This window comes from Pseudoalteromonas sp. T1lg75 (assembly GCF_002964705.1).
GTDB lineage: Bacteria > Pseudomonadota > Gammaproteobacteria > Enterobacterales > Alteromonadaceae > Pseudoalteromonas.
In genome coordinates this window covers 408,114-465,784 of sequence record NZ_PQCD01000033.1, presented here as the reverse complement: position 1 = coordinate 465,784, position 57,671 = coordinate 408,114, and the positions used below count along the sequence as shown (strand labels likewise).

The following is a 57,671-nucleotide window of genomic DNA, read 5'->3' as shown; positions in this document are numbered from 1 at the left end:
TCACCTTGGCATTTCAAAGGCCCAATTAAACGGCGCCACCCTGGCGATTATACCCGGCGCCCCGGAGCGCGCGGCGGTGATCGCACAGCAGCTGGATAACCATCAATGTCTGGCGCAACACCGTGAGTTTCATGTCTATCTTGGCGAATTAAAGGGTCAAAGCGTGGTGGTGTGTTCCACCGGCATAGGAGGTCCTTCGACTTCCATCGCCGTCGAAGAGCTGGCGCAGCTGGGGGTCGACACCTTCTTACGCGTCGGCACCACAGGAGCCATTCAGCCCCATATAAAGGTGGGCGAGCTGCTTATTACCCATGCATCTGTACGCCTCGACGGCGCCTCGCATCATTTTGCTCCCGCCAGCTACCCGGCCGTGGCTGACTTTAAAGCCACTGCTGCGCTGGTCGCCGCCTGTGAGCAAAGCAATGAAGCACACCATATTGGCATTACCGCCTCCAGCGACACCTTCTATCCGGGTCAGGAGCGCTACGATACTCACAGCGGCTATGTGCCGAAGCATCTACAAGGCAGCATGGCTCAGTGGCAAGCGCTCAAGGTGATGAACTATGAAATGGAATCGGCCACCCTGTTGACCATGTGCAGCGCGTTAGGGTTACGCGCCGGATGCATCGCCGGGGTGCTGGTTAATCGTTGCGATCAGGAGATCCCAGCGGTGGATATCGCCACCATAGAACAACGCGCCATCACTCAGGTATTGGCTGCGGCCGCTTTATTGCTCACACAGTGATATTGGAATTTGGCCTGCGGCGCTAAGCGCCGCACCATGGCTTCTGTGCTGTCCCGGTGCGATTTGAGGCTTTCAACCTCACACAGGGTCACCGTATCAATCGCTTTAAAATCAATCCCCTGGTGCGCTAGAGCAACCTGACTTAGTGCCGCCAGCAAGGGATGAAAGCTGGGGTTAAAGGCCGCATTTTCAATATAACGACCATAAAAACGTTCTTCTCCCACACTCAGCATCAGCGCTGCTAAACCACCACTGTAAGGGGCATAGCTGTGCAGCAGATGCCGATGCAGTGGCTCGCCGGCACCATAGGAACCCTTGCTTAGTTGGCAGGACTCTTCGACATCCAAAATACGCTCACTCACGGCCAAATCACTGGGGCCAAATGCCAAGGGCAATAACTCGCCCAGCGTCGAGTCGACCTCACCTATGCTAATTTCCACCCCGGTGTCGGCACAAAACTCATTTATAAACTGACGACAATAACCGCAGGGCGTCGCGCTGACATACAGGTGCCGTATCTCGGTGGCGCCATGGAGCCAGGCATTGTGCAGCGCGGTTTGCTCCGCATGCACGGCGCTCTCGAGTCCGCAATGAGGCAGCTCCACATTCACCCCGGCGGTATAGAAATCTTCACCCTGGTGGTTACGAGCATGCACCAAAGCCGCCACCTGAAACTGGGAAATCGGTGCAACCGCCCAAGACTGAATGTGCGCCAGCAACCATTGTGCGGTGTCTTTAGGGTTCTTGCCCAGTAACTGGGCGAGATTTTGAAATTGCTGCACACTGATAATGCCGCGTTGCTGCTTGATACTTTCAAGCATGAGGGTTGGACACACAGGCTGTCCTTTCGTTTAGGAGTTTATGCCGATAGTAACCTAGCGGCGCTAACGCGGCAACCTGGCCCGCATTAGCGCTACTTTACACCAACTTAGCCGGTATTACGCATGCCTGCGGCGATGCCGGCCATGGTGATCATCAGGGCATTGTCCAAGGCCACCGAGCCACCGCCTCGCACCCGTTTTAGCAACTCCACTTGAAGCACATTTAAGGGGTCGGTATAGGGGTTGCGCAGGGCAATGGACTCGCGGATCCAGGGCTGATGGCCGAGCAAGGTGTGCTCGGGGCTCAATTCCTTGATAAGTGCCGTGGCCTTGGCCAGCTCACCGCGCAGTTTCTCACCTAAGGGCTGCAGTTCGGGCGCGACCAGCCGCTGATCATAGTAAGCACTGAGCCAGCTGTCGGCCTTACAAAAGACCATTTCCAGCATTTCTAAGCGGGTGCGAAAGAAAGGCCATTGCTGACTCATATGCGCCAGATGCTGCTCTCCAAACTGCTCTATGGCCGCCGCCAGCCCCTGATACGCTCCCAACCAGGCGGGCAGCATCAAACGGTTTTGTGACCAGGCGAATATCCAGGGAATGGCCCTTAAGCTTTCCACGCCGCCGTCTGGATTACGTTTCGAAGGGCGTGAACCCAAGGGCAGTTTACCCAACTCCTGCTCCGGCGTCGCACTTCTAAAATAAGGCACAAAATCTTTATTGCCGCGCACTATGTCGCGGTAATGCTCACAGGAAACATCACTGATCACCGCCATGGCCTCGCGCCACTGCGGCTCGGGTTGCGGCGGTGGCATCAGGTTCCCTTCGAGCACGGCGCCCACATACAGGTGCAGGCTTTGTTTGGCGACACTGGCCAGGCCATATTTAAAGCGGATCATCTCCCCCTGCTCGGTCACTCGCAGGCCGTTTTTCAAGCTGCCCGGCGGCTGCGAGCGCAATGCCTGAGCCGCAGGAGCGCCACCGCGGCCCACGGTGCCGCCACGACCATGGAAGAGCACCAGCTCAAGGCCGTAGTCATCACTTAGGGTTACCAGCGACTCCATGGCGCTGTACTGCGCCCACCCTGCGGCCATCATACCCGCGTCTTTAGCCGAGTCGGAGTAACCTATCATCACGTATTGCTGCTCCCCCATCACGGCGCGATAGACCTCATTGTCATAAAGGGTCCGCATCACCTCGGGGGCGCGATTCAGATCATCCAGGGTTTCAAACAAGGGCGCCACCGGCATATTAAATGCGCACCCGGCTTCTTTTAACAGCAACTTCACCGCCAGTACATCTGAGGCCTGGCGAGCCATGGAAATAATATAGATGCCAAAATTATCGGCGTGATTGTCCGCTATCACCCTAAAGGTATCGAGCACCTCTTGAGTTTGCTCCGATGGCTGCCAGTGTCTAGGCAGCAAAGGACGAGGATTAGCCAGCTCCTTGGCTAAAAAGGCGAGCTTGGTTTGTTCATCCCAGGCGCAGTAATCCCCCAGCTCCAGGTATTGGCTGATCTCACCCAGCACCTGGGCATGCTTGTCGCTGTCTTGGCGAATATCAAGCTGGCTTAGCTGCAAGCCGAAGCAGCGGCAACGTACCAGGGTGTCTTGCAACAGGCCATCGGCGATGACCGCCATGTTATTCGCGCTCAACGAGCGGTGACACAGCTGCAGCACATTGCTGATTTGCTTTATATCGGTAATACGGTTTTCACCCCGGGATGGCTGGCCGGTGATTTTTGCTTCCAGGTATTTATGGGTCAATTGCAAGTCGTTGCGCAGGGTTTTGAGAACCTGGCGATAGGGTTCGTGGGTTTGGCCACTGAGTGCCAGCAGCTCTTCACTGGCCTGATGCATGGAAAGCTCACTGATCAGCTGGTTGATATCGCGAATATACAAGTCCAGCGCCATCCAGCGGCCATGCTCGAGCACGCTTTGGGTCACTTCTGCGGTAACATAAGGATTACCGTCTCTGTCGCCTCCCATCCAGGAGGTAAAGCGCACCGGGCGTGCGCTTGACGCCAGCCCCATGGTTAACTCCTGTTGCAGCAGGGTATCAAGCTCGCGCACATACTCGGGCACCGCCTGCCACAGGCTGTTTTCTATCACCGCAAAGCCCCATTTGGCTTCGTCCAGCGGCGTTGGACGACTGTGTCGAATTTCATCCGTATGCCAAGCCTGGGCAATGAGTTGGCGCATCCGGGCCAATAACTGGGTGCGCTCCGTCGGCAGGAGGTTGTCGAGTTCAAGTCGGTCGAGGCAATCACTCAATTGCACATGCTTGTTGATTAATGTGCGTCGCGTCACCTCGGTCGGATGCGCGGTCAATACCAGGTTAATATCGAGTTTGGCCAAGGTTTGCGCGATTTGCTCGCTGCTGATATTGCTCTGTTTAAGGCGTTTGAGCGTTTGCTTTAAGGGATCGAGCTGACAAAAGCCGGTATCGGCATGACGTGAAACCGTATGGTATTGCTCGGCCACGTTGGCCAGGTTTAAAAACTGATTAAATGCACGGACAACCAGCAAGAGTTCATCGTCACTGAGGCGGTGCAGCTCGTCAAGCAGCTGCCCCCGGGCTTGCTCATCACCGGAGCGAGAGCTTTTAGCCAGTTGACGAATAGCCTCGACCTTCTCCAGGGCCGGTGCACCCAAGGCCTGCTCTATGGTCTGCCCCAATATTTGTCCTAATAAACTGACATTGCTACGCAGTGCACTGTATTGGTCGCTCATTCCTCTCTCCTGTGTGCAGAATTTAGACTGTTGTAGCATGGAATTGGGTCAGAATTAAAGACTTGCGTCTTGAGCCTGTTTTTGCTTTTGTCCTAATGAGCAGCCTAGGTATTAGATATAACTAAAAAACTTCAGAATCGGAGTGTTTATTTCTCGATAGACTTTGGATAATAATCAATAAACAAGCTAGAATCAGATAGATAGCAGCCATCCCCGGAGACACACTATGTTGCGATATACCCTATACACTGTCAGTCTGTGCACCGCACTCGTGCTCACCCCTCCTGCCCAAGCTGGTTTAGAAGAAGGAATTGCTGCCGCCAATGTAGGTGACTTTGAAACCGCCATCAGCGAATTTCAATACCTTGCCGACAAAGGTTTTGCGCCAGGGATTTATGAGCTAGCTCAGCTCTATGAAAATGGCCATGGCGTCGCCAAGAATCAACACAAAGCAGCGCAACTGTATCAACAAGCCGTTGATAAAGACTTCGCCGACGCGATGTTTTCCTTAGCCGTTATGTATCAGGAAGGTCGAGGCGTCAAAGTGGACCTGCTACGAGCGGTCGAGCTGTTCACCGGTGCCGCCAATAAGGGCGTGGCCGCCGCTCAATATAACCTGGGGGTGATGTACACCAATGGCGAAGGCGTGTTGAAGGATTACCCTACCGCGGTTGATTGGTATCAAAAAGCCGCAGCTCAGAATTACACCCTGGCCCAATTTAACCTGGCGTTAATGTATTACGAAGGCCTGGGAGTTCCTAAAAATATCGAAAAGTCATATATCTGGAACACCATCGCTGAATACAACGGCAACCTGGATGCCAGCACCAGCCGCAAGCTCGATGAACGTAAATTACAACCGGATGCCATCGAGCGGGCGAAAAAGATAGCCGATGAGATGTATGAAAAAATTCTTGCCGGACGCTACGCCGGTGAAGGCCGACGCCTTTAGGTTCGCTCTGGGTTTGGTTGTTGCTGCAACCAAGCCCAACAACAGCGGCGGCTCACTGCTGTAGACCATTCATCTGCGGTTGAACCCAAAAGGATTAATGTAAAGGGCAAGGTTTGAACTACTACCGTCTAAAGATGTGCGAAAGCTAAGGGATTAGACAAGATTTATGGTCACCATGGTTAACTTATTTTCGGGCCTGTCCGGTAACAGCCACAACCAAGCAAAGCAGTATGGACAAAGGCATGGGCTTAACTAGCTTCGCCCAGAGCCATTGCGGCGTTATTCGCAGCAAAAATGAAGACGCCTTCTTGGCACTCCCCGAGCAACGGGTCTGGGTTGTTGCCGATGGCATGGGGGCGCACAGCAAAGGGGATTATGCCAGTTCGCAGGTAATCGAAATCGTTAGGCAGCATTTACATAACAAGGCTCAAAGCACGCCCCTCCACCGCACCCTAATAAACGCCTTTGAAGACGCCAATAAACAACTCTTTCACCACTCACAACAGCTTATGCAGGGAAAAACCATGGGTTCTACGGCGGTTGCCCTGGTGCTGGACGGTACTGATTTTTATTTTATCTGGGTTGGCGATAGTCGCGGCTACCTATTTAGAAACAACCGATTAGAACAGCAAACTCGGGACCATAGCCGGGTTAATGTGTTGCTCGATAGCGGCGTCATCACCTCGGCGCAAGCGGCCAGCCACCCATTACAACACGAGGTAGCACGGGCCATTGGGGTCAAGCACGACGTGCAGGTCGAGGTGGTACATGGTACCTGGCAGACCGATGACATCTTTTTATTGTGTAGCGACGGCTTAACCCAAAAATTATCTGACTTTGAAATAGAAGTGTCACTTGCAACCGCTAATCTACAGGCTGCCGGTCAGGCCTTGATGCACTCGGCACTGACCCGCGGTGCCGGCGACAATGTCACCTGCATCTTGGTTAAATAAAATGGTCCGCCTCACGCGGTCGATTTTTTAGCGCAGCCCTTGCGCTAGATCAAAGTTCATCGCGACTGGGGTGCCAATAGCCCCACCAAGCTGATTTAGATCAATAAGTTGCGCTCAATATCCTTGTTAAAATTTAACCAGTTCAAATTCTAACGTAAACAAGGATAGATCATGGCGCACTCTGACTTACATCCTCCTATGGAAGCGGCTATGCAGCCCAACGTCACCCATATTAACAAATCATCCGGTGAACCTTCGATTCACGAACAGTTGCACCTGTATAAGCAATTACTGCAAGAAAAAGAGCGCCAGATAAAGCACTTGCATGAAGCGCAAGCGCCGCTATTGGCACAGATCAATCAGGCGGATGAGCTGAATAAAAAAGCCTTGGCGCACATGGACAAAATGGCCGAGCAAATGCAACAGGTGCAGGTTCAAGCCAAACGAGACGTCCAGGTGGAGTTAGCTGAGCTGGAGCAGCAGTTAGAAGAAGCCAATACCAGTAAGCATGTAATGAAGCATCATTGTCGCGATCTTCAGGACCGCAACAAGGAGCTGCATGAGTTGCTTAAATCATCAACACAACAAGTGGAAGAGCTACAGCGACGTCTGCAAGGCCAAGCGCAAGACATCAACAGCATGCGCGAAGAAAAGGTTAAACTCAGCATGCAGGTGATCACCCAGGGCGAGCAATTGAAACGCTGCGAAAAACAGCTCAACGATGCGCTGCACGGTTATTACAGCGGTGTTATGAATAAAAACAAAAAAGTGAGCAAAAATCTCCCTCGCTAATTTTCACTCTTATGCGCCAAACTCAGCGGGCTAATTAGCCCGCTTTTTTGTGCTGATAGCCGTGCCGAGATGCATACACAGGCGACCTCAGCTCAAACCATTAAGAAGCAGGGACGGACTTCAGCTCACGACGGGCCATCACGTGCTTATAAATACCGATAAGGAGGCTGCTATCCAAAATATTTCGATAACGAAACTGGCAAGGTTAAAGTTATAACACAGGCTTACCAACAGTAAGATGGCACCGGTTAAGTTCATCAGGTTATACCCCAGGCCTGAGGCTGGTAACTTCTCGAGCTGCAGTAAGAAAAAAGCGCCCACCACCAAAAAAGTGCCGCTCATGCCAATAACATCAAATAATAGGTCCATTGCCTAGCTCCACAAAACAAACGGGGTCAGCCTATCAAGCAAGACTTCGCTACCTAAGGACAAATGCCCGCCCGCCAGGCACAATTTAGCGCTTATTTCATATACACCTTTTGACCGATCATTTTTAGCGCCGGCGTGCCCCGGATCAGGGTTTCCCTGGCAAACACCTGCTCACAGTTAGGGCAGGTCGCCACTTGGTCCGTGTAATCCTCGCTGATGCGTTCGATAAAACATTTCACCAGCGCGCCCTTACCACCCTTGCGGTATTTATAAAGTTGCGTACGGCATTTACTGCAAAAAATATCCACGGTACGAACCGGCCCTTTTTTATTTGGTTTGGCCATACTTCCCCCACTGTTAGCGAGGCGCTACTGTAACATTTTAAGCACGGGGTAGGCCAATGAGGCGCCCTATCCAGCGGGCTTTAACGGCTTTGCAACGCGTTTGCATCACTACCACAGGGCAAAGTGGTCTTCCGTTAAACCTAGAACCTTTTCGAGGCGATGCACCCGCCCCGAGGCATCTTCAATCGCGCCATCGAAATAGCCGATATACTGGCGAAAGTTGCTTTTTAATAACCACAGGTTCAAGCGCTCCTGGCGCTTATTCAGGGGGTGAAACGTTAAATCGACCTTGCCATCCAGGGAGCTTATTCGCCATTCTCGGCTCTTGTGCCCTGACCTTTCCCGGGTAAAATCAAACTGTACCGGGCCAAGTAAGTGCCGCTGTCCATTAATCCAGAACACATTCTCATTGCAACCGGTTTCATTGACCCCGGCGGCCAGGTTTAGGCCAAATAAGGCTCCTTGGATACGGCCGTTGATGCTGGCCCAGCGCCAGCTGGTTTCCCGGCGCATAAAACCGGCAGAAAAATCATAGCCTGCCAGCGCCTCATCCAGAGCTAGGGGTTCTTGGTTGATAATTAGTGAACCCTCGACTCCCAAGGCATTGTGTTTCTGAGTATAGGTCCAGCCGCTGTAACCTGTGGGGTTACACATGGCCATGGGCAGGCTATTTAATGGCGGTACCAGGGTTAGAGCGGCGTCGATCTGCTCGGTGGCTATACGCAATTGCCAGACCCCGGCCTTAATTTCCATGCTGATCTGCCCCTTTTTGCCGCCCAACCGGGAGTATCCATCCCACGGAGAAGGCGCCATGATGCAGCCCAACGCCAGGGGCTTAAGCCAGCTGGTTTCCACCAGCTTATTAGCTTCAATATCATAGAGATAGCAAAAGCCAGAGGCGGCATAGCGAATATCGGCAAGGGCCACGCCAAGAAGGAACCTGGGAGTGCACACAGAAACAAACTGGAATTGCTTAAAATGAAAGCGCCGCGCCAGCGAACCATGGGGTTTGTCCATCGCATTGATGTAGCGAAAGTGCTCAACCCCCAAGGATTGAACCGGGCCATCGAAGTGACCAAAAAGCACCCTGCCCGACTCGCAAATCAGGCTTTTTGGGCCTGCCTGAGGTAATTGGGACTCGCGGTGAATATCCATGTCCATCCTTGTTATTCTTTTAAGCTGTGACTAGGGTCTGTTTATCTTTGCGGTTTACTTTATGTTCAATCTAAACGCATTCTGATCACGACGCTCGTTATGATGCATAGTCATTCTATGTTCATAGCGAGTAACACAGAGCAGGATGCGTTGAGATGAACCCGTAGGGCAGCGCTTGTAGCGCATTTCTACTGTGTTGTTACATGTTTATGTAGAATAACTACACCACACATGTGCCGCCTTGTATAAATACACTACAAACTGCTGCAGAAACAAACAACAAAGGTCAACAGACCCTAATTTGCCGGCCAGTTGCCAAGGTGACAAGCGTAACAGTTCAGTGGAATTGTTGAGTATAAACTCTAACCCGTTACAGCCTCAGAGAAAACCCTTAATAAACTCGGGGTTATGGGGCAAAGTAACGCACTAATGCCATAAGCCTAAGATCAAACCAATCAGGGTAAATTGCAAGGTATGATAGCCGCCGTTAACCAAAAATAACTTTAACGGTCTTTGTTCGAAGAGATAGCTGATACCAAAAGAGGTCGCCACCCAACACAAGCCAGCAGCAAATCCGGCACCAACGGCAAAGCCTAGCTCGGGCTTGGGTCCTAAGAACAAGGCAAACACAAAGGCCGCTACCAAGGAAAGGAGAAAGGCCAAGGTAAAGACCTTACCCATGGAAGCCTGTGCCAAGTCCACGTCGGTTAAGCCACAGCCATCGAGCCAGGCGGTTTTAAACATCAAGGGCGAATACCATAAACCGCCCAGAAAAAATGTTGCGACGGCGGACAAGAGCACCGCGTAAAAGTTAAACTCTGCAAAATTCATAATTAAGCCCACCGGCCACTGTTTGCTTAAGCGTAGCCTGCGATCCGCTTAGCGGCAAAATTGTGGCTCAGAGCAAGGGGGCGACAAAGTGTCAAAGCAACGCTCTTAATCAAGATTTAGCGAGTCAACTCTCTGATATAAAATGAGTATTTTAATAAGAGCTACTAACCAAGAGCGCGAATCCCCTCGGGCGAACTGAAATGTATAGGTGAACCTAACATTTTGAAAAATGGAGCAATTATTCCAGGGGAAATGATTCGCACGGCGTGCTTTGGTGATACACCACCCGCCATTGTTGTTCGCCATCCAAACGCCACAAAGACATACGCGAGGAAAAATGCCACTGCCCGCCCCGAATGCGCCGCAGGGCGCTGCGATAATAGAGCTGCACCACGGTGTCACTGAGCATACGGCCAACAAAATCCTGATTATGAAAAAGTGGCTTGCGACTTTTCGACTGCTCCTTGGGCAGGCGCTCAAGCACATTCGCCTTGTTGAAACGCTTCCCATCCGAGGACACCTCAATAAAATCATCGTCAATTAAGGCGTTCAGGCGCGCCGCATCGGCACGCACATCTTCACGCATCAAGGAGCGTTCAAGCTCGATCAGGTGCTCAAATAACTGCGCTTTAATCTTGTTCATGGTGGCGAATGACTTTTCCTTGCTGCATAACGAAACGAACCGCCGTCAACTGGTCGATATCGTTCAGCGGCGATTTATCTAAGGCAATAACATCAGCGTAGTAGCCGGGCGCCAATTTGCCAACTTCATGCTCCATATTCAACACCTTAGGCGCATGGGTCAGGCTGGTTGCCAGGGCCTGGCGAGGGCTCATTCCATAATCGACCAAGAGCGCAAATTCCTTGGCATTATCGCCATGACGCGACACCCCTGAGTCGGTGCCAAAGGCAATATTCACCTTTTTCGCCAGGGCCTGTTGAAACGAGTCTTTAACCACGGGCCCCACGGTTTTCACCTTTTCGACAATGGCTGCGGGCAGCGCCGGGTTATTGTTAACCTCCTCGGTCACCGTCACCCCGGCCAACAAGGTCGGTACCAGATAGGCGCCGGTACGTTTAAATAAGCCGATGGTTTCCTCATTGAGGTAGGAGCCGTGCTCAACTGAGTCCACCCCGGCTCGCAAGGCCGCGGCGATGCCACCGGCGCCATGAGCGTGGGCGGTCACCGGACGGCCGAGATTGTGGGCGGTTTTCACTATGGCCGCGAGCTCAGCATCGGTTAGTTGCTGATTCAGCCCCGCCTTGGTATTGCTGAGCACCCCGCCGGTGGCGGTGATTTTGATCACCTCGGCGCCCCCTTTGACCAACTCACGTACGGCCCGGGTACAGTCATCGGCACCATCACAGACGCCCATACGTGGGGCAAAGGCATCGAGAATTTCCTGGCGGTAGCCATGCATGTCGCCATGCCCGCCGGTTGGGGTAACCGCTTCACCGGCGGCAATGATACGCGGCCCCACCAAGGTGCCCTGCTTAACCGCACGCTGGAGTGGGAAAATCACCTTATTGTTACCGCCCAAATCCCGTACCGTGGTAAATCCGGCTTCGACGGTCTTGCGTAAATAGGCCACGGCCCGCAGTGCCTGATCCGCCTCTACTTCATTAAGCATACGATGGGGGTTGGCCTTGGGGTCACGCTCGAAGGTCAGGTGAACATGCAAGTCCACCATCCCTGGCAACACAAATTTATCTTTTAAATCAACAACCTTGGCATTCTTTAGACCAAGTTCGGCGGCATCGACATAACCCTGATGCAGCCCTTGCACCCGACCCTCCTTAATTTCTATGGTTTGGGCCTTTAATACCTTGGCATCTGCGGACTTGAGCAACTCGCCGGCATGGATAAGCGTCGTTTGTGCCGCTGCGGGGGCAGCGGCTAGGGTGCCCGCTACCAGCGTTATCAGGGATGCTATCAGGGTCTGTTTCATCGTTTACCTAGGCTCCGTTATTTTTATTTTGTGTTTAGCAAGCCACAGTGGCTAAGCATGATATACATAACATTAACAGAACATACTTTCGCCCCAGGTGCTAGTAGAACTCGACCAAACTGGTTCAGTTTGATATAAAGCAGCTACATAGCAAAGACATCGGGCCAGCTGAGAAAAGCTGTCGCCAATGCAGCAACTACTAGGATTTTATATGCATTATGCAGAGATCACCGGTTGGGGAAAGTGTGTCCCACCGGCTCGAATTAGCAATCAGGACATTGCCACCGTCGTCGACACCTCCGATGAATGGATCAGCTCACGCACGGGTATTAAAGCACGCCATGTCAGCCACGTAAGCACCGCCGAAATGGCCACAGTTGCGGCGCAACGGGCCCTTGACTGCGCTGGTCTGGATGCCACAGAGCTGGACCTAGTTTTAGTCGCCACCTGTACCCCAAGTACGGTTGTGGCCAACACCGCCTCCGAGGTTCAGCAACGCCTGGGCGCCACCGGAGCCGCGGCCTGCGACAGTAACGCCGCGTGTTCGGGCTTTTTGTATGCCCTGCAAATGGCCACAGCACAAATTCAGGCCGGGATGATCAAACGCGCCGTGGTTGTCGCCGCCGAGCGTATGAGCTGGTATATCAACTGGGCCCGCCGCGATAGCGCCGTGCTCTTTGGTGATGGTGCCGGTGCAGTGGTGCTTGAAGCAAGCGAGCAAGCGCTTGGTTTATTAGCCAGTAAATCCGGCTGTGACAGCTCGGATCGCAGCATTCTGCACATCGAAAACTTTGGCTCGAACATCAATAAGTACGAGGCCATTGGCGGTTCGGAACTGCATTTTGTCGGCCCGGAAATTTTCAAACGCGCGGTTAAAGGCATGAGTGGCGCCTGCGATGACGTGCTGAATCAGGCGCAGCTGAGCCTGGATGACATAGATGTATTGGTGCCGCATCAGGCTAACCTGCGCATTATCCAGGCCATTCAGCAGCGCCTTAAGGTCGAAGACGACAAGGTGATGGTCAATATCGATGAATATGGCAACACCTCGGCGGCGACCATTGCCATCGCCTTGTGTGAAGCGGTAGAGCGCGGCATGATCAAGCCCGGAGCCAACATTATGTCGGCGGCCTTTGGCGCCGGTCTAACCTGGGCGGCCAGTTACATTAAATGGGGTCAAAGGGTCGCGCCCGTGCGCGAAAGTAACGCCGAGTTACCTCCTTGCCCACAAACAGGCCTCGAGCTTATCGCCGACGCTGTTGCCGCCTGCCAGCAATAAGGGCACTTGCTGCCAAACATTTCAAGGCCGCCCTCGCGGCCTCATTTCTTTTTGCTGTTTTATTGCGCTACATCATCGGCGTTCTCACCACCCTTTGCTATGTTAAATAAACACCTCAACACGCAATAAGGGTCAGCAAATGCAACGTCATGGTTTACACATAGGTATAGAGCGCACCAAAGCGCGTTTTTACATCTCCATGGTAATAGTCGGCAAGTTAGATCATCACGACTATGAAGTGATCACCCCGATGTTTGATGATGCCCTGAAGGGATTGGATGAGCGCATCGTCGATGTGTTTATCGACGCCAGTGAATTAGAAGGCTTTACCGCACATGCGCTGTGGGATGACTTTAAACTTGGTATTGCCCACAGACATCAATTTCGCCGTATCGCCTTTTATGGCCGTCACGACTGGCAGGATTACGCGGCGCGCATCGCCAATTGGTTTACCAGCGGCGAGGTAAAGTACTTTTCCGATGGTGATGCGGCCAGAGCCTGGCTCAATGAGCCCGAGGACGAGTCCGAAGGGGAATAATACCAATTCACTTAAATAGCTAATCACATACTTAACAGAGTTGGTATAAAAAACGAGCCGCAAAAGCGGCTCGAGGTAAGGTAATGTCGGGTGATTAAATCCTAGCGCCCGTATTTGTCTGCCAGCATGGCGTACACGGCACGAATACCAAAGGCTTCACCGCCCACCGGACGACCTGGCAGCGCGCGCACGTTCCAGGCCATCACATCAAAGTGCACCCAAGGGGTTTTCACGTCGATAAATTCCTGCAGATATAATGCTGCGGTTATGGCGCCACCGAATGGGCCCGGTGCGCAGTTGGTCAAGTCCGCCACATCGCTTTTCAGCAGGTTTTTGTATTGGGCGAACAAGGGCATGCGCCAAACCGGGTCTTGGCTTTGCTCACCGGCTTGAGTGAGAGCCTCGGCTACAGCGTCATCGTTACTAAAGAAGCCTGGCAGTTCGGTCCCCAAGGCAATACGCATGGCGCCGGTCAGAGTAGCAAAGTCGATGATCATATCCGGCTCATCCTGTTGCGCCTCATCCAAAGCGTCACATAACACCAAACGACCTTCGGCATCGGTATTATCAATTTCCACGGTCAGGCCCTTGCGGGTTTTTACCACGTCACCCGGGCGAAACGCATTGCGTGAGACCGCGTTTTCCACCGCAGGAACCAATACACGCAGTTGAATATTAAGACCCATGGCCATGATCAGGTTTGCAAGACCAATAACATGAGCGGCGCCGCCCATGTCTTTTTTCATTAAGCGCATACCGGCGGCAGGTTTTAAGTCCAGACCACCAGAGTCAAAACACACGCCCTTACCGACCAGGGTCACCTTAGGCGCGTCTTTCTTGCCCCAGCGTAAGTCGAGCAAACGCGGTTTATTTTCGCTGGCACGGCCAACCAGGTGAATGGTGGGATAATTTTGCTCTAGCAGCTCATCGCCTATCCACTGACTGAATTCACCATCAAAACGTTGCGCCAGATCGCTCATGACTTCGCTCAGATGCTGCGGCATCATGTCTGCGGCCGGAGTGTTGACCAAATCGCGTACCAGTTGCGTAGACTCCACTAAGGCCACTAATTCATCATATAAGGCCGAGTCAGCAATCAACAAACGCGCCTGCGGCTGCTGAATTTGCTTGTAACCGCTAAATTGATAACCACCCAGCACAAAACCCAGGGCGATTTCACGCTCATTGGCGGTATTTTGTAATTGGTAGTCACCCTTAGGGAGTTTGCCAATGATATCACCGGCGGCCCACATATCCCCACCATCATTGGTCACCAGAATAGCGCTTTGCGGCTCGCCAGTTTCAGAGTTCGGCAGCACACACAGGCCGGGTTGCTGTTGCAGTGAGCGGGCCACCCAGGTACGGGTAAAGTCATCTTGCTCCTGGCACCAAGCATCGCAGCCTTGTTGGTCAAAAACGAAAAGTGGGATTAAGGCGGTGTCGAGACGAGGTTTATTGATGAGTAAATTCATTGCGGACTCACTTTTTATTACTGATAATAAGCAGGATATCAAGTTAAAAAAGTAAATGATATAGCCAAGCCATGGGACCTAGCGAGCAAGCACGTCGGCTGTTTTTTGCCTTGGGGCTAAGCGCCGAGCACAAACAGCACATCAATCACTGGTTAAACCGCCATGTTTCCCTCAGCAAGGCGCCAACCCAGTGCCGTAACTGGCATTTAACCTTGATGTTTCTCGGTCAGGTTGAACACACCCAGGCGCAGCAATTGATCAAGGATGCGGGCGACTTGGTGGTACCTCATTTTTCCTTAAGCTTGGATGAGTATGACTACTGGCCACACAACGGCCTCTTCCACCTGCGACCCAGCTCCCCCGACCCTGGCTTGTTGAATCTGGCTGGCGACCTTAAAGCCCTGGCCAAGCAGCAACAGATTGAGGACCAACACCGGCGTTATCGCCCCCATGTCACCCTGGCACGCAACCTTAAAAGGCCACCTGTCGTCGATAGCCCGATAACACCACTGCAACTAGAGATTGACCATTTCACCCTGTATCACTCGACCCGTGACGACCAGGGACTGGTGTATTTACCACTTGCCGAGTTTGCCTGCCGCTAACCCAGCCTTGGCCGCGGTTAATCGTCTTTAGGCTTGTTGTCCGCTTTGGTCTTTGGCGGTTTGGGGTGGCTAAAGGAGCTCGGCAGGATATCGACGCCAACCATGTGCGCAATTTTGACCACCAGAGGAATGGTGATAGGTGCAAACGGCAGCACGGCAAACACCCCTAGGCCGAGGCCTTTAAGAATATCGACAAATTGTTTATTGGCTACCTGTAAGTCTTGTTTAGACGCCTGTCCCTTGGTGTAGCGCTTATAGATATCGAGCATTTCCCTTGTTTCTTGCCGCTCTTGGGCAAGAGCCCATTTTAGCGTGACCATAGCACGGCGCAATTTCAGCTTTTGTCGGCGCCGCGAAATCATAAGCACCCGCAGTGGAGCGCGATGAAACGAACGATAGATTCGCATACTGTCTTTAATTAGGGATCTGATTGCGCATTGTCACATACTTCTGCGCGTTTCACTAGCTCCCGTAACCGAGGACGGACAACTGCTCCTACCTTGGATAAAAACATCTCACACCCAACACTTTTGTGACCCACTGTTGAATTTAATGTTAACGATCTGTATACATAACATGTACACAATAACTATAAGCAATCTGAATCTGTATATGACTGGGGGACGAAACATGAAGTTAAAGTACAGAAAGTTACAGGCGGCGGTGCGCTGCGCCTTATTATCTACAACCGCCTTGGCGGCCATGCATAGCACGGCGGCGCTGGCCGATGACGATGCAAAAGCAGAAGACATCAAGAATATTGAAAAAATCGCAGTAGTGGGTTCGCGCTCGGCACCCCGCTCCATCGGTAGCTCTCCAGTTCCGGTCGATATCATCGGCGGCGAAGAGCTGGGTAAAACCGGCAACTCGGATATGTTGGAGGTCCTAAAAGGCAGCGTGCCGTCTTTCAACGTGCACGGTAACCCGATCAGCGACGCCGCCACCTTGGTGCGCCCGGCGAACCTTCGTGGCCTGCCTTCGGACAGCACCTTGGTGCTGTTAAATGGTAAACGTCGCCACCGTGCCTCGGTCATTGCCTTCTTGGGCGGCGGTATCAATGACGGCGCCCAAGGCCCAGATATCTCGGTTATTCCCAGCATCGCCCTAAAGCAGGTGGAAGTGCTACGCGATGGTGCCGCGGCGCAATACGGTTCAGATGCCATCGCTGGGGTGATGAACTTTGTGCTTAAAGACGCCAGCGAAGGGGGCACCCTGGAGCTGCGCCATGGTCAGTATTATGAGGGCGATGGCGATACCACCCAGCTTGCCGGTAATATCGGCCTGCCATTTACCGATGATGGTTTCGCTAACTTTAGCTTCCAGTATAAAAACGCCGACGCCACCAGCCGCAGCGTTCAACATTACGATGCGGAAAAACTCGCGGCCGCAGGCGTGCCAGATGTCGCGGATCCGGCACAGATTTGGGGCTCGCCGGAGATCGATGACGACATCACTGTGTTTGGTAATATCGGCCTGCAACTAAGCAAGGATGATGAATTCTATATGTTCGGTAACTATTCCGAGCGTGATGTTCGCGGCGGTTTCTACTACCGTAACCCACACACCCGCCCCGGCGTTTACTCCCCGGATGAAGGTCAGACGCTACTCGTTGGTGACTTAACCGGTGATATGAGCGGCAACTGCCCTACCGATATTCTTATTGATGAGAACGTGCTCGATAACCCGGAATACATTAACCGCGTTGCCAATAACCCGGATTGTTTCGCCTTTAACGAGTTGCTGCCCGGCGGTTTCACCCCTAATTTTGGCGGTAATGTCGTTGATACCTCGCTAACCGCAGGGGTGAAAGGTGAATTTACCGATGGCTGGTTACACGGCTGGTTCTACGACGCCAGCGCCTCGGTCGGCTACAATGCCTCACGTTACTTCCTCTATGACTCCATTAACGCCTCATTGGGCCCGGATACGCCGCGCGATTTCTCTCCTGGTAAATACGAGCAATTAGAGAAAACCTTTAACTTTGATCTCAGCAAAGCCTTTGACTGGGGCCTGTATGACGATGCCAACCTGGCCGGCGGCCTGGAATGGCGTGAGGAAACCTTTACGGTGATCTCCGGCGACGAGCAGTCCTTTGAGGTTGGCCCGCTCTTCGATCAAGGCTTTAGTATCGGCTCAAACGGCTTCCCCGGCTTTAAACCGTCACAAGCCGGCGAGTTTACCCGCCGAAACTATGCCGCTTACGTGGACGTAGAAACCCTATTCAGCGAGGATCTACTCATGGGCTGGGCGGTGCGTTTTGAAGACTACGACACCTTTGGCTCAACCACCAACTACAAGGTCACCGCCCACTACACCATCAACGATGTGTTGGCATTGCGCGGCTCACTCAGCACTGGCTTTAGGGCGCCCACGGTCGGCCAGGCCAATGTCAGTAACGTACAAACCAACCTAAGCAGCGGTGTATTGGTCGACTCGGCCCTGCTGCCGCCGACCAACCCCATCGCCGTATTGCTTGGTGGTGAAGAGCTGCAACCGGAAGAGTCCGACAGCTACACCCTGGGTGCGGTGTATCAGGACGGTGATTTCTTCCTGACGGTGGATTACTACAACATAGATGTTGAAGACCGCATCAGTCAGTCGGATAAAATCGAGTTGGACGATGACGACAGACAAAGGCTGAAGGAAGCTGGCGTACCTAACGTTGAACAGTTGGCGCAGGTCAGCTTCTTTACCAATGACTTCGACACCACCACCAAGGGTGTTGATGTCGTCGCCAACTACAGTACCGACCTACTCGATGGCTCTTCTACCTTTAGCCTGGCCTACAACTGGAATGAAACCGAGGTTACCCGCTTTAGTGAAATCACAGGTGGCTTCAAGGTAAGTCGGCTTGAAGACGACCTACCGAACCATCGCGCGACTGCCACCTGGGCACAGCAATGGGAGTCCATCTCGGGTTTTGTGCGCGCCAATTATTATGGAGAGTACCAGGGTGTGCACGTAGACTATGACGCCACGGCGAAAATGGCCGATGCCACTGTGACCTTCGATATGGAGTTAACCTATCATGTTAACGATAACATCGACCTGTCCCTGGGTGCGCAAAACATCTTTGATGAAGAAGGCGAGCCGCTCGACTTCGAAGATGCGACCGGCATTCCCAATAACCAGTGGGGCGGTAAGTTTTATGAAACCTCACCCTATGGGTTTAATGGCGGCTACTACTATCTGAAGGCTTCTTATAGCTTCTAAGGCTCGAGCCTTAACCTAACCATCCACTGCGGGCGTCAGCCCGCTTTTTTATGCTTGCGCTCGTAACCACCGAGCGTTATGTTGAATTTACTCGTACCAGCAAACAAACAATATGAATGTACTCGCGCATGCCAACCGACTGCTTGGCGAAAACAAATTAAAACAAGCTGAGTTTCATTTTAAGTCGCTGTTAGAGGCTAATCCCAATCAGGGTGAAGCCTGGTTCGGCTTGGGCCGCATCGCCATGCGTTTGGAGAAGTATCCACAGGCCGTGTACCTGCTTCAAAAAGCCTGTCAGCGTTTGCCCAAGGTATTGGAGCCGCTCTTTGCCCTTGCCGATGCCTTTGATGCCCTTAAAAAACAGCAAGATGCCTTCGCTATCCTGGACTATTGCTGCAAAATCGCGCCGCATAATGGCGAAGCCTTTTACCGCCTGGCTCAACATCAGTTGGTGTATGGGTTTATGGAGCAGGCCAGGCATACGCTCACCCTTGGATTGGCCTGCCCGGACCAGGATGTCACCCTGTATCTCTATTATGAACTGGCGCACCTTGACCCTAGCGCGATTGGCAGCGAGCAAATTGCCCGCCTGCACACCTTGCTCAGAGGCACGCAAAATAAGCATGCCAACGTGGTTGCCCACTACACCTTAGGTAAAAGCTATCATCAGGTGGGCGATAAGAATCAAGCCTTCGCCCATTATCGTCTCGCCAACAAGTTACAGGCCAAGCTCTGCCCAGCCTTTAGCAAAAAGGGCTTTGATTCCTACCTTGATGAGATTAAGACCCTGTTTAGCGCAGATTTTATTCGCTCCCAGCGCGATGGAATTAAGGCCAGTTTCACCCCCGTGTTTATCGTCGGCATGCCCAGAAGCGGCTCAACCCTGCTAGAACAAATGCTATGCCAGCACCCTAAGGTGGCAAGCTTGGGTGAAAACCCGGTTTTTAGCGGCAAACTTATGGCCTACCTTAGCGCCGTTACAGAGCGCCCTTTTCCCGCCTGTATGACCGATTTGAATGCAGAGATGCGCTCAAAACTCAGGCAGATGTATGCTGACGAAGTCGCCAAGCAGCAGCTGGGCCATCAGTTTATTCTCAATAAACTGCCGGCCAACTTTCAGGCAATCGGTGCCATCAAGGCGCTGTTTCCTAATGCTTTATTTATCGACATGCGCCGCAGTTTTTATCCCATGGCCTGGTCTGTGTTTGGCCACTATTTTGGCGCCAATGAGGCCTTTTTCTGCGATATGGATATGCTGCAAGACTATTATCAAGGCTACGAGGGACTGATGCAGCATTGGCGCCAGAGCGTTGGTGACAGCCTTTACACCCAGCATTATGAGCAGTTGATAGAGCAACCGGAGCAGGTACTGCGCCAACTATGCGCCTGGCTGGATATTGTCTACACCGAGCAATGCCTTAATTACCACAGCAGTAACAGCGCGGTTACCACCTTAAGTCGAATTCAGGTACGAAAAAAGCTCTACCAGGGCGCAAACCTTGCCTATAAAGAGTATGAACAGGCGTTTTTAGGCTGCTTTAGCCATGTCGTGCAAACCAGGCCACAACATCCTGAAACTGATCCCGCACTGCCTGCGGGTGAGTAAGCATATCAATATGGCCATAATCATGGTGATGACCATGGCTGCGGCCATAAATTTTTAACTCTTGCAGCCCGACTCCGGACTCCTGAATAAACTTCTTAATATCGATGGGCTGGGCAAGAGACTTATCCTTGACCCCGGCGATATGCAAAATGGGCGGTAACGCTTTATGACGCAGCGATGCGCCGTAATCGAAGCCATCATCACTGTCGACCCAGGGCTGCACCTTGGCCCATTGCATGCTCTGATAGTGCGACTTAATGGTTTCGTTATCGCTGCCCCACTTAAGCTGGCGTGCAGGCAGGTAGCCGTGCTTCTGCGCATATTTAGGGGCGAGCCAATACCAAATTAAATTGCCCTTAATAAATTTACCCAGATGGCGGTTATAGAGCGAACGTTTAGAACCAAAGTAGGCGCATGCGCTCACCTGCTCGGCGTATTCAGGAAAACGGGCAAAGGCACTGTTAAAGAGCACGCCGCCCCATGAGTGCGCCACCCAAAAACGGGGAAACGCACCGCTATGGGCGGTAATTTTGTCGATAAAGGCGGGGATCTCGGTGCAAATAGCCTCGGTTTGACCATAGGCTGACCCGCGGCCAATGGCCGGTTTACTCTCTCCTCGTCCTGCCAAGTCGGCTACATAACAGCGGTAACCCTGCCGCGCCAAAAATGGCGCCAGGCCCTTGTTGCTGTGGGTGTAGAAAATTTTGCCGTTTTCTACTGCGCCATGCATAAAAAACACGGCTGGGCCACAGGCATCGGCTTTGGCAATATAACGCAGGTGTAATTGCTGCGACGCATTGAGGTCAATAAAAAGCGACTGCTGCTGAATATCGGTCATAATTCGGCCCATTTTGTTATTTTTATCTCATCGTACCAGTGTTGATAATCGGCAACAAGTTATTAAAATCACTCCTAATTTTTCGTTCAGTTTCGGTTTAGGCTACTGTGGTATGATTTACACGAAATTAACAACTCAAGAGTAAAAATTATGAACTCATTACGTCCACTAAGTGTTGCATTAATGCTAGCCGTTTCTCTAGGTGTAAGTGTTGAAGCCAGTGCTCAAGACAAAAAAGAAAAAGAAGTAAAAGAGCAAAAAGCACAAGTTAAAGAAATCAATGAGCACGCTGAACTTAAGCACAAAAACGCTCAAGAGCACGCCCAAGAGAAGCGTGAAATGGCTAAAGAAAAAACCGAAGCCAAAAAAGAAGTAGCTGAAGAAAAGCACGAAGCGGCTGAGGAAAAAGTCCACGAGCACAAAAAAGATGCAAAGCACAAAATGAAAGACAAGGAAAAGAAAGCCAAAGAAAAGGCTAAAGAGAACAACTAAGAAAGACTTAAATAGTGCGACGAGATGATTGTCGCAAAGGCGAGTATAACTAATCTCCCTTTTAGCCTTCAGTATTTGCACACGGTACTGAAGGCTAGCTTATGTCAAGATGACTGCGTTGGCATAATGGCCCAAGTTCAAAAACAAGCAGCCATTAATGTCAAACCAGCTCAATTAATCCTGTAACCCTAATTTTGCGCGCTTTATCGACAACTTGATCACGGTAACAAACTGCCACACCATTAGCGCACCACCGATGCCGAGTAAGGCATAGCTGTTTTCTATTTCGTTTAAAAACGAGATAAACGCATCGCCATTGACGGCAAAAACGCCATACAAACCCAAACCGAATAAAATCGATCCCGGCGCGCCTATTAGCTGGGCCTGAAGCATTTTCTTATTGATTTCACTGCGTTGTGCTTCCCTATTATCAGTCATAATTTTCCCTAGTATTGATGTTGTTTCTGGTTGAAAACATTTAACCCGATAGCTAACGGCTTTATGCTACTTAAAAATATTTAGCCGCCACGACAATGGTAAGTTAACTAATTAATAACCAACATATTTACATGTATTCTCTAAGCTGTAAATAAGGTCGGCACACGGCCTATATGGCTTGTCCATGCGCCAGCTTAATTGGGCGCTACATTCCGGCGGGCCGATCCCTTATACTATGCCCATATTCACGTGATAGAGATCCCGCCCTTGCATCCACAAAACCGCCACCGTAACGGCTACGACTTCGACGCCCTGTGCAGCAGCTTGCCAAATCTACAAGCCTATGTAGTTAAGCGCCCGGATGGGCAAGCCAGTATCGACTTTAGCGATGCCAAGGCACTGAAAACCTTAAACCAGGCCTTGCTTAAACATCATTACGATGTAGCCATTTGGGATTTGCCCGAGGGCTTTTTGTGCCCGCCTGTGCCCGGGCGCGCCGACTATTTGCACCATCTTTATGATTTGATAAGCCAGGATACTGAGCACAGCCTAAAGCAGCCAAAGGTGCGGGTGATGGATGTCGGCACGGGAGCCTCACTGATCTACCCCATCCTAGGTAACAAGCTGTTTAATTGGCAGTTTTTAGCCAGCGATATAGATGTGCAGTCGGTTAAGTTGGCAAAACAGCTGGCTCAGCTCAATGCCTTGCCAATCAAGGTGATACAGCAAAAGCAGCCGACTCAGTACTTCGCCGGCATTATCAAGGCGCAGGACACCTTAGTCGCCACTCTGTGCAACCCGCCTTTTCATGACAGTGAACAGAGTGCCCAGGCCGGATCGCAACGCAAATGGCGTAACTTAAAGGGGCAGCAGAGCGATGCCCTGAACTTTGGTGGCCGCGCCAATGAGTTATGGTGCCAAGGCGGTGAGTTGGCCTTTATCCGCAATATGGCCTTGGAGAGCCAACACTTTGCCGAGCAGGTAATCTGGTTTACCAGCCTGGTATCGAAAAAGGAAAATGAGCGCCCATTGAAGAGCACATTACGGAAACTGGGGGCCGAGCAAATTGAGGTGGTGGCCATGGCCCAGGGGCAAAAAAGCAGCCGCTTTATTGCCTGGACCTTTATGGATGCGCCCGAGCGCCGGGCGCAGCTGGAAAGACTGTTGGGCTAAACCCGGGCTATGCCTTAGGCTATGCCTTGGCTAAGCCTTAGACTGAATCTTGATTAAGCGCTTCTTTATAGTGTTTACGGCACACGGATACATAGCGCTCATTACCGCCTATCTGTACCTGATCGCCACTGGCCACGACATCACCATTGTGGCCATAACGCAGTACATGATTAGCCTTGCGGCCGCAATGGCACACGGTTTTTAGCTCCACCAGCTTATCGGCCCAGGCCAGTAAATACTGGGAGCCGACAAACAACTCCCCCAAAAAGTCACTACGCAAACCATAACACAGCACCGGAATTTTTAGCTGATCGACCACCTCGGTCAGCTGCCATACCTGCTCCTTGGATAAAAACTGACTCTCATCCACCAGCACGCAATGCAAGGGCTCTTCCTGGTGTTGCGAGGCAATCAAATCGAAGACATTGCTGGTGCCATCGAAAACAAAGGCATCGGCCTGCAAGCCGATACGGGAGGCCACCTTACCGACCCCGGCGCGATCGTCGATGGCGGCGGTCATGATCATGGGGCGCATGCCGCGCTCGCGATAGTTAAACGCCGATTGCAATAAGGTGGTGGACTTACCGGCATTCATTGCCGAATAGTAAAAATACAGTTGAGCCATGGTTATTCTTCTCAAAATTTCGCGCGCCAAGCTTACACTAAGCCCCGGCTCAAGGCCAAGGCAAACTCTTTAGGGGTTATTCCTTGCTACAGTGAGCTTGCTCTAAGGCCAGCAGCCAGCGCTTACGCTCCAGTCCACCGGCATACCCGGTCAAGGTGCCATTGGCGCCTATTACCCGATGACAAGGCATAATGATGCTGATGGGATTACGACCATTGGCCGCACCCACTGCGCGCACCGCCTTGGGATTGCCCACCTGGCGTGCGATATCACCATAACTGCCTGTTTTACCATAGGCAATCCCACCTAGGGCTTGCCAGATTTGACGCTGAAACTCGGTACCCTGGGTATCTAAAGGCAGCTCAAATTCTTGCCGCGCGCCTTGAAAATATTCCTTTAACTGGGTTTTGGCGAGGGAGGTGATGGCATTGGCACTTGCAGCCGCACTGGCTTCTGCCTTACGTCCAAGGTCAAAACCCACATAACACAGGCCCCTGTCGGTCGCCTGGATCACCAACTCGCCCAGAGGCGTGTCGATACACTCTTGAAATAAGGTCATAATTGTTGCCATAGTTGAAAGGTAAGGTATGAGCGAAACGGCGCAGCACGTTCGATCTCTATGCCGGCGAGCCCCGCCAGCGCTTTTTGCACGCCAAGATCGCCACAGAGATAAATATCCGGATCGCTGCAGCCACGCATTTTCGCATAATTGACCGTCCAGGGGCCTATGCCCTTAATCGCCTGCCAGGCATCCAGATCATCACTGCCGTGCTCAGCAATATACGAGCTTAAATCCCGCAGCGCCTGCTTACGTCGCCCGGGCATATTAAAGAATGCCAATTCGTCTGCGGCCATGTGCGCGGCGGTGGGGAAGTAACGCCCCTGCTCGCCCAACTCAGTCACCAAGGTGGTAGTGAGCGTGCGCGCCGCCGTGACACTCACCTGCTGACCGAGCACCGCACGGATCCCGGCCTCGAACGGATCCCAGATACCCGGCAGGCGCAGCCCCGACGTAAGCTCAAACTGCTCGCCCACCGCAGCTGCTAACTGATGGTTGATCACCTGGGTATCGGCATCCAGGTCCAACACCCGGCGGATATTGGCAACCACTCCTTGCAGGCAGTGCCAGTTATCCAGGCTGATCTCCACCCTAAAACCCTGCTTTTGCTCCTGGTAATGGGCTGTAAACTCGCCCTTCGATCCCTGATAAGTGAAGGTGCGACCATAACTGGTGGCAGTTATCCACTCCATGGGGGACACCAAACGCTTGTGTAAAAATGCCTGCATGGCCTGCCAGTCATAAGGTGGACGAAAACTTAAAAACAAGCTGATGTGACTGGCGTCCAATTGCGCTTTGTTGCGAATGGCACTGGGCGTTAATTGCGTCAGCTTCTTAAAGGCATCGTTAAAGCGGCGCACGCTATTAAAGCCGGCGGCAAATGCTATCTCGGTGACTGTCAATTGAGTTTGCTGCAACAACTGTTTCGCAAATTGGCATTGGCTAAACAAGGCGTATTGTCCTGGCGCAATGCCATAGTGCCTTTTAAACAACTGATTAAGGTAGCTAGATGACACCCCAAGACGAGTGCTTATCGCCTCGGCGCCGCCCTTGGACCAATGGCCCTGATCGATTAAGCGTTTTGCTCTGAGCGCCGTGGTTTGCGCCCCAAGCCAGGGATAGCTGCCAGGGCTGGCATCTGGGCGGCAACGTAAACAGGGGCGAAAGCCCGCCTGCGCCGCTAAGTGGGCATGCTCGAAATACTCGACATTGTGTTCTTTGGCGGCTGGGGCCGGACAGATAGGCCGACAATAAATCCCCGTACTGCGCACCGCCACATAAAACAAGCCGTCGAAGCGCTTATCACGGCTTAAACGGGCTTTTTGACAGATATCGGCGGTGAACATAAACAAAGATTCCGGCTAGGGTGATTAATATGCTTAGCTTACCCTATTGGCGGCTCGGCACTAGCCGGATTTTGCACTCAATAGTAAAAAGGTAACAAGCGCGCTTTGATACCAATTCACTTAAATAGCTAATCATTCTAGCGGGCTATATTTCATGCTAACTGCGTTGGAACTTTTCTATGTAGAATAACTACATAATAAAAATTCCGCCTTGCCATCACATCATTTATCCAGCGCTATATCTGATCACACACTTAACAGAATTGGTATAGCGCGCTCATAAAAGGGCAGATTATTGCTCGGCAAATTGCAGTAACTTATCACCGCTGAGACGATAGATCTGCCACTGCGCCTGGGCCTCGGCACCTATGCTGTGATAGAAATCGATGGCGGGCTTGTTCCAATCCAATACCACCCATTCAAAACGACCACAGTTTTTACTGATGGCACGCTGCGCCAGATATTTCATCAACGCCTTACCGGCACCGCGACCACGCTTGTCTTCACTGACAAATAAGTCTTCAAGATATAGTCCATTGCGGCCAAGCCAGGTGGAATAATTATAAAAATACACCGCAAAACCAATGGCTTCGGCATCGGGGGCATCGCTTTCAAAGCAAATAATGCTGTGGGCGGTCGCCCCCTCATCAAACAGGGTGCGCTCGATATCGTGCTCGGTGGCGGCAACGGCATCGGGCTCTCGCTCGTACACCGCTAGCGCCTTGATAAACTGATAGATTAAGGGCACATCATTGATCACCGCATCGCGGATATAAACTTGGCTCATGGTGGTTCCTAGGCTGTTAACTAAGCCACCATCATACTAGCGCTAAACCACCTTGCAAGTTGTAGACATGATTGTAACCCAAGGATTGCAAGTTCTTAATCGCCTGTGCCGAGCGATTGCCGGTACGACAAACGAGAATATAACGGGTATCCGGGTCCAACTGATGGGCAAACAAGGCATTGGCCATACGACTCAGGGGCACGTTCAACAATTGATCGTCATGCACACTGAATAACGAACGGATATCCTTGGCACTGTGCTCATAGGGTTCGCGGACATCCAGCAGCACAGTTTCAAGCTCCTCCTTGGCAAGCATCTGCTGTACCTCGGCGCTATTGAGTTGCTGGGGGCTGGCGTGTTTAGGCTGGTGACTAAAACCACACAGGGCACCGCTTTCATTGCTCAGCTCGTGATCCAAAGCACGTTTTTGCTCGGCAAACTGCTCTTTGCTGATCTGCTCTTGCAATAACTGCTGCAGCAAGGGCGTTGCCTGGACCTGGGCCTGCCAGCTCAGGGCAAAACATTGCTCATAATCGTGGGCCGGACAGAGCACGGTATCCGCATTCAATTTGGTCGCCAGCGCGTGAATTGAGTCGACCATCTGCTCTGAGTCGGCATCGGCAAACTGAGTGCTGCCCAATCCACTAAAGATAAAGAGGTCACCGCAGAAACAGGCGCTGACCTTATCTCCTTGATACAACAAGTAGCTGTGGCTGTCGGCACTGTGGCCCGGGGTAGCCACACGCGTCAGACGTTGCTCGCCGAGAGTGATAACATCACCTTGTGGCCAACCCAGTGGATCTTGCACCTGAGCCAGGCCAAGACGCTCTGACAACAGGGTGCGGGCCGAATCTTTATCCTGATGTTTATGGGTTTCCAGCACGGCCCTCACGTGTAGCTGTTGCTGGGCAACCAAACGGGCAATGCGCGGCACTAGTTCCACAACAGGGTCGATAACCACCGCCTCGTTATTGATGCCCACATACAGCCAACAACAACTGCCTTGGTGACGCAGTTGCGTCAGGCCCAAGGCGCAGACTTCATGTTCGGGCTGGGCGGCATCGGAAACGATTAAACAGTTATTCGCAAGCACCGGCTTAAGGGCGCAAATACGCTCACACGCCAGGGCAATTTCCTGCTCTGTGGCGGCGGGACCAAAAGACATACGGATGGCATTTTCGCTCTGCCAGTCGCTGGCCTTCATGGCATCTAAGACGAAACTGCGCGAGGCCCCGGAACTACAGGCCGAACCGCCACTGACACGAATCCCAGCGGCATCAAATAGGTCCATCACTTCCTTGGACGTCAGGCTATTAACGCAGAAGTTCAAGGTTGTCGGAACCGTGCCTTCAAGGGGCGCATTAAAACTGATATCGCCGAACGTTTGCTCTAAAGCATGGATCAGTTGTTGACGATACAAGTGCAAGGTGGCAACCGGCTTAAACACCTCTTGCGACTTATCGAGCAACAAATCGAACAACTCATACAGGCCAGCGATACCGGGCAGGTTTTCCGTGCCCGAGCGCATGCCGCTTTCCTGACCGCCACCGGCGATAAAGGGGGTATAGGGGCTATTCTCGCGAATGTATAGGAAGCCGATACCCTTGGGTGCATAAAGTTTATGACCGGAAAACGGCGCATAGTCGATGCTGGTGTCGCTCAGTGCCAGGTCCTGTTTACCTAAGGCCTGCACACAGTCCACCATCCAACTAACATGGTCGTTATTGGCGCGGATCACTTGCTCCAGTTTGGCCAAGTCCTGATACACGCCGGTTTCATTGTTAACCGCCATGGTGCAGATCATCAGCGCCTTGCCCACGTGCTGGGCGATAAAGTCGAGATCAAGCAAACCGGCTTCATCAACGGGAATAGCTAAGACCTTGGCTCCCAGGCCCAACACTTCGTTCCAGTGTTTAAGGGTATTAGGCACCGCCTTGTGCTCGGTGGCTCCGTACAATAACACGCTGTGCTCGGTGGCCTTGTGACGGTTGGCTAAAAGCGTAGAGACCACGGCGGTTTGAATGCCCTCGGTGGCTCCCGAGGTAAAGAGAATGTCGCCCTGCTCGGCACCTATAACCTTGCGCGCCTTGGCGCGCGTTTGCTCCAGCAGATACTTGGCCTGTACCCCGGTAATATGCGAGCTAGAAGGATTACCAAAACACACCTGCATGGTGTGAGAAACGACATCGGCAATGCGCGGCAACACGGGAGTCGTCGCATTGGCATCGAGATAAACGAGATCCTGGCTAGTCTGGGTGAAAAAACGCTCGGGCATGGGCACCATATTCCAATTAGCTATAACTTATAACCATTGTACACAAGTGCCCCTGCGCTATTAATACCGTTTTGTTTGCATCGCGCTTACTTTTATCAGCTTTTCATCTAAAAAAGCCGGGCACTATTCCTGAGCCGGTGTGACATGACTGTTGGCGTCTTCCAAGGTCGACGACCAGGCATTGGCCAAGGCACGCACCAAAGAGGCCAGGGGTATAGCAAAGAATACGCCCCAAAAGCCCCATAAGCCACCAAAGAACAACACCGCCATAATAATAAACACCGGGTTTAGATCCACGGCCTCGGAAAACAGCAGCGGCACCAAGACGTTACCGTCGAGCGCTTGAATAATGCCGTAAGCCACCAGCACCGACCAAAACTCACTGCTGACACCGAACTGGAACAAGGCCACGGCGGCGACGGGTATGGTCACTAGGGCTGCACCAATAAAGGGGATCAATACAGACAGTCCAACCAGCACCCCTAGCAAGGCGGCATAGCGTAAATCGAAGATGGTAAAGACCACGAAGGACACACCGCCGACAATCAGGATTTCAAACACCTTGCCACGAATATAGTTCATAATCTGCTGATTCATTTCCAGCCACACCTGCTGGATCAAACGACGCTGCGCCGGCAGCAGGGCACTGACACTGTGCAGTAGCTGGGTTTTGTCTTTGAGCATAAAGAACACCAGCAGCGGCACCAACACCAGATAGATAAGCCAGGCCACCACGTCTTTGAGGGAGGTCAGCGACACCGACACCAGCACCTGACCGAATTCCATGGCCTTACTCTCGACGCTGGCAACCAGGGTGCGCACCTGCTCCGGAGTGATCAGGGTAGGATAATCGATGGGCAAATGCATAAGATAATGTTTCCCCTGCTCCAACATGGTGGGCGCTTCTTGCAGCAAGTTACTGGTTTGCTGCCAAAGAATCGGGCCAAAGCCAAACAAGGTGCCGATCACCAAGGAGCAGAACAAACTGACCACCACTATGGTGGCTAAGGTGCGCGACAGCCCCACCCGTTGCAGACGTACCACGGGCCAATCCAGTAAGTAGGCGATCACCACGGCGACCAACACCGGCATTAATAAAGCCCCGAAGAAATAAAGCACGGCAAAAGAGCTGAGCAAGAGTAAAAGCAGGGTCACCGAGTGAGGATCGGAAAACTTTCTCTGGTACCACGCACGCACAAATTCAAACACGAGTTTCTTTCTCCACGGTTATTATTAATTGTTCTGCCGTTGTTGTGACAGCGAATGCTAACTTTTGTTTGGTTAAATAACGCTTAATATCGCTGCTCCCTTGTATATCATCGCCTTTCAGCACAAAGGCAATGTCCTGCTGCTCACTTTGTGCAGCTCGTAGTGCCAGTTTAAAGCGAACAAATAGCTCGGGACAGCTATAACACCTTAAGTCCGATTTTTTCATATCCCCTGGCCGTATCTCTTATTTTAGCTATCTTGTTGGCGCGCCGGCGCCGTTAAATCTAAGCCGGACTATCCCGCTTAGGCTCGCTATGCCCTTGGCGCGTAAGCCATAATACCGTAAAAAGACTTAAAAGCCTTGTCGCATTCGTTTATCCTAAGTCTAGGGTCTGTTGACCTGTGAGCCAAATACATCAGGGCGAATAGGCATCGCCTTGCACATATGTTCATCTTCCATGTACCTTAGCTGATGCATACTAGCTTGGCTTTATTACCCTTGAAAGTGAACGTTCGTCGTATGGTCGGTGTCTCACACTCTAACAACAAGTAACGAGGCCCGATGATAGCGCCTGCGAAAAGCAGCAAATAGCTTGCTGCAACGTAAAGATTTAAACCGCAAGGAATCATATGTTATTAAGACGTCTGCTGTTATGCGCTTTGGTATTGGTCGCCAGTTTAACTGGCGCCCATGCGCAAAACACCTTTGAGTTGCCCGACTTAGGCACCTCTGCATTACAGGCTCTGCCAATTGAAAAGGAACGCGTCATAGGCGATGTGATGATGATGCAGATTCGGGGCAACTCACCGGTGATCAACGATCCTGTACTCGACGAATACCTGCGCGGCCTGGGCAATAAACTGGTGTCCCACGCCGACGATATCCGCTTCCCTTTTTCTTTCTTTTGGATCAATAACCAGGAAATTAATGCCTTCGCCTTCTATGGCGGCCATGTCGGCGTGCACACCGGGTTGATAGCTCAGGCCGACAACGAAAGTCAGTTAGCCTCGGTGTTAGGGCACGAAATTGCCCACGTAACACAGCGTCACCTGGCGCGCCGACTGCAACAACAACAGGACAACTCGGGCATGACCATTGCCGGGTTGATAGCCGGTGTCTTGGCCACCATGGTGTCTCCCGATGCCGGCCTGGCGATTATCTCGGGCACACAAACCCAAAGTGCCCTAAGCCAGCTCACCCATAGCCGCGGCGCAGAACAAGAGGCGGATCGCATTGGCATGCGCACCCTCTACGATGCCGGTTTCGACCCCAAAGCCTCGGGGGAATTTTTAACCAAGCTGTCGGCGCAAATTCGCTATAAGCAAAAACCGCCGATCTTCTTGCTGACTCACCCGTTGCCACAAAGCCGAGTGAGTGATGTACGCCTGCGCGCGCAGCAATATCAAGACAGGCCCTATGGCGACAACCTGCTCTTTCATCTGGCCAAGAGCCGGGTGATCGCCCGATTCAACGGCGCCAGTGAGCATGCCGAGGCCCAGTTTCGTAAACTGCTTAAAGAACACAGCTTTGGCGACGCCTCGGCGCTGCGTTACGGATTGGCCTTAACCTTGATAGACCAAAAGAAATTCACTGAAGCTAAGACCCTGCTTGATGGACTGTTACAAAAAGCGCCCGACAACCTTTTTTATCTCGATTCCTTGACCGATTATTACGTCGGTATCGGCGAACCGGAAAAAGCCGTAGAGCATCTTCGTCCTTTCCATCAACTGCGCCCGAATAACCAGGTGATCACCCTGAACTACGCCCATGCCGCCATTGAGGCCAAACAGTATAAGTTGGCCGAAGACCTGCTGCGCAGCTTTGCCCTGGAAAAACCCGAGCACATCCTGGCCAAACAATTGCTAACCGACACCTACAAACATCAGGAAAACAGAGCCGCCTATCATGAAGCCAATGCCGACTTACTGGCCCAGTATGGCGCCTATATGAAGGCCGCTGACGAGGTACAAAAAGCGCTTAACCATATCGAGCCAAACGAGGCCCTTAAGCAAAAGCGTTTAAAAGCGCTGCTCAGTCAGTATCGAGCCATGCAAAAAGAGCTTTCACGGCTATAACACTGCCAAGCCAGCCTGGCCGGATGACCAGGTTGGCTAAAAAGCGCACCACCGGCGACGCCCCCCTACCCTTATAGGCCACTATCTTTTACACTATCGCTATTATCTGTATTGAAGGAATTCTTATGTCTGTCGTTATCTACCATAACCCGCGTTGCTCAAAGTCACGCCAAACCCTGGCTCTTATCGAAGACAAAGGCACACCGGTCACTGTTGTTAAATACCTTGAAGAGACACCGAGCGTTGCAACCCTTAGCGAGTTGCTTACCAAGCTGGGTTTTAGTTCTGCCCGTGAACTTATGCGTACCAAGGAAGACATCTATAAAGAGCTTGAGTTGCAAAACGAGCAGGACGAGCAAGCGCTCCTTAACGCCATGCATGCGCATCCTAAGTTGATTGAACGCCCTATCGTGGTGAACGGTGACAAGGCCGTGCTTGGCAGACCGCCGGAAAATGCCCTGGAGATCATTTAATGGCACCGATTCTGGTGCTCTACCACTCCCGCAGTGGCAGTGTGCAGGCGCTGGCCGAAGAAATCGCCGACAGCATAGAAGCACAGGGCTGTGATGTCTGGTTGCGCTGTATCGGCGATGACGGCGCCCACCCTCAGGTCAATAAGCAGGAGCTTATCGACTGTGCCGCCCTGGCCTTTGGTACACCGACACGCTTTGGCATGATGGCCTCGCAGGCGAAGTCGTTTTGGGAGCAAAGCAGCGATCTCTGGCTTAAGGGGCAATTGATCGACAAGCCCGCCTGCGTCTTTACCTCGTCCAGCAGCATGCATGGTGGCAACGAAACCACCCTGCTGCACCTGAGCATTCCCTTGTTGCATCACGGCATGTTATTGGTGGGCGTCCCCTACGACGTGCCTGCCCTAAACGCCACCACCACAGGTGGTGCTCCTTATGGTGCCAGCCATGTTGCCGGTCTGGATAATAATTCCCAGCTCAGCAGCGATGAAAAACAAATTTGCCAAGCCCTTGGTCGGCGTCTGGCTAATTTAGCGAGAAAACTCAATGACTAATATCGCCAAAAAACCACTGACTAAGCGTTATCAGCGCCTCGCACTGGTCGGTTATATCGGCCTGCTGCTGTTAATGCCCCTGTGGCTGTTCGTGTTTTCACCGCGCAGCGATTACAGCTTCGCCTTTACTTTTGGCCTCTACATAGTGCCCTTGCTCTTGCCTCTTAAAGGCATTATTCAAGACAAGCCTTATACCTATGCCTGGGCCAACTTTATCGTCATGATCTACTTTATTCATGGCTTTACCCTGCTCTGGGTCAGCCCGGATGAACGCCTGTGGGTGATACTGGAGCTGCTCTTTGCCAGCTGCATGTTTATCGGCTGCACCTACTACGCCCGTCATCGCGGTCAGGAGTTGGGTTTAAAGGTGGGTAAATTGAAAGACGATTTAGCCAATGAAAAGGCGGCACAGGAATATCACCGCCAAAATCAGGATAAGAAATAATTTTCGACAAGAAAAAACGCCGGGCTACTCGCTCGGCGTTTTTATTTTTAACATAGAAGCGGGCGCTTATAGAGCCACTCAGAGCTTAACCACCTAGCTGGCTTAAAAATGCCAGCCCGACCACGCTCAACAGCGCCAATTGCGCCAGCAAGGACAACAAGGAACCCACACGTAAAACGCCGAGCCCAAATGGGTGACGCAAATGCGGATAGAGGGCGCAGCGCTTTAAGCTGATAGCAAAGAATATTGCCACCACCGAGAGCATGGTAAAGACGATGGTCAGCTCACTTTTATAGTCGATGCCATCATCGAAAAAGAAAAACAGTTGCAGTGGCAATAACAACATCACCAAGGCATGCAAGGTATGCACCTTGGCGATACGCATATACTGACCCTGAGGCGATAATTCCTTGATGCCAAACTCGCGCTCCATTTGCCGCACTAAGGCCTTGCGGTTTTGCTCCACGGCATAGCGATAGCAGCTCAGCCCGGCATTGTTTTTGGCGTGAAAATTGGCGCCAGCACGCAGCAACACGGTTAAGCAATTGCCGTTATCGGCACCCACGGCATAGTGCAAGGCATTATTGCCCTGATGATCCTTGTCATCGAGTGACGCCTGATTCAACAGCGCTTCAATCACGCTCACAAAGCCTTTCTCGGCAGCTAACATCAGCGCCGTTTGGCCCTGCTCATTGTGCTCGCTGCCTCGGGCACCCTGCTCAATAAACCGCATGGCTAAACTCTGTTTAGCGTGCTCACTTTGCAAATGGGCCAGCAATGCCTGCTCTAACAGGTGCTGGAGGTTTTCCTCATTGGAAAGACGTTGCAACAGGGTGAAAAAGTCATGCCCCTGGATCAGCTCGGTTTTTGCCGCTTCCAAGAGATCGGGCAGATCCGCCGCGCAATCGGGTAGGAAGGGCTCCAGCTTAGGGCGAAAGTCCACTTCCTGCCATAACAGCAGTATATCGGCGCTTGAGAGTTTAACATCGCGTTCCAACAGCTGAGCCAGCAAGGAAAAATAGCGATGTTCAAACAGTAGCTTGGCCAACGACAGCGGCGATTCCACCTGAATTTGCGCATTGATATCTGCGTATTGCGCGAGACGCTCGAGCAGCATTTCACTGATCTGCTCGGCGGTGTAGTCGTTATTAAGGAAGTAATCCTTGGCCGCATGAATATAGCGCAACGCCTGCTCGTCGAAATCGCTGATATGCTGGAAGGTGCACTCTTCAAAAGGGTCGCGCGGCTGCAGCCAGATTAAATAATACAGAGGTGGCAGCATGGTGCTGCTGACCTCTTCCTCGATTTTTGTACTACAAGCTGGCCATGCTTCCAAAGCATCGAGTATAAAGGCGCCGTTTTGCTCAATGAGTCCTTTGAGTAATAACGGATATTGTTCCGGCCAAATTAGTACCTTTTCCATTGCCTATGAAGACTCCACTAAATCGTTCTAGATGTTGCATCGCAACTAGGTTGTCAGTTATAAAGGGCACTCCCTTACCCTGCACTTAATATAGCGGACACTGCAATGCAAACCTGGCATGTAATCCTGATCATCGTCTTGGTATTGGCGGTGATCTGGAGCAATATCGCACTGTTAAAATATTCGGCGAAAATGGACCTTAAAAAGTTCAATCAGGATCCGATCGAAAAGGCCAAACGCAGCCTTGCCGAAAAGGCTCAAAAGCAAGACTCAGAGACAGACGACAAAGAGTCCTGAAGTCTTCGAGCCCGAGGCTAGGGCTCGCTGCTTAGGGCTTTACCCCTAGAGCCTAGGTCAATGCCTAGGTCAATGCCTAGGCTACCAGCCAGTTTGCCATCAGGGTGATCACCGGCAAGCTGATCAAGGTGCGCAGAATAAAAATAGCAAACAGCTCAAGAATATTCACCGGGATCTTACTGCCTAATAGCAGTGCGCCCACTTCCGACATATAGATTAGCTGGGTCACACTCATGGCCGCAATAATAAAGCGAGTCACTTCACTGTCGATATTCGACGCCGCCAAAATAGACGGAATAAACATATCGGCAAAGCCCACCACTATGGTTTCTGAGGCCTTCACCGCCTCAGGCACACCGAGCAATTCAAGGTAAGGAATAAATGGCTTGCCCAGCCATTGGAATACCGGCGTATATTCGGAAACGATCAGCGCAAAGGTACCTACGGCCATGACCACAGGCAGCACAGCAAACACCATGTCCAGAGCGTTGTGCAGGCCTTCTTCGACCGTACCTTTTACCCCTTTGGCATGGCGCGCCTTATCCAGGGCCATATCCAGGGATTGTCGCCACAGGCTTTTATTTTGCGGCACCGCCTCGTTGTCGTCGCATTGACTGGTGCCATCGACATATATGTTTTTCTTCAGGCTAAGAGGAGGAATACGCGGCAAAATCAGCGCACACACCACACCGGCCAAACACACGGTTAAATAGAAGGGCGCGAACAGATGCTCAAGGCGAACCTGACCTATAACCACAAAACAGAAGGTAATAGACACGGCCGAGAAGGTGGTACCGATAATGGCCGCTTCTTTTTGCGTATAATGCTTTTCTTCATATTGTCTGGCGGTCATCAAAATACCGACACTGCCATCGCCAAGCCAAGAAGCAGCGCAGTTTACGGCGCTACGGCCGGGCACACCAAACAAGGGCTTCATAATCTTGGTAAACAGGGTACCAACCAGCTCAAGCAAGCCGAAATTCAAAAGCAGTGGCAATAAGAAGCCAGCCAGAATAAACACGGTCAGCAATAGCGGCAGCAACTCAGTCAACACAAAGGCGCCGGTAGCGTCTGAGTAGATCGCCTTGGGGCCAAGCTGGAAATAGGTCATAACCACAAACACCATGCCCACCAGGCGCACAACAAGCCAGGTCGGCGTCACTAGAAAGAGGTGGCGAATCATGGGCTTTTCGAAAAGCGAGCGCGGTTGTATCAGGGTCATCAATAAAGACAACAAGCCGGTCATGGAAATGATCACCAACAGCAGGGTGCTGGCAATGGGCGCCAGGGCTTGGCGTAACATATCGGCCAAAATAGCGACACTGATTTTTATCTGGCCATCCCAGGGGATCGGCACCATAAAGAGAAAAACGCCGATCAGCGAGGGGATTAAAAATGTCAGTAAAGTGTTGGCCATAGTACGTGGCTGGCTTGTTGTCATAATCGCTACTTATTTTGTTGTTATCTTTGGGCTGCCCTGCCGTTTTGGCTACAAACAAAAAAGGAAAGGTGCTCCAAGCCCTTTCCTTTTTTACAGCAAAGTCAAAGGGTTACATTTGAATCCCGCGTGAACGTAAGGCCGTCACTAGGGCTTGCTGTAAATCATTCATGGTGCCGGGCTCAAGCACTTCCCCGTCTTTATCCATCCAGGTAATGCTGGTGCCACCGGCTTTGGCGTTATCCAAAAGAATTTGGTACTGACCGTTTTCTAACGGCAGTTGCATCGCTTCTTCACCCCAAATCGAATCCCACACACTGCTTTCGGGCTGGGTGTAGTCGGCGATAATACGGCCCTTCTCGGCATCCACTTCGATAATGGTAAATTGTAGACGCTCTAAGAAACCACTGAAACGCTCGAACACCACGTTCATATCCTGCTCGGTCATAAGCGCCGCATTGCCTTGGTTGTCAAAGCCTAGAGCCAGGGAAATAATGCCTTGGCGCTGACGCAATTCAACCTGCAACTGACGATAGCGGTAGTCAAACTCGGCAATCACACTATTGAGGGCACGGGTTTCCATGCGCTGTTGTAGTAATGGCGTTAACGGCACTTCTTGTGAACGATAATCAAGCAATTCGGCACTTAAAGACGCGGTGCGCTGGTGATCTTTTTCTTCAACGGTGAATTTATAGCGCTGCTCGGCAACGACTTCATCGTCCCATAGCCAGCCTTCTTCAACCTTTACGATGGAAAGCCAGTCGCTTTCAATGCTGTTTTGCGTCTTATTTGCTACCGGAGTATTGTAGCTTTCCAACACGCCTTCAACGGCCGCCAGAATAAATTGGTCGAGATCGTCGATGCCGTCGTTTTTATCGAAGTAAATCTTGGCTAGCTTGTCGCCCTCTTCAATCCAGCTCCCCTGGGCGATCGGCATAATTTGCATCGGTGGCTTAACGGCCTTGGCGTCTTCACTGTTGTCATAGCTGGCCACGTCCATCTTATAAGTAGGGTCCTGGCGCGGCGCATCGAGTCCCTCTGGAGTCACTAATGGCTGGTTCGCTTTATAGTTACGCTTGTGGTGTGCCTCGTTAGTAAAAATGCCACAGCCACTCAAAGTGACTAAAGCACTCAAGATCAATACTTTAGGGATCCAATACTGCACGTTGTTGTTCTCCTTTACTCACCATTATTATTGTACGGACTTTGAGTCGGTGAGTGGTAATTGGTTCAGTGTCAGATTCAACTTAACGACCACTTTGTTGTCTTGCCTATCATACAAAGACGTTAAACCCGAGTGTCGACACCCAAACCACTGTTGCGCTGTTGCACAGCAATGGCTTACAAAAATTTTCACTATGGTACTTTTACACGAGGTTAAAAACAAGAATGTCGCTATCGAAAAGGCAATAAAGCGAGGCACGGCTAAAAGTTGCGCTTTAAAACCCGGTTTATGCTACACTGCGCCGCCAACAGATTGTTTTATCACAGCAAGGGCACATCCATGGGCGAATTGGCCAAACAACAGTTAGTGATCACCGCAATTGGCGAAGACCAAGCCGGGGTGGTCAGCGCCTTAACGCAATTGGTCAGCGATTGTCACTGCAATATCACCGACAGCCGCATTGCCATTTTGGGCAATGAACTCACCTTTATCATGTTGTTATGTGGCGATATGGCCGCCATCAGCCGGGTAGAGCACCTGCTGCCTAATAAAGGCATGGAGCTGGGGCTGCTGACCATGATGAAGCGCACCTCCAGCCACACCGAAGAGCTCTTTAGTGGCGGTTATACCCTGGAATATGTAGGCATAGACACGCCTGGCACCTTGAGCCAAATCACCGGTTACTTTGCCGAACACAATATCAGCATTTGCTCTTTGAAATCGGATACCTACGAGCAAGACGACGACATTCAAATGCGCTGTGAACTCGAATTTAATGTGCCCCAAGATCTTGATATCGATGCCTTTAAGGTGGCCTTCGAGGCATTATCTCAGCGCCTGAACATAGATTATACTTTTAAGCGGATCAGATAAGGACGCAGCATTATGAACACTTTGCAAGCGGGCGATAAAGCACCACTTTTCACCCTTGAGGATCAAAATGGCGACGCGGTTAGCCTGGAAGCGCTATTAAAAGAGCATCAGGTTTTAGTGTATTTTTACCCCAAGGCATTAACCCCGGGTTGTACCGTACAGGCCGAGCAGCTCAGCGCCCATAAGGCGGAGCTGGCCAAATACAACACCATCGCTCTGGGTATCAGCCCGGATCCGGTGAAAAAGCTGAAAAACTTTGAAACCAAAAAAGAGCTTAACTTCCAGCTTTTAAGCGACGAAGACCACAAGGTAGCGGACGACTTTGGCGTCTGGGGTTTAAAGAAGTTTATGGGTAAAGAGTACGATGGTATTCACCGCATCAGCTTTTTAGTGGGCCAGGACGGCGGCATTAAACACGTCTTCAATAAGTTTAAGACCAAGGATCATCACCAGGTGGTGATCGACTATTTGGCAGATAATGCTTAATTAATGTTTTAAGAATGTAAAACGCGGCTTAGGCCGCGTTTTTTTATATTTAATGTGCTAGTTCAGCCTAGTTAATACCCAGATACTTGTGCACCTGTACAGATAAGCGCCAGTTTTTCTCAATGCACGTATCGATAGCCAATTTCGTCGCCTTGGCTTTTTGACTGATGGGCTGCAGATACACCAGTCGCGGATGCACACCCGTGCTCTTAAACAGCGCTTCTAACTCGTCCACATGTTTTTGCATCGCCACCGGATGCTTAATTTCATTGGCACGCTTCATGGCGCTGGCCAGCACCTCATAGCCGCCGCGCATATTGATTTTCGGTGATACCGTCACCCAGGTTTGCGCCGGCACCTTGATCTCAAAGGTGCCGCTAGTTTCGACTTGGGTGCTGTAGCCATGCTGGTGCAACAGCTCGCATAGGGGGTTAAGGTCAAACAAACAAGGTTCACCGCCTGTGATCACCACGTGCTTGGCACGGTAACCTCGGGTTTGAAACAGCGCGAGGATATCTTCGGCATCGGCCTTGGCCCAATGCTCGGAGTCAGACTTTTTCTCCACCGTTTGTGTCAAGGACACCACATAACTTCTTTGGCATCCCAGGTTTGCTTGGTATCACACCAGGAACAGCCCACAGGGCAGCCCTGCAAACGCACAAAAATTGAGGGCGTACCGGTAAAACTGGCCTCCCCTTGGATGGTTTCAAAAATCTCGTTAATTTGGTACAAAAATCTAACCTGCTGCTAAAACTTAACAATCGCTATTCACAAATACCCTGGCCCAAAACAAATGCCAACGGCGAATAATTGTGATCCAAGCTCAAACCCTGTAGTATACCGCGCCCTAACGTAAACCTCTATGATTAAAAGGCTCGCAGGCAAATGGCAGAAAAAGTCGTTGTAATATATTCCGGTGGCATGGACTCCTTCACCGTGCTCAACAAGGCACTTCGTCAAGGTCACGAGGTCTATGCCCTCTCTTTTAACTACGGCCAGCGCCACGTCAAAGAGCTGGAAGTAGCAAAGCAAGTGTGCGAGCAACTTGGCGTTAATCATAAGATAGTCGATATTTCTGCTATTAATCAGTTGATCGGCGGCTCATCCTTGACCGATGATATCGACGTGCCAGAAGGGCATTACGAAGAAGAAAGCATGAAAAGCACCATAGTGCCAAACCGCAATATGATCTTATTGTCTTTGGCGGTCGGCTACGCGGTATCGCTTAAGGCCAGCAAGGTATTTTACGGCGCGCACTCGGGTGATCACGCCATCTATCCGGATTGCCGCCCTGAGTTTGTGAAGAAAATGGACGATGTGTGTCGTATCGCCAACTACGACGAAGTCGAAATCGTCTGTCCTTACCTAGATAACAGCAAGATTGACATACTGACCGATGGTCTAAAAATGGGCCTGGACTATAGCAAAACCTGGACCTGTTACAACGGTCGCGAGCAAGCCTGCGGTAAATGCGGCGCCTGCCAGGAACGTTTGGAAGCGTTCGCCCTTAACAACGCCGTTGATCCCCTGCCCTACGAAGCCTAACTTTCTCCCCTCTCGCACCTAAGCCACTGATAATTTTGCCTCATCAGTGGCCTTGTGGCATTTTGCCGTTATACTGAGATTATTCTCGTTAGCAAGATATTGCCATGCTTATATACCTGATATTACTGCTTATTATCGCAGCTCTCGCGTTTGCTTTCGGCCTGCGCGCACAACGTCGACAGGGTAGGCAACTGTCCCAGTTACATCAAGAGTGCCAAACAACATCCCAACAAAACCAGGCCATGGCGGAGCAAATAGCCCATCTTAAAGAACGAGTCCAAGTGCTTGAAGCCATAGTCACGGATAAGGGATTCAGCGTTGAACAAGAGATAGATAACCTCTAAGTAAGCGCCGTACAGTGCAACAATAATATGAAAAAACGTTCCATACTCCTGCTCATCTTGCTCAGCACCCTTTATGTGGGAGCCAGTACCTTTGTGGTCGAATATTTCGCTCACCTTTACCGACAACAGGAGCTTGTGGAAGAACAATTATATCTGCGCAAGCAATCGGCGTTACTGCGAGCCAAGCTTGAAACCACCCTGAATCAGGAGATCTTTGCCGCCGAAAGCCTGGTGGTGATCGCCAATATCAATCGCGAATTTATCGCCCAGCATTGGCAACATATCGCCGCCCAATTGGTGGCACGCTCGCAGTTAATTCGCAATATTGCCTTAGCGCCGGATAACATAGTGCAATATGTCTACCCCTTGGAAGGCAACCAACGAGCCATGGGCTTTGACTATCGGACCGATGAAGAACAATTTGCCACCGTCGAGCAGGCGCGACAGACGCAGTCAGTGGTGCTAGCCGGGCCGCTGACCTTAGTTCAAGGAGGCGAAGCGCTCTTGGTGCAGTTTCCACTGTTTGCCAACCCAGCCGACGAGGCCAGTTACTGGGGCACCCTCAGCCTAGTATTGGACATTACCACCCTCTATCAATTGCTCGAACTCGACGCTCAGGAGCAAGTACAATACGCACTGAAAAACACCGCCAAGGGCTCGCAGGTATTTTATGGTAATGCCAACACCTTTGCGCAAGCCGATGTTATTTTGCCCTTGCACTTGCCCAATGGCCGCTGGGCACTGGCGGCAAAATTTACGGCTACATCGCAACCTCATGCCACGCTTATTCGCGCCCTAGGTGCGTTATTGTGCCTGGTGTTATATGTGTGTGTTGCCATCTTGGTGCGCGCCTACTACTTGGTGAAGGCCACCTCCTTACAGGACGACCTGACCCTGCTGGCGAACCGCCGTGCCATTATGCAACATTTGGACGATCTCACCCGCGGCGCAGAAGTGCATAAACACTTCGCCATTATCAATATCGACGTGAACGACTTTAAAGCGGTGAATGACAGCTATGGCCATGATTGTGGCGATGCCTTGCTTGTGCATATCGCCAAGGAGTTGCAGCGCACCTTGCGTGACTCGGACATTATCGCCCGCCTCGGCGGCGATGAGTTTTTAGTGCTGCTCCACCGTATCACCAGTGACGAGCAGGTCGCCGCGATAGTGGACAAACTGCGCCTACATATCGAGCGCTCACCGCTCAACCATAAAGGCCATATCGTTTATCCATCGATCAGCTGTGGCTTTAGTTGCTACACCGAGTGCACCTTGGATATCGCCGCCCTCTTGGCTCAGGCCGATAAGCGCATGTACGAAGACAAGCAGAACAACAAATTGGACGGTAAAAGAACCGTGACCGCTTAAGCTGATCAAGAATTAAACTCTGGCGTTTAACTCTTGATCAGTTGTTGCTGTAGCAGATGAACCTGGTCGCGCACCTGCGCAGCTTTTTCAAACTCCAAGGCGCGCGCAAATTCATGCATCTGCGCCTCTAAGCGCGTAATTTCTTTGGCGATTTGGGTGGCATCTAGGGCAACATCTGTGCCGGCCCCTTTACGGCCTTTAGCACCCTTGGCGCGGCTTGGCTGTTGTTTGGGAGACTCGCCGGTATCCATTACATCGGTGATACGCTTGTTCAAGGCCTGTGGCGTGATCCCGTGTGCTTCATTGTGGGCGATTTGCTTATCACGACGACGGTTCGTTTCATCTATAGCCTTGCGCATGGATTTGGTGATCACATCACCATACAAGATGGCCTTACCATTAATATGACGGGCGGCGCGACCTATGGTTTGGATCAGTGAACGCGCAGAGCGTAAAAAGCCTTCCTTATCGGCATCGAGAATGGCAACCAGAGACACCTCGGGCATATCCAAGCCTTCACGCAATAGGTTGATACCCACTAACACATCAAACACCCCGGCACGCAGATCACGAATAATCTCCATGCGTTCCACCGTGTCTATATCGCTGTGCAGATAGCGCACCTTAACGTCGTGATCGCTTAAATAGTCGGTTAAATCCTCGGCCATGCGCTTGGTAAGGGTGGTCACCAGAACACGCTCGTTTATTTCCACGCGCTGGTAAATTTCCGAGAGCAGATCGTCAACCTGAGTGCTGACCGGGCGCACTTCTAGCTGAGGATCAAGTAAGCCAGTAGGACGAATAACCTGCTCCGCCACCTCACCCGCCGATTTTTCTAACTCATAATCGCCCGGTGTCGCCGACACATAAATGGTTTGTGGCATAATTGCCTCAAACTCTTCAAATTTCAGGGGTCGGTTATCCATGGCCGAAGGTAAGCGAAAGCCGTATTCCACCAGGTTTTCCTTACGTGAGCGGTCACCGCGATACATGGCGCCAATTTGCGACACGGTCACATGAGACTCATCGATGATCATCAGTGCATCATCGGGTAGGTAATCCAGTAGCGTCGGTGGCGGCTCGCCGGGCGCTCGCCCGGACAGATAACGGCTGTAGTTTTCAATGCCAGAGCAATAACCGAGCTCCTGCATCATTTCGATATCGTATTGGGTACGCTGCGCCACCCGCTGCTCTTCAACCAAACGGTTGCCATCGAGTAATTGCTGACGGCGCGCTTTAAGTTCGACCTTGATATTATCGATGGCGCCTAAAATCTTCTCCCGTGGCGTTACATAGTGGGTCTTTGGATAAATGGTGGCGCGTACCAAATTCTTTTGCACCTGCCCGGTCAAGGGATCGAACAGGCTAAGGCGTTCGATTTCATCGTCGAACATTTCTACCCGCACGCCGATATCGTCCGATTCGGCGGGGAATATATCGATCACCTCACCGCGCACCCGATAGGTGCCGCGGCTGAAGTCCATGTCATTACGGGTATACTGCAATTCCGCCAACCGACGCAGCATTTGCCTTTGGTCGACGGTGTCGCCCACCTTTAACAGCAGCATCATTTTCATATAGGAATCGGGATCGCCCAGACCATAGATGGCAGAAACCGAGGCGACTATGACAACGTCTCGACGCTCTAACAGGGCCTTAGTGGCCGATAGTCGCATCTGCTCTATGTGCTCATTAATAGATGCGTCTTTTTCGATAAAGGTGTCGCTGGCCACCACATAGGCTTCGGGTTGATAATAATCGTAATAAGAAACGAAATATTCCACCGCATTGTTGGGAAAGAATTCCTTCATTTCACCGTACAGCTGCGCCGCCAGGGTTTTGTTGTGCGCCATAATAATGGTGGGACGGTTCAAGGTGGCGATAATATTAGCCATGGTAAAGGTTTTGCCCGTTCCCGTAGCACCTAATAAGGTCTGATGCGCCAAGCCCGATTCCAACCCGTCTACCAATTGGGCAATCGCGGTGGGTTGGTCGCCGCCGGGCGAATAACTTGAGCACAGTTCAAATACATCTTTCACTATGACACCCCTTTCTTAAACGGTTTGACGTTCGAGCTCACGGCTGAACCACATATAGGCGACGATGGCTGTTAATAAATTACCCACAGTGGCGCCAATAAACAAGCCCGTTAACTGGCCAACCAGGCTACCTAGGTAAGCAATCGGCACATAAAACACAAATAGACGTACCACACTGAGCGCCAGGGCGTGCATGGGTTTATGCAGGGCATTAAATGACGAGTTGGTAAGAATGATCACGCCCTGCAGGCCATAAGACAAAGGCAAAATATAGATAAACAACTGGATCAACTCACGTACCTGAGTTTCAGTGGCGAATGCGCTGGCAATCCAGGGGGCCACCACCAAAAGCACCAGGTAAATGACAAATTGCCAGATCATCACAAATTTCAGGGTTTGTTTGTACGCCTGCTCTACCCTTTCTTTGTTACCGGCCCCAAAGTTTTGACTAATAAAGGGAGGTAGGGTCATAGATAAGGCCAACACCACCAAAGAAGCAATGGACTCAATGCGGCTGCCCACGCCAAAGGCGGCCACTGCCGGGGCACCAAAGTGAGCCACAATGGCTGTCATCACCGCCATGGCCAAGGGCGTCAGCATATTCGCGCCGGCCGCCGGCAAACCAATTTTAAGAATTTTTCTCGTTGCTTCGACAAAGGACTGAGTACGGCAACGAACTCCAATCAACTGACGGTGGACGATAAGAATATATAAAATCGCGGCAACACCGATTAACCAGGAAATGGCACTGGCGATGGCCGCGCCACGCACACCCATGGCCTCTATGGGGCCGAAGCCGAAAATCAATATGGGGTCCAGCACCGCATTAACGAGTCCAGACGCGCCCATAATCAGGCTGGGGGTCTTAGTATCGCCATTAGCGCGAAGCACGGCGTTGCCTATCATGGGGGTCACCAGTAGGACGCTGGCCAGGAACCACACATGCATATATTCATTTATTAAAGGCAGCAACTGCGGCTCGGCACCGAGCAACAAGAAGATTGGCCCACTGCAAAAGTAACCAACCAAGGCCAGTACCGACACCATCAGCGCCGACACCATCAAGGCCACCGCACCATCGAAGCGGGCTTGTGCTTGTTGTCCAGAGCCCAAGGCGGTGGCAATCACCGCCGAGGTGCCTATGCCTAAGCCGATGGCCAGGCTGATCAAAGTAAAGGTAACGGGAAAGGTAAAGCTAATCGCTGCCAGGGGGTCGGTGCCCAACATACTGATAAAGAAGGTATCAACGAGATTGAACAGCATTAAAAAGATCATGCCGAATATCATCGGAATGGTCATTTTGCGTAGGGTTGGCACAATGGGCGCACTGAGGATCATTGCAGGTTCGGCTTTAGCCATAACAACGCTTATTGCTGCTGATACAAGCGCTCTATTCTAAAGCATCAGGGCGCCCCCTTCCACGCTTAATTAGTGCATAAAAAATGTTCTTTTTTCATTGTTCATCGATTTAAACAAATGAAACCCGTCAAAAAACAATTAATTTACACCTTTTATACATAGGCACAAATTAACGCTGTATTTTTGCACAACACAGATATTATCCGAATGGTTCTGATTATAAGAACACTACTTTTTGTAACTTTTAAGAATATAAAACTAACTCATTGATAAATAATAATAATATTTTTTATATTTTACCTGTTGCTTTCTGTCTAAGTGCTCCATGTCGCCTACCACTGCTGCCTTCCCCCCATTCATAAACAGACTTATCCACAGATTTCGTGGATAAGTTAACCGAGGCCTTTAAATATAAGGGTTTGATCACTATAGGCAAAAAAGCGTTCTGAGGGTGGCGTAAGCAAACTCATATTTAGGCCATTTATCGTCTCAAGAGAATTTATATAAGCCATTGATTGCTCGTTGGCAGGCCCTATTTATGGGCAAGGTGCCCGAGGGCGGGTTGGTGCCGCCTTCTTTTAGGGCTATTTTTGCATGCTAAGCAGGCAATTTGAGTGAAAAAACGGCGAACGAGTCGTTTTTTTTATTTTTGCCTATTTTATTAGTTGACACTGGCAGGTGCGGTCATTAATATTTCGCCCCGTTGAGAGACAGGCGCTTCCCCCTTAGCTCAGTTGGTTAGAGCGACGGACTGTTAATCCGCAGGTCCCCCGTTCGAGTCGGGGAGGGGGAGCCAATATCTTTCAACACTAGGTTGTTCCCCCTTAGCTCAGTTGGTTAGAGCGACGGACTGTTAATCCGCAGGTCCCCCGTTCGAGTCGGGGAGGGGGAGCCACTTCCTAGCATTATTTTGTTCCCCCTTAGCTCAGTTGGTTAGAGCGACGGACTGTTAATCCGCAGGTCCCCCGTTCGAGTCGGGGAGGGGGAGCCAAAATAACCTTAAGCCCTCCCCTTTATTACCCAATTTTAAAACATCCTTTCTAGACAAGATTTTCTCCTTGAACTAGTCTCTATTCATAATTGTTTTTAAGTTTCAACACACTAGTAAATGTAAATAAACGCCCTGTATTATTACAAAATGTATCAGTGCATTGCCATTAACACGCCACTGCATGATAATATGTCTGCGAAAACACAAAGCGAACTTAATAACGCTAACCTATTGTGGTGTATGGTAATTAAACATGGATGTAAGTGCGCAAACAATCACGGTGCCGGGCGCTGGAGATTGAGTTGTTGTTGCATAGGTGTGAGTACACCTAACCACACGCTTCAACTTAATAAGAATAAGGGTAAAGGATAAGCTACCGTGAAACGATTCACACTATTGCAGTTTACTTTATGGCTGCTGGCCCTGTGTGCCGGCGTTATCGCCAATATAATGGTCTTTCATTCATATGGCATGCATAAGCAGGATGCTATGCAGGCACAACTCCAACGCTTTTTAGATCTCCAACCGACCATGACCACCGAACAAGTGGTTGCCGAGGCTCCCGCCTTGGCCGAGCAATTGGTAGCCATCATGCCGGTTCAAAAGCTCTGGTTACGCGATAGTAATGGCGAAGTGTTAATGGCCAAAACGCAACGCACCGAAGAAAGCTTTATTGCCCAAATCGCCCAGGCCCAATTTGATACCGTTCGCAGCCAATACGCGGTGAGCCAAGATGCCGAACTGCGAGTGGAGTTTATTGCCGATTTAAATGATATGGCAGATGCCTTTGAACAGGGCCTTATCTATTTTGTGCTGGTGATCACCTTTATCTGCTTTATCCCCATAGCCAGCTTAAAAACGGCTTTTCGCGGTTATCGCCGCCGTATTGCCGATATCGTTGCCAACATTATCGATCAGTTCGTTACCAGCAACGAAATGCCCGCGCCTATCAGCCGCGCCTTTGCCGATGACAAATTAAAGCTTAAGCTCGCCACTCAGATCTCCCCTGCCCTTAATCGCCTGCAGGCTCACCTGGGTCTACAGATGGAAAATATTACCAGCTCGGCCCAGGAAATTAAGAAAGAAGCCTATAAGGACGTGGTAACCGAGTTGGGTAACCGCAATATGTTTGTTGAGTACTACGAGCGTCATATCGAACACGCCAACGGCGAATGTTTTGGCTGCATCGCCCTGGTTCGTGGTACCGAATTGCAACATATCAACCAAAGCAAGGGCTACCAACAAGGGGACGAGTACATTCGCAGCATTGCCGACATTTTAACGGCCGGCATTAGAAACTATGGCTCTGCCAGTGTATTTCGCCTTAACAGCTCAGACTTTGCCGTGGTGCTCCCTAACACTCCGCCAAAAGAGGTCGAGCGCTTCGCCACGCAAATTCAAACCAAATTTAACCAATATCAAAAGCTGCATGAGCTTGCCTCGGTCGCTTACACCGGCATAGTGCCTTATGATCAGCATAAGCCGCTCGGTGAATTGCTCGCCAATGTCGATGTCGCCATGAATATCGCCCAAAGCAAACATGCCAACGCCTGGCACGTACAGCGTCGCGAAGACATCAGTGATAGTGCCGTGCAAGGCGCGCAAAACTGGCGCAAGATGATTAATGACATGTTGGAAAAGCAGTCGGTCAACCTGGCTATCCAACCCATTATGCCGCTGGGTAAAAGCAGTGTGGCTTATTCGGAAATTCAGGCGCGTTTTCGCGATGAAGAAGATCATTTATTGCCGACCTCCACCTTTATGGCGATGGCCGATCAACTGGGTAAGTCGGTAGAGCTTGATCAAATGATCATCGAACACTCGTTAAACGCCATTAAGAGTAGAAACCTCAGCGCCCAATATTTCGGCATTAACGTCTCTGCCAGCAGCGCCCATGACGATAAATTTGTGATTTGGCTGGAACGCCGCCTAATTAGAGAGGGTGACTTTGCCCAACGCCTGGTGTTTGAAATCTCGGAACTAGGCTTACAACAAAATATTACCGCCAGTAAGCGCTTTATCAGCATGCTGCATCGCACCGGCGCACGCCTGACGGTGGAAAGATTCGGCGTTGGCCTGACCTCGTTTAAGTTTTTCCGCGAGATCAAACCCGACTATATCAAGATGGATGCCAGCTACACGCGCGGTCTGGAAGACGATAAGAACAACCAGTACTTTATGCGCCTGATGGTCGACCTGGCACACCGTATTGGTGTGCGCGTCTTTGCCGAGGGCGTAGAAAGCCTAGAGGAAAAACAGATTATCGAACAGCTTTGCCTCGATGGCGCTCAAGGCTACTTTATAGAAAAGCCTAAAGAGCTGTTGTAACAACATAAGGAGTTCCCTGCTCTGTGGGAACTCCTTTATCAAGCCCTGCTTAGCATCAGTTCAGCATCGAGCTCTCGAAATTGCACTCGCAGTTGCCCCCCTCATACCCTTCACCTGTAATAAAGCCGCAGCTTGACGCTGACAATCCCTTTGGAAACAAGGCACTGTTAATGACGGAAAATAACACCCAGCATTGTTATTGAGAGTTATTTTTATTATCATTTGCAAAATCACTTAAATAACAAAGGTAAATTCCGTGCGTTTTTCATTGTCTCTTTTGACCCTGGCCCTTAGTACCCCCTTGTATGCACAACAAGCCTCCCAAGACCTCGAACATATCATAGTCACCGGCAGCCGCGTGGTGGAGAACATAGATGAAGTACCGGCGTCGGTCACCGTGATCACCCGTGAACAGATAGAGGCCCAGCTTAAGGTCAGCCCGGAACTGCAAAGCCTGCTCGAGGTCCTAGTGCCGGGTATGGCACCTAGCACCAACAGTTCAAGTAATACCGGCCAAACCTTGCGTGGTCGTGCACCCCTGATCATGATTGACGGTGTGCCGCAATCAACACCGCTGCGTAATGGCTCTTTGGGAATTCGCAGCCTGGACCCAAGCCTACTGGAGCGTATTGAGGTGATCAAAGGCGCGACTTCGGTCTATGGTAATGGCGCCGCCGGTGGAGTGATCAACTACATCACCAAAAAACCAAGCAACAGCAATGACTTTTCCGCCACGCTTGATGCCTCTACCCGTTTTAGCGCCGTTAAAAGCGACGAAACGCTGGGCGCACGAGTGGAAGGCTCAATCAATGGCCGCATGGATAACTTCTCATACCTGGCCACCCTGAGCTATGAGGAAAATGGCGTACAGCGTGACGCCGAAGGCGATATTCTTGGTCTGCAATACGGACTGAGCGATGTAGAAACCGCAAACTACTTCACCAAATTAGGCTATGATTTCGACGCCGAAAAGTCCCTGTCATTAACCTATAACTATTACAAATCCCAACAAAAAACCGATCTTGGCGATGTCTTTGGCAATATCAATCAAGGCGATAAGTCCTACGCCATTCACGTACCCGCAGAGCAACAAAAACAAGGTCGCCCGCAAGGGCCAAGCGGCAATACCAATATTATGCTCAAATATACGGATAGCGAGGTGTTTGCTTATACCGCACTGACCGTCGACTTATACGCCCAAGACATTGAAAATGTCTTCTTCTATTCACCCAATCTAGCCAACCCAAGCGCCGGATATGATGGCGGTCAGTCAATTATCGCCTCGGAAAAAGAAGGGTTGCGGGCCACCTTTAACAGCCAGTTCGACCTGCAAGGCACCGAAGCCACCTTTATTTATGGAGTTGACTTACTTCACGACGTTACCTCACAGCCCCTGGTCGATGGCCGGGTTTGGGTGCCGGAAATGGACATGAGTAACCTTGCCGGCTTTATCCAAAGCAAATGGGTAATTGATGACCATTATGTGATTAAAGCCGGTGTACGTCATGAAGATATCGACCTGGAGGTGGACGATTATCGCACGTTAGAGCTGTGTCGCAGCGAAACTCAGTGCTCGGTGCCCATCGATGTCAAAGGCGATACCCTGAATTACACCGCCACCACCTACAATGTCGGCGTTAAGTACAATGCCTATGAAGCCTTTAGCCCCTTTATCAGCTATTCACAAGGCGCCGATATCTCGGATATTGGCCGTTTACTACGCACTGCCACGGTTGACGATATCGCGCTTATTCGCACCGAGGCCTCAGTGATCGATAACTATGAGCTTGGTTTCACCTCGGTGTTTGATGGGCTGCGCCTAGAAGGCTCCTTGTATCGCAGTACCTCGGAGTTAGGTACCACCAACAGCTTCGACGAAACCACCGGTGTCTATATGCCGGTACGTGCACCACAAGAGATTTGGGGCTATGAGCTACTGGCGGACTACCGCTTTAACCCGGCCTGGCGCACCACGTTGACCTACGCCTATGTGGAGGGTAAGAACACCGAGGACGATATTTACCTTGGCGCCAAACAGATCAGCCCACCAAAAGCCACCGCGAACCTGCAGTGGCAACCAAGTCGCGAGACAGGTTTAAGCCTGACCTTGCTGTATGTGGGCAACCGCAAGCGTTTTGAACCCAATGCCGATGGCGACTATGTGGGCGATCAAGGCCCGGTGAACGATTACCTGGTCGTCAATCTCAGCGGTCAGCATCAGTTTACCGAGCAGCTCAATGGTTACTTTGGCGTTGAAAACCTCTTTAATCGCGACTACTACCCTGCCCGCGCCCAGGCCTATACCTATGGTGGCTATAACATCAAAGGCTTAGGCACCAGCATAACCGCCGGTGTGAAGTATCAGTTCTAAGCCCGATTAGACCCCACTTTGTTGGTCAACAAACTGAGCAACAAGGTGGGCTTTCATTACCAAATTATGGCGACGTTTATGCGTAAACCCTAACGGCAAATATGAATTGGAATACGAATAAGTTACAATTGTAACCACCTGATTTATAATGAAAATATTTGATTTATTGGCAAGATAGACTACACTTGTCCCATCAATGCACAACGAGGCCGTGGCAAATGCAAGGTAAACAACGAGTTATCGATAGCTTCAATAAACTGCTGGCAAATGAGCTCGCCGCAATCGATCAATATTTCATCCATTCACGCATGTATGAAGACTGGGGGTTGAATAAACTTTATGAACGTCTTGAGCATGAGCGTGAAGAAGAAACCCAACATGCCGATTGGCTGATCAAACGCATCCTTTTCTTAGAAGGCGTGCCCGATATGACAAAACGTCGCGATCTGCTCGTGGGTACCAATGTCAAAGAAATGATGGCCAATGACCTCAAGCTTGAACTTGAGGTGGTGCAGTGCGTCAAAGAAACCATCAAAATTTGCGAAGAAGAACAAGATTACCAGTCTCGTGAAGTACTGGAAAAACTGTTATTCGATACCGAAGAAGACCATGTTTATTGGCTTGAACAGCAACTGGGTCTGATCGATAAAATTGGCCTGCAAAACTATCAACAGTCGCAAATGGGCGATGCCGAGGTGTCATAATGAAAGGTGATAAGGACGTAATCAGCGCGCTAAATAAAGTGCTGGCCAACGAACTGGTTGGCATCAATCAATACTTTTTACACGCCCGCATGTTTAAAGACTTCGGCTTTAGCAAACTCGACAAGGCCGATTACAAGGTTTCAATTCAAAAAATGAAAAACGCCGACAGATTGATTGAGCGTATTCTATTTTTAGAAGGCCTACCTAATTTACAAGACCTGGGTCGCCTGCGTATCGGTGAGGATGCCGAGGAAATGATTGCCGCCAATATGCATTTTGAAACAGCGTCTCTAAACGACCTGCACGCGGCCATTAAACTAGCGGAAGAGCGCCTTGACTATATCAGCCGTGAAGCCCTGGATGCCATTTTGCATGAGCAGGAAGAGCAGATCGACTGGCTGGAAACCCAGCAACACCTGATCAAGGTCACCGGAATAGAAAATTACCTGCAATCGCAGATGTAATTCATTAAAAAAGCCGCTGCTACAGCGGCTTTTTTATGCCCATCACTCAGTACTCTTGGTGTTGATTCCCTATAGCACTCCTTCGATGGGCAACAAGGACATCAGCCACACACTGAAACGCTGCCAGCGGCTGGTATCCGGTTCATGATCATACACCTTGTCGCTGCCGACTCCCTGCCATTGCAACTCACCTTCATCATCCAGGCTTAATCGCCAGGCAAACTTTGGCATATCATTTTCCACCCAACGACGCAGTAAACGATTAAACCGAGGCGATGAGATCACCAACCCCTGCTCGGTATTAAGATTGAATGAACGGGGATCTAAATTCAAAGAGCCAATAAAGACCTGCTCGTGGTCAAAGGCCATGGTTTTGGCGTGCAAGCTGGCGGCGGAAGAGCCGGTAAAGCTTTTTATCTTAATTTTCTTCGGGGTTACCTCGAAGTTACGTTTCAGCTCCCAGAGGTTGACGCCCATCGCCAATAACTCCTTGCGATAACCTGCGTAGCCGGCATGCACCACGGGCACATCGGTGGCAGACAGGGAGTTAGTTAAAATGGTGATCTTCACCCCCTGCTCCGCCCAGCGCCGCAGTAGGGCCATGCCCGGCTCTCGCGGTACAAAATATGGGGAGATAATAATCGCTTGCTGTTTGGGCACCCCCAAGGCACGGATCATTTTAGGCGCCATATGGGTGCTGGTATTGCTACTGTCGGTTAGCAGTTTGTTGGGATCATCGACATATAAATAGCCCAGCGCCCAGTCGAGGTTCAGCTTGCCACGGCGCAACGACTGCACCAGGTCTGACTCCTTTACCCGCTGGATATAAGGGCTGCTGTCGCTGTACTGGCGGCTCACATAGTACGCCAGTTTTTCCTTGAGGATGTTAAGGTGGCCGTTGTCGACTTCGCTAAACAAACGGTCGATATCCTCAGCTAAGGGGTGGTTCCAATACAAATCAAACGCCTGGGTGGCCTTTTCGACCACCGGGCCAATGCTGAGCACATCCAAATCGACAAACTGGGAGCTATCCTCACCGGAGAAATACGCATTGCCGATGTTACGGCCACCGGTAATAAACACTTGGCTGTCGACGATAAAGCTCTTATTGTGCATACGCCGCGACACCCGCGAATAATCGGTAATAAAACTAAGAAAACGCAGCTTACGGTGATTAAGGGGATTAAATAGGCGGACTTCTATGTTGTCATGACGTGCCAGGGCTGCCAAGTCGCGTTCTGACTCGGCCTGTGACATATCGTCGAGCAGGATACGCACGCGGACCCCGCGCTCGGCGGCCTTCAACAGATAGGCACTGAGCACCTTGCCGGTTTCCTGGCGGTGATACAAATAATATTGAACATCGATGGAGGTTTGTGCCACTTCGGCCAAGGCGATACGGGCTGCGAACGCATCCAGGCCATCGATCAAGGGATAAAAGCCGGATAAGTCAGCACTGGGTTGTTGTTCAAAAAACGTATTTAGCAAGTCAGCATCCTCACTAGGTAATGCATAACTGGCTGGACGTTCGGGCATAGATTCGAAGTCTGACACCGAGCTACAGCCAATCAAATACCATGTGCATAGCGAGATCAGCAGGATTCGGAGATGAGTTTTTGCGTGCATGAGCCCTGGCCGTTCGCCATCATCATGCTACTCAATATAACAAAAACAGGGAGATATAACAGAAATTAGCTAAATTTGCTGGTGATTAGGCCACTTCGTCGGTGACATCGACGATATCGATTAGCTTTTGATTTAGGATCTTTTTGGCACAGTTACAACATTTGCCGCACTGAGAGCCGACCTTAAGCTCGGAGCTAAGATCACGCATTGAACGAGCACCTTGATCGATTGCTTGTTCAATTTTCTTATCGGACACACCATGGCAAAGACAGATATACACGAATAAAAACCACTCTCAGTTAGATTATGCCGCCAATTTTAATCTAAACAAAAATAGTTATCAATAAAAATATTGATTGATTGTCATCACGGCCGCTTGCACACCTTTTAAGCATAAACGACCTTAGGACAGGCTTTGACTGGGTTTACGCTCCCGGTCATTACTTGATCAAAGCCAGGATATCGCGAAACTGAGGGTGGCGGCAGCTATTCATCCAGGCGAATATGGCGGTCTCGGAAGAACATACCTGGGCGCCGTTATGCCGCAACTGCGCCAAGGCCAATGTTTTATTTTCAGGATCTCGGGAGCACACCGCATCGGCTAGTACACTCACCTGATACCCCTTGGCGAGCAATTCATTGGCGGTATGATACACGCACACATGGCTTTCCATGCCACATAAGAAAAAGTGTGATTCCTCCAACTCCTCAATGGCGGCAATAAAGGCCTCGCTTTGCACCGCACTAAAGGTGTCCTTGGCCACCACTTTGGCGCTGGCGTTAATCAAACAGGGATCTGTGGCGCCCAAACCCAGAGGGTTTTGTTCGGTAATAATGTGCTCTATCTCAAGTTTATCCGCCACCTCGGTGAGCAACTTCACACGCGCGCACACCTGCTGGTAATCCGCCATCGCGGGGGCTAAACGAAGCTGCATATCGATTACAATAAGGGCGGGGCTAAGACCGGGCGCAGGAGAGGCATTTGCTGGCTGATTTTTCATCTGGTCAATCCTTCGGCTTAAAAGTTGCTCTAATGTTAACCATATAGTCATATTTTTTAGAAGTGAAATTATAAAGATATAGTGACCACGGACACTTCTATGCTAGATTTACAGATTATAATGTTAATTCTCTGTTGATGGCCTAGCTCAGTTCAAGGGATACCACCTACTAGATCGGTTTCAGCGCCTTATTGGAGTCAAGAATTGCGTCGCTATATCAGTTTTTTGCTCAACGCATTACTTAGCTTTTTAGTCTTCTTTGCCGGCGCTAATGGCGTTTTTGCCACCCCAGTAAACTATGGCTATCAATTGCAACGCCTGTCGACCGAAGAAGGGCTAAGCCAGGGCACGGTTAACACCATAGCCCAGGATGAATTCGGCTATCTTTGGTTTGGTACGGATCGCGGCCTAAACCGCTACGACGGCTATCAACTTAACCTTTTTAATAGTGCCGATCCCGCCCTGGCCAGTGACGCCATTTTGGCTATTACGCCATTGAAAAACGGCAATTTTCTCGTCTCCGCTCAGCTCAACGGCCTGTTTTTAGTCGACCCTGCGACCCTCAGCTCACATCAATTGCTCAGCAACCCCGTGACCGAGGTCGACGCAAAATATGCCACCGTTTGGGAAATAAGCCAGGATAACAATAATAACGATATTATCTGGCTGGGCATTAACCATCAGGTATACAAGTACAGTCTGAGCCAGCGCTCCTTGGAGCTGGTGTTTAGTCTGGACAATCGTACCCACATGATCCGTGCCCTGCTCCCCCATGATGATAGCCTCTATATTGGTACGTCTACCGGCTTATTCCGTTATCACAATGGTACCAGCTCGGCCTTGCCCCATTTGCCCAAGGAGCCAACCAGCAACGACCAGCGCAATATCAAATTTCTGCAATGGGACAACGAATTCGGCCTCTTGGTCGGCACCGTAGAAGGCCTATATAGACGAAGCCTGGAAGGCCAGCAGCCGCTCATTGAAACACTGATCGAAAACCATAATATTTGGTCCTTGCAACGCTATGGCGCGGTGGACTTCGTGGCTACCGAAGACGGCCTGCTGCAATTTGATCGGCAAACCCGACAAACCATCAACCTGATCCGCTTTAGCGATTCGCGTTATGCGGTCAACGACAACAATATCATGTCAATGTTCCGCGACAAAAGCGGCATGCTTTGGCTCGGCTCCCAAGCTCAGGGGGTGTTTTCCTGGTCACCTTTGGCCATGCGCTTCAAGCAAAAGGCCCTGGCCACAGGTAAATACCAGCATGGGCATGCTGCCTGGGCCATTTATGAGCAGGACAATGGGACTCTGTGGGTTGGTAGCGGCAATGGCCTCAATAAAATCCCCAAGACTGGGCCCAGCACCACCTTAATGACCCTTGACGATAAAAAGATGGCCATAGGACAACAAACCGTCTATCAGTTGCAGCCAGCGACTCATACTGCCGACCATCTATGGGTGCTGGCTATTCCGGGCAGTGCGCTGCTGAATATGAAGACCAATGCTCTGAGCTACCCCCTTAAAAACGCCGCCCACCCCTTAGCATTCAATGCCGATACCCTTCATTGGGGGCTCTATCAACTCGATAACGGCATGACCTACTTCATTGCCGAGTCGGGTTTTTACCGATTCGACCCAGCCAACAATGTAATAGAGGCTTTGCCGTCAATCGGACAAATGCTGCAACCCGAACACGCCTCGCACTTTTTGGCTCCCCTGCCCACTCATAAGGACGACCCCCTTATTAGCTACGGCGGCGGTTTATATCGCTATGATGTCGATAACGACAGCTTGCAACCCGTGTATGAGCCTAAATACGTAAGCGCGCAGTCAAACAATTTGGTCGACTCCTGGACCCTAGATCAGAACAATAGCCTGTGGATCAGCATAGACGGTGAAGGTGTTGTTGCCCTTGACTTGGAAACGCTGGAGGAGCGCGACCGCATCGGCCCAGCGCAAGGGCTGCAAAGCCTGAGTGTATTTACCCCGGTGTTGGATAACTTTGGCTACTTGTGGTTTGGCTCTAATAACGGTCTATATCGCTATAACATCAACAGCGGCCATTTACGTCACTTCAGTGTGAAAGACGGCCTCTCGGCGGCGGAGTTTAACGGCTATTCCGCCACCAAGCTGGCCAGCGGTGAGCTCGCCTTTGGCACCGTTAAAGGCCTGCTTATTGTCGACCCCGCCGATTTTA

52 protein-coding genes, 3 tRNA genes and 2 pseudogenes (2 of these 57 cut by a window edge) are annotated in these 57,671 nt (G+C 51.0%); 29 read left to right on the top strand and 28 right to left on the bottom strand.

The genetic code is table 11. The annotated features are described in order from the left end of the window. Positions 1–745 carry the 3' portion of a uridine phosphorylase gene (gene udp / locus C2M36_RS08665; protein WP_105254558.1) on the top strand. It extends 14 nt beyond the left edge of the window, so only the last 745 of its 759 coding nucleotides appear in the window; its start codon lies off the left edge, out of view; it ends in the stop codon at positions 743–745. Here udp and cdd read toward each other — a convergent pair. Beyond that, positions 706–1,581 carry a cytidine deaminase gene (gene cdd / locus C2M36_RS08660; protein WP_158678898.1) on the bottom strand — a complete coding sequence of 292 codons (876 nt, stop codon included), beginning with the start codon at positions 1,579–1,581 and terminating at the stop codon, positions 706–708. The two genes, udp and cdd, sit on opposite strands and share 40 nt — an antisense overlap. Positions 1,582–1,673: 92 nt before the next feature. Continuing rightward, the gene (gene ppc / locus C2M36_RS08655; protein ID WP_105254556.1) at positions 1,674–4,298 is read right to left on the bottom strand and encodes a phosphoenolpyruvate carboxylase; all 2,625 of its coding nucleotides are present in this window, start codon (positions 4,296–4,298) and stop codon (positions 1,674–1,676) included. A gap of 226 nt (positions 4,299–4,524) precedes the next feature. Between ppc and C2M36_RS08650 the strand changes: the two genes are divergently transcribed. The 3 genes from C2M36_RS08650 (at position 4,525) to C2M36_RS08640 (ending at position 6,995) form a co-directional block, all read left to right on the top strand. After that, complete coding sequence (locus C2M36_RS08650) at positions 4,525–5,250, top strand: tetratricopeptide repeat protein (protein WP_105254555.1); 726 nt, start codon at positions 4,525–4,527, stop codon at positions 5,248–5,250. Positions 5,251–5,480: 230 nt separating this feature from the next. Further along, a complete protein-coding gene (locus tag C2M36_RS08645; protein ID WP_105254554.1) occupies positions 5,481–6,203 on the top strand; it encodes a PP2C family protein-serine/threonine phosphatase in 723 nt (240 codons plus the stop codon). Positions 6,204–6,374: 171 nt separating this feature from the next. Next, positions 6,375–6,995: a hypothetical protein gene (locus C2M36_RS08640; protein ID WP_158678897.1), complete on the top strand. Its 621-nt coding sequence runs from the start codon at positions 6,375–6,377 to the stop codon at positions 6,993–6,995. A gap of 100 nt (positions 6,996–7,095) precedes the next feature. Here C2M36_RS08640 and C2M36_RS08635 read toward each other — a convergent pair. The 6 genes and pseudogenes from C2M36_RS08635 to C2M36_RS08610 all read right to left on the bottom strand — a co-directional run bounded on the left by C2M36_RS08635 (position 7,096) and on the right by C2M36_RS08610 (position 11,643). After that, positions 7,096–7,364, bottom strand: a pseudogene (locus C2M36_RS08635) (CBU_0592 family membrane protein). Between the two features lie 92 nt (positions 7,365–7,456). Then, positions 7,457–7,708: a hypothetical protein gene (locus C2M36_RS08630; protein WP_105254552.1), complete on the bottom strand. Its 252-nt coding sequence runs from the start codon at positions 7,706–7,708 to the stop codon at positions 7,457–7,459. Positions 7,709–7,816: 108 nt separating this feature from the next. After that, complete coding sequence (locus C2M36_RS08625) at positions 7,817–8,869, bottom strand: DUF2804 domain-containing protein (protein WP_105254551.1); 1,053 nt, start codon at positions 8,867–8,869, stop codon at positions 7,817–7,819. A gap of 420 nt (positions 8,870–9,289) precedes the next feature. Beyond that, positions 9,290–9,694, bottom strand: coding sequence for a DUF1761 domain-containing protein (locus tag C2M36_RS08620; protein ID WP_105254721.1), 405 nt, complete (start codon positions 9,692–9,694; stop codon positions 9,290–9,292). A 238-nt stretch (positions 9,695–9,932) separates the two neighbouring features. Continuing rightward, entirely contained in the window at positions 9,933–10,337 is a 405-nt protein-coding gene (locus C2M36_RS08615; protein ID WP_105254550.1) for a nuclear transport factor 2 family protein, read from the bottom strand. Next, entirely contained in the window at positions 10,324–11,643 is a 1,320-nt protein-coding gene (locus C2M36_RS08610) for a metal-dependent hydrolase family protein (RefSeq protein ID WP_105254549.1), read from the bottom strand. The genes C2M36_RS08615 and C2M36_RS08610 overlap by 14 nt, the downstream gene beginning before the upstream one ends. A gap of 211 nt (positions 11,644–11,854) precedes the next feature. Between C2M36_RS08610 and C2M36_RS08605 the strand changes: the two genes are divergently transcribed. Further along, the gene (locus C2M36_RS08605) at positions 11,855–12,922 is read left to right on the top strand and encodes a ketoacyl-ACP synthase III (RefSeq protein WP_105254548.1); all 1,068 of its coding nucleotides are present in this window, start codon (positions 11,855–11,857) and stop codon (positions 12,920–12,922) included. A gap of 139 nt (positions 12,923–13,061) precedes the next feature. Then, positions 13,062–13,460 (top strand): STAS/SEC14 domain-containing protein, encoded by a 399-nt coding sequence (locus C2M36_RS08600; protein WP_105254547.1) that lies wholly within the window; start codon positions 13,062–13,064, stop codon positions 13,458–13,460. A gap of 101 nt (positions 13,461–13,561) precedes the next feature. Here C2M36_RS08600 and C2M36_RS08595 read toward each other — a convergent pair whose 3' ends face one another. Then, positions 13,562–14,932, bottom strand: coding sequence for a leucyl aminopeptidase family protein (locus tag C2M36_RS08595; protein ID WP_105254546.1), 1,371 nt, complete (start codon positions 14,930–14,932; stop codon positions 13,562–13,564). Between the two features lie 71 nt (positions 14,933–15,003). On the opposite strand from C2M36_RS08595, the gene thpR reads away from it, so the two are divergent. Further along, positions 15,004–15,537 carry an RNA 2',3'-cyclic phosphodiesterase gene (gene thpR, locus C2M36_RS08590; RefSeq protein ID WP_105254545.1) on the top strand — a complete coding sequence of 178 codons (534 nt, stop codon included), beginning with the start codon at positions 15,004–15,006 and terminating at the stop codon, positions 15,535–15,537. 17 nt (positions 15,538–15,554) lie between these two features. On the opposite strand, the gene C2M36_RS08585 is transcribed toward thpR, so the two are convergent. Then, entirely contained in the window at positions 15,555–15,944 is a 390-nt protein-coding gene (locus C2M36_RS08585; RefSeq protein WP_105189100.1) for a hypothetical protein, read from the bottom strand. 223 nt (positions 15,945–16,167) lie between these two features. Between C2M36_RS08585 and C2M36_RS08580 the strand changes: the two genes are divergently transcribed. Further along, entirely contained in the window at positions 16,168–18,750 is a 2,583-nt protein-coding gene (locus tag C2M36_RS08580; protein WP_105254544.1) for a TonB-dependent receptor plug domain-containing protein, read from the top strand. Between the two features lie 112 nt (positions 18,751–18,862). Beyond that, entirely contained in the window at positions 18,863–20,356 is a 1,494-nt protein-coding gene (locus C2M36_RS08575; RefSeq protein WP_105254543.1) for a tetratricopeptide repeat-containing sulfotransferase family protein, read from the top strand. Here C2M36_RS08575 and C2M36_RS08570 read toward each other — a convergent pair. Further along, positions 20,289–21,194, bottom strand: coding sequence for an alpha/beta fold hydrolase (locus C2M36_RS08570; protein WP_105254542.1), 906 nt, complete (start codon positions 21,192–21,194; stop codon positions 20,289–20,291). The two genes, C2M36_RS08575 and C2M36_RS08570, sit on opposite strands and share 68 nt — an antisense overlap. A gap of 150 nt (positions 21,195–21,344) precedes the next feature. Between C2M36_RS08570 and C2M36_RS08565 the strand changes: the two genes are divergently transcribed. After that, positions 21,345–21,686, top strand: a complete 342-nt coding sequence (locus tag C2M36_RS08565; RefSeq protein ID WP_158678896.1) for a hypothetical protein — start codon at positions 21,345–21,347, stop codon at positions 21,684–21,686. Between the two features lie 174 nt (positions 21,687–21,860). On the opposite strand, the gene C2M36_RS08560 is transcribed toward C2M36_RS08565, so the two are convergent. Then, a complete protein-coding gene (locus C2M36_RS08560; RefSeq protein ID WP_105254540.1) occupies positions 21,861–22,124 on the bottom strand; it encodes a hypothetical protein in 264 nt (87 codons plus the stop codon). A gap of 267 nt (positions 22,125–22,391) precedes the next feature. Here C2M36_RS08560 and rlmF point away from each other — a divergent pair, with 267 nt between their 5' ends. After that, positions 22,392–23,297 carry a 23S rRNA (adenine(1618)-N(6))-methyltransferase RlmF gene (gene rlmF / locus C2M36_RS08555; RefSeq protein ID WP_105254539.1) on the top strand — a complete coding sequence of 302 codons (906 nt, stop codon included), beginning with the start codon at positions 22,392–22,394 and terminating at the stop codon, positions 23,295–23,297. A gap of 37 nt (positions 23,298–23,334) precedes the next feature. Here rlmF and C2M36_RS08550 read toward each other — a convergent pair whose 3' ends face one another. The 7 genes from C2M36_RS08550 to C2M36_RS16985 all read right to left on the bottom strand — a co-directional run bounded on the left by C2M36_RS08550 (position 23,335) and on the right by C2M36_RS16985 (position 30,324). Further along, positions 23,335–23,922 (bottom strand): thymidine kinase, encoded by a 588-nt coding sequence (locus C2M36_RS08550; RefSeq protein WP_105254538.1) that lies wholly within the window; start codon positions 23,920–23,922, stop codon positions 23,335–23,337. A 76-nt stretch (positions 23,923–23,998) separates the two neighbouring features. Beyond that, positions 23,999–24,481, bottom strand: a complete 483-nt coding sequence (locus C2M36_RS08545) for a methylated-DNA--[protein]-cysteine S-methyltransferase (RefSeq protein WP_105254537.1) — start codon at positions 24,479–24,481, stop codon at positions 23,999–24,001. After that, positions 24,478–25,827: a DNA-3-methyladenine glycosylase 2 family protein gene (locus C2M36_RS08540; RefSeq protein WP_105254536.1), complete on the bottom strand. Its 1,350-nt coding sequence runs from the start codon at positions 25,825–25,827 to the stop codon at positions 24,478–24,480. Before C2M36_RS08540 ends, C2M36_RS08545 begins: the two co-directional genes overlap by 4 nt. Before the next feature lie 292 nt (positions 25,828–26,119). After that, positions 26,120–26,614 (bottom strand): GNAT family N-acetyltransferase, encoded by a 495-nt coding sequence (locus C2M36_RS08535; protein WP_105254535.1) that lies wholly within the window; start codon positions 26,612–26,614, stop codon positions 26,120–26,122. Between the two features lie 31 nt (positions 26,615–26,645). Further along, positions 26,646–28,889 (bottom strand): aminotransferase class V-fold PLP-dependent enzyme, encoded by a 2,244-nt coding sequence (locus C2M36_RS08530; RefSeq protein ID WP_105254720.1) that lies wholly within the window; start codon positions 28,887–28,889, stop codon positions 26,646–26,648. Between the two features lie 123 nt (positions 28,890–29,012). Then, the gene (locus tag C2M36_RS08525) at positions 29,013–30,098 is read right to left on the bottom strand and encodes an AI-2E family transporter (protein ID WP_105254534.1); all 1,086 of its coding nucleotides are present in this window, start codon (positions 30,096–30,098) and stop codon (positions 29,013–29,015) included. After that, positions 30,091–30,324 carry a hypothetical protein gene (locus tag C2M36_RS16985; protein WP_105254533.1) on the bottom strand — a complete coding sequence of 78 codons (234 nt, stop codon included), beginning with the start codon at positions 30,322–30,324 and terminating at the stop codon, positions 30,091–30,093. Before C2M36_RS16985 ends, C2M36_RS08525 begins: the two co-directional genes overlap by 8 nt. A 404-nt stretch (positions 30,325–30,728) precedes the next feature. On the opposite strand from C2M36_RS16985, the gene C2M36_RS08515 reads away from it, so the two are divergent. From C2M36_RS08515 to C2M36_RS08500, 4 genes are all read left to right on the top strand, one after another. Beyond that, positions 30,729–32,174 (top strand): M48 family metalloprotease, encoded by a 1,446-nt coding sequence (locus tag C2M36_RS08515; RefSeq protein WP_105254532.1) that lies wholly within the window; start codon positions 30,729–30,731, stop codon positions 32,172–32,174. 125 nt (positions 32,175–32,299) lie between these two features. Further along, on the top strand, positions 32,300–32,647 hold the full coding sequence (gene arsC / locus C2M36_RS08510) for an arsenate reductase (glutaredoxin) (RefSeq protein WP_105254531.1): 348 nt from the start codon (positions 32,300–32,302) through the stop codon (positions 32,645–32,647). After that, positions 32,647–33,198 carry an NAD(P)H:quinone oxidoreductase gene (gene wrbA, locus C2M36_RS08505; RefSeq protein WP_105254530.1) on the top strand — a complete coding sequence of 184 codons (552 nt, stop codon included), beginning with the start codon at positions 32,647–32,649 and terminating at the stop codon, positions 33,196–33,198. Before arsC ends, wrbA begins: the two co-directional genes overlap by 1 nt. Then, positions 33,191–33,643 carry a DUF2069 domain-containing protein gene (locus C2M36_RS08500; protein WP_105254529.1) on the top strand — a complete coding sequence of 151 codons (453 nt, stop codon included), beginning with the start codon at positions 33,191–33,193 and terminating at the stop codon, positions 33,641–33,643. The genes wrbA and C2M36_RS08500 overlap by 8 nt, the downstream gene beginning before the upstream one ends. 85 nt (positions 33,644–33,728) lie before the next feature. Here C2M36_RS08500 and C2M36_RS08495 read toward each other — a convergent pair whose 3' ends face one another. Beyond that, positions 33,729–35,066 carry an ankyrin repeat domain-containing protein gene (locus C2M36_RS08495; protein ID WP_105254528.1) on the bottom strand — a complete coding sequence of 446 codons (1,338 nt, stop codon included), beginning with the start codon at positions 35,064–35,066 and terminating at the stop codon, positions 33,729–33,731. Positions 35,067–35,171: 105 nt separating this feature from the next. Here C2M36_RS08495 and C2M36_RS08490 point away from each other — a divergent pair, with 105 nt between their 5' ends. After that, positions 35,172–35,363: a DUF2897 family protein gene (locus C2M36_RS08490; RefSeq protein WP_105189119.1), complete on the top strand. Its 192-nt coding sequence runs from the start codon at positions 35,172–35,174 to the stop codon at positions 35,361–35,363. 76 nt (positions 35,364–35,439) lie between these two features. On the opposite strand, the gene C2M36_RS08485 is transcribed toward C2M36_RS08490, so the two are convergent. Further along, positions 35,440–36,804, bottom strand: a complete 1,365-nt coding sequence (locus C2M36_RS08485; protein WP_105254527.1) for a YjiH family protein — start codon at positions 36,802–36,804, stop codon at positions 35,440–35,442. 109 nt (positions 36,805–36,913) lie between these two features. Further along, a complete protein-coding gene (gene bamC, locus C2M36_RS08480) occupies positions 36,914–37,966 on the bottom strand; it encodes an outer membrane protein assembly factor BamC (protein ID WP_105254526.1) in 1,053 nt (350 codons plus the stop codon). A gap of 339 nt (positions 37,967–38,305) precedes the next feature. Between bamC and C2M36_RS08475 the strand changes: the two genes are divergently transcribed. Then, on the top strand, positions 38,306–38,839 hold the full coding sequence (locus C2M36_RS08475; RefSeq protein WP_105254525.1) for a glycine cleavage system protein R: 534 nt from the start codon (positions 38,306–38,308) through the stop codon (positions 38,837–38,839). A gap of 12 nt (positions 38,840–38,851) precedes the next feature. Beyond that, the gene (gene bcp / locus C2M36_RS08470) at positions 38,852–39,325 is read left to right on the top strand and encodes a thioredoxin-dependent thiol peroxidase (protein WP_105254524.1); all 474 of its coding nucleotides are present in this window, start codon (positions 38,852–38,854) and stop codon (positions 39,323–39,325) included. A gap of 67 nt (positions 39,326–39,392) precedes the next feature. Here bcp and queE read toward each other — a convergent pair. Further along, positions 39,393–40,057 (bottom strand): annotated as a pseudogene (gene queE, locus C2M36_RS08465) (7-carboxy-7-deazaguanine synthase QueE). Between the two features lie 153 nt (positions 40,058–40,210). On the opposite strand from queE, the gene queC reads away from it, so the two are divergent. The 3 genes from queC to C2M36_RS08450 all read left to right on the top strand — a co-directional run bounded on the left by queC (position 40,211) and on the right by C2M36_RS08450 (position 42,585). Then, on the top strand, positions 40,211–40,870 hold the full coding sequence (gene queC, locus C2M36_RS08460; protein ID WP_105254523.1) for a 7-cyano-7-deazaguanine synthase QueC: 660 nt from the start codon (positions 40,211–40,213) through the stop codon (positions 40,868–40,870). A 104-nt stretch (positions 40,871–40,974) separates the two neighbouring features. After that, positions 40,975–41,214 carry a hypothetical protein gene (locus C2M36_RS08455; RefSeq protein ID WP_105254522.1) on the top strand — a complete coding sequence of 80 codons (240 nt, stop codon included), beginning with the start codon at positions 40,975–40,977 and terminating at the stop codon, positions 41,212–41,214. 27 nt (positions 41,215–41,241) lie between these two features. After that, positions 41,242–42,585, top strand: coding sequence for a diguanylate cyclase domain-containing protein (locus C2M36_RS08450; RefSeq protein ID WP_105254521.1), 1,344 nt, complete (start codon positions 41,242–41,244; stop codon positions 42,583–42,585). 26 nt (positions 42,586–42,611) lie between these two features. On the opposite strand, the gene uvrB is transcribed toward C2M36_RS08450, so the two are convergent. Both uvrB and C2M36_RS08440 read right to left on the bottom strand, forming a co-directional pair. Then, positions 42,612–44,624 carry an excinuclease ABC subunit UvrB gene (uvrB, locus tag C2M36_RS08445; RefSeq protein ID WP_105254520.1) on the bottom strand — a complete coding sequence of 671 codons (2,013 nt, stop codon included), beginning with the start codon at positions 44,622–44,624 and terminating at the stop codon, positions 42,612–42,614. Positions 44,625–44,639: 15 nt separating this feature from the next. After that, positions 44,640–45,983 carry an MATE family efflux transporter gene (locus C2M36_RS08440; protein ID WP_105254519.1) on the bottom strand — a complete coding sequence of 448 codons (1,344 nt, stop codon included), beginning with the start codon at positions 45,981–45,983 and terminating at the stop codon, positions 44,640–44,642. A 719-nt stretch (positions 45,984–46,702) separates the two neighbouring features. On the opposite strand from C2M36_RS08440, the gene C2M36_RS08435 reads away from it, so the two are divergent. From C2M36_RS08435 to bfr (C2M36_RS08405), 7 genes are all read left to right on the top strand, one after another. Further along, positions 46,703–46,779 (top strand) — tRNA-Asn (locus C2M36_RS08435). Between the two features lie 22 nt (positions 46,780–46,801). Further along, positions 46,802–46,878: transfer RNA gene (locus C2M36_RS08430), tRNA-Asn, on the top strand. 19 nt (positions 46,879–46,897) lie between these two features. Continuing rightward, a tRNA-Asn gene (locus C2M36_RS08425) sits at positions 46,898–46,974 on the top strand. Positions 46,975–47,352: 378 nt separating this feature from the next. Beyond that, entirely contained in the window at positions 47,353–49,302 is a 1,950-nt protein-coding gene (locus C2M36_RS08420; RefSeq protein WP_158678895.1) for an EAL domain-containing protein, read from the top strand. Positions 49,303–49,558: 256 nt separating this feature from the next. Continuing rightward, positions 49,559–51,673 carry a TonB-dependent receptor gene (locus C2M36_RS08415; RefSeq protein WP_105254517.1) on the top strand — a complete coding sequence of 705 codons (2,115 nt, stop codon included), beginning with the start codon at positions 49,559–49,561 and terminating at the stop codon, positions 51,671–51,673. A gap of 218 nt (positions 51,674–51,891) precedes the next feature. Further along, entirely contained in the window at positions 51,892–52,377 is a 486-nt protein-coding gene (bfr, locus tag C2M36_RS08410; protein ID WP_105189131.1) for a bacterioferritin, read from the top strand. Continuing rightward, the gene (bfr, locus tag C2M36_RS08405) at positions 52,377–52,841 is read left to right on the top strand and encodes a bacterioferritin (protein ID WP_105189132.1); all 465 of its coding nucleotides are present in this window, start codon (positions 52,377–52,379) and stop codon (positions 52,839–52,841) included. Before bfr (C2M36_RS08410) ends, bfr (C2M36_RS08405) begins: the two co-directional genes overlap by 1 nt. A 69-nt stretch (positions 52,842–52,910) precedes the next feature. Here the strand turns inward: bfr (C2M36_RS08405) and C2M36_RS08400 are convergent, their stop codons facing one another. The 3 genes from C2M36_RS08400 to C2M36_RS08390 form a co-directional block, all read right to left on the bottom strand. Next, the gene (locus C2M36_RS08400) at positions 52,911–54,329 is read right to left on the bottom strand and encodes a phospholipase D family protein (RefSeq protein WP_158678894.1); all 1,419 of its coding nucleotides are present in this window, start codon (positions 54,327–54,329) and stop codon (positions 52,911–52,913) included. Positions 54,330–54,552: 223 nt separating this feature from the next. Then, the gene (locus C2M36_RS08395; RefSeq protein WP_105189134.1) at positions 54,553–54,747 is read right to left on the bottom strand and encodes a (2Fe-2S)-binding protein; all 195 of its coding nucleotides are present in this window, start codon (positions 54,745–54,747) and stop codon (positions 54,553–54,555) included. Positions 54,748–54,907: 160 nt separating this feature from the next. Next, positions 54,908–55,468, bottom strand: coding sequence for an isochorismatase family protein (locus C2M36_RS08390; RefSeq protein ID WP_158678893.1), 561 nt, complete (start codon positions 55,466–55,468; stop codon positions 54,908–54,910). A 204-nt stretch (positions 55,469–55,672) separates the two neighbouring features. On the opposite strand from C2M36_RS08390, the gene C2M36_RS08385 reads away from it, so the two are divergent. Continuing rightward, positions 55,673–57,671: the start of an EAL domain-containing protein gene (locus C2M36_RS08385; protein WP_105254514.1), read on the top strand. Its footprint extends 2,555 nt past the window's final position; only the first 1,999 of its 4,554 coding nucleotides appear in the window; the start codon lies at positions 55,673–55,675; the stop codon falls past the right edge of the window.

Coding starts and splice junctions, on each gene's coding strand:
- ppc (WP_105254556.1), bottom strand. CDS start 4,298: ATGAGCGACCAATACAGTGCACTGCGTAGCAATGTCAGTTTATTAGGA.
- C2M36_RS08650 (WP_105254555.1), top strand. CDS start 4,525: ATGTTGCGATATACCCTATACACTGTCAGTCTGTGCACCGCACTCGTG.
- C2M36_RS08645 (WP_105254554.1), top strand. CDS start 5,481: ATGGACAAAGGCATGGGCTTAACTAGCTTCGCCCAGAGCCATTGCGGC.
- C2M36_RS08640 (WP_158678897.1), top strand. CDS start 6,375: ATGGCGCACTCTGACTTACATCCTCCTATGGAAGCGGCTATGCAGCCC.
- C2M36_RS08630 (WP_105254552.1), bottom strand. CDS start 7,708: ATGGCCAAACCAAATAAAAAAGGGCCGGTTCGTACCGTGGATATTTTT.
- C2M36_RS08625 (WP_105254551.1), bottom strand. CDS start 8,869: ATGGACATGGATATTCACCGCGAGTCCCAATTACCTCAGGCAGGCCCA.
- C2M36_RS08620 (WP_105254721.1), bottom strand. CDS start 9,694: ATGAATTTTGCAGAGTTTAACTTTTACGCGGTGCTCTTGTCCGCCGTC.
- C2M36_RS08615 (WP_105254550.1), bottom strand. CDS start 10,337: ATGAACAAGATTAAAGCGCAGTTATTTGAGCACCTGATCGAGCTTGAA.
- C2M36_RS08610 (WP_105254549.1), bottom strand. CDS start 11,643: ATGAAACAGACCCTGATAGCATCCCTGATAACGCTGGTAGCGGGCACC.
- C2M36_RS08605 (WP_105254548.1), top strand. CDS start 11,855: ATGCATTATGCAGAGATCACCGGTTGGGGAAAGTGTGTCCCACCGGCT.
- C2M36_RS08600 (WP_105254547.1), top strand. CDS start 13,062: ATGCAACGTCATGGTTTACACATAGGTATAGAGCGCACCAAAGCGCGT.
- C2M36_RS08595 (WP_105254546.1), bottom strand. CDS start 14,932: ATGAATTTACTCATCAATAAACCTCGTCTCGACACCGCCTTAATCCCA.
- thpR (WP_105254545.1), top strand. CDS start 15,004: ATGGGACCTAGCGAGCAAGCACGTCGGCTGTTTTTTGCCTTGGGGCTA.
- C2M36_RS08585 (WP_105189100.1), bottom strand. CDS start 15,944: ATGCGAATCTATCGTTCGTTTCATCGCGCTCCACTGCGGGTGCTTATG.
- C2M36_RS08580 (WP_105254544.1), top strand. CDS start 16,168: ATGAAGTTAAAGTACAGAAAGTTACAGGCGGCGGTGCGCTGCGCCTTA.
- C2M36_RS08575 (WP_105254543.1), top strand. CDS start 18,863: ATGAATGTACTCGCGCATGCCAACCGACTGCTTGGCGAAAACAAATTA.
- C2M36_RS08570 (WP_105254542.1), bottom strand. CDS start 21,194: ATGACCGATATTCAGCAGCAGTCGCTTTTTATTGACCTCAATGCGTCG.
- C2M36_RS08565 (WP_158678896.1), top strand. CDS start 21,345: ATGAACTCATTACGTCCACTAAGTGTTGCATTAATGCTAGCCGTTTCT.
- C2M36_RS08560 (WP_105254540.1), bottom strand. CDS start 22,124: ATGACTGATAATAGGGAAGCACAACGCAGTGAAATCAATAAGAAAATG.
- C2M36_RS08550 (WP_105254538.1), bottom strand. CDS start 23,922: ATGGCTCAACTGTATTTTTACTATTCGGCAATGAATGCCGGTAAGTCC.
- C2M36_RS08545 (WP_105254537.1), bottom strand. CDS start 24,481: ATGACCTTATTTCAAGAGTGTATCGACACGCCTCTGGGCGAGTTGGTG.
- C2M36_RS08540 (WP_105254536.1), bottom strand. CDS start 25,827: ATGTTCACCGCCGATATCTGTCAAAAAGCCCGTTTAAGCCGTGATAAG.
- C2M36_RS08535 (WP_105254535.1), bottom strand. CDS start 26,614: ATGAGCCAAGTTTATATCCGCGATGCGGTGATCAATGATGTGCCCTTA.
- C2M36_RS08530 (WP_105254720.1), bottom strand. CDS start 28,889: ATGCCCGAGCGTTTTTTCACCCAGACTAGCCAGGATCTCGTTTATCTC.
- C2M36_RS16985 (WP_105254533.1), bottom strand. CDS start 30,324: ATGAAAAAATCGGACTTAAGGTGTTATAGCTGTCCCGAGCTATTTGTT.
- C2M36_RS08515 (WP_105254532.1), top strand. CDS start 30,729: ATGTTATTAAGACGTCTGCTGTTATGCGCTTTGGTATTGGTCGCCAGT.
- arsC (WP_105254531.1), top strand. CDS start 32,300: ATGTCTGTCGTTATCTACCATAACCCGCGTTGCTCAAAGTCACGCCAA.
- wrbA (WP_105254530.1), top strand. CDS start 32,647: ATGGCACCGATTCTGGTGCTCTACCACTCCCGCAGTGGCAGTGTGCAG.
- C2M36_RS08500 (WP_105254529.1), top strand. CDS start 33,191: ATGACTAATATCGCCAAAAAACCACTGACTAAGCGTTATCAGCGCCTC.
- C2M36_RS08495 (WP_105254528.1), bottom strand. CDS start 35,066: ATGGAAAAGGTACTAATTTGGCCGGAACAATATCCGTTATTACTCAAA.
- C2M36_RS08490 (WP_105189119.1), top strand. CDS start 35,172: ATGCAAACCTGGCATGTAATCCTGATCATCGTCTTGGTATTGGCGGTG.
- C2M36_RS08485 (WP_105254527.1), bottom strand. CDS start 36,804: ATGACAACAAGCCAGCCACGTACTATGGCCAACACTTTACTGACATTT.
- C2M36_RS08475 (WP_105254525.1), top strand. CDS start 38,306: ATGGGCGAATTGGCCAAACAACAGTTAGTGATCACCGCAATTGGCGAA.
- bcp (WP_105254524.1), top strand. CDS start 38,852: ATGAACACTTTGCAAGCGGGCGATAAAGCACCACTTTTCACCCTTGAG.
- queC (WP_105254523.1), top strand. CDS start 40,211: ATGGCAGAAAAAGTCGTTGTAATATATTCCGGTGGCATGGACTCCTTC.
- C2M36_RS08455 (WP_105254522.1), top strand. CDS start 40,975: ATGCTTATATACCTGATATTACTGCTTATTATCGCAGCTCTCGCGTTT.
- C2M36_RS08450 (WP_105254521.1), top strand. CDS start 41,242: ATGAAAAAACGTTCCATACTCCTGCTCATCTTGCTCAGCACCCTTTAT.
- C2M36_RS08440 (WP_105254519.1), bottom strand. CDS start 45,983: ATGGCTAAAGCCGAACCTGCAATGATCCTCAGTGCGCCCATTGTGCCA.
- bfr (WP_105189131.1), top strand. CDS start 51,892: ATGCAAGGTAAACAACGAGTTATCGATAGCTTCAATAAACTGCTGGCA.
- bfr (WP_105189132.1), top strand. CDS start 52,377: ATGAAAGGTGATAAGGACGTAATCAGCGCGCTAAATAAAGTGCTGGCC.
- C2M36_RS08390 (WP_158678893.1), bottom strand. CDS start 55,468: ATGAAAAATCAGCCAGCAAATGCCTCTCCTGCGCCCGGTCTTAGCCCC.